Source organism: Vibrio sp. 1CM7H, assembly GCF_023161645.1.
In the GTDB taxonomy this organism is placed as follows: Bacteria; Pseudomonadota; Gammaproteobacteria; order Enterobacterales; family Vibrionaceae; genus Vibrio; species Vibrio diabolicus.
Genome location: NZ_JALNTV010000002.1, coordinates 403700 through 461370, shown reverse-complemented (window position 1 = coordinate 461370; position 57671 = coordinate 403700). Strand labels below are relative to the sequence as shown.

Below are 57671 nucleotides of genomic sequence, written 5' to 3'. Positions count from 1 at the left end.
CTGAGCAAGGGCAGAGGACAACACTTTCCATTCGACCAGAAAAGATTGTTATTCAACCAGAGAAAGCGTCTTGTGAGAACCAAGTCTCAGGCGTCCTACGAGAATTGATTTATCACGGTGATCATTATCGTTTGGTCGTCGAAGTAGAGAGCGTTGGTCACTTCATCGTTAAAGTACCTAACGATAATCGTAAACACTTGCAGTTAACGCCTGGCTCAATTTGTCGTATTGGTTGGCAAAGTGACGATTGCCATGCTCTTGATGGGACACAAACTCAAAGTAGCGAGGTAGCAGCATGAGTCGAGAGCTAACCGCATTAGATTCTGTATTGGAGATCGAACGCCAAGTTCATCAGCAAGAAACCAATCTGAAAGCGCAGTTGCAAAAGGCAGAGCGCCGAAAAAAGCTTCGCTCCATTATGCTCACAACGCCATTGGTGTGTTTTATTCTGCTTACGTTTGCTTTTCCTATCCTCGATATGCTTTATCGAAGCGTGGATAACCGAGAAATATCCCAGTCACTACCACAAACTATTCAAGCATTAGAAAGTTGGGATTATCAAGGTCTGCCTCATCAAGAAGTCATTGAGGCATTCTCTGTTGAAGTACTTGCGCTTTATCAAAGCAAAGAGCTACCGAAAATAGCCAGCCGAATGAATATTGAAGTGTCTGGTATGCGCAGCTTATTGATGAAAACAGGTAGAAAGTTGTCTCGTTTGGCGTCGCTGCCGAGCTCGGTGACACAGCTGGCTAAGCTGGATAAGCGATGGGCTAATCCTAAATATTGGGCGGCGTTTAAGAATCTTAGTGGCGCATTAACATTCAGTCATTATCTTGCTGCGCTAGACTTGCAAGTGAATGAGTTTGGAGACATTGAGCCCCAACCAGAAAAACGCCAAATATACGTCGACCTTTTCTTTAAAACTTTTTGGATGTCTATTTCAATCACCTTAATTTGTTTGGTGATGGCGTACCCCGTTGCTTACCTGCTTGCCAATTTACCTGATAAGCGCGCGAACTTACTTTTAATCATTGTGCTGCTGCCATTTTGGACGTCATTATTAGTCAGAACCACGTCTTGGATTGTTCTGCTGCAAAACCAAGGGGTCATTAATGATCTCCTTATTTGGTCGGGTTTTACTTCCGAACGAATTCAGATGATTCACAATACCTTCGGAACGGTGGTGTCTATGGTTCACATTCTGCTGCCGTTTATGATCCTGCCTCTGTACAGCGTAATGAAAGGAATTAGCCCAACTTATTTCCGTGCCGCTCGTTCTCTAGGCGCGACGCCTTTCATTGCGTTCATCAAAGTTTATATGCCGCTTACGTTACCGGGGATAGGTGCGGGGGCCTTGCTCACTTTCATTCTTTCTATTGGTTTCTACATTACGCCCGCTTTGGTTGGTGGAAGAAGCGGACAGATGATATCCAATATGATTGCCTATCATATGCAGACATCACTGAACTGGGGGATGGCTGGCGCATTGGGTGGACTGCTTTTGTTCGTTGTACTGGTTCTGTTTTATATATTCAACCGTGTGGTTGGCATGAATAACCTTAAGGTAGGAGGATAACCATGGCATTACCAAACTATGCATCAAAAGTAGAGCGAGTCGCTTACGCAGGCTACTTAGTTTTTTGTGGGTTGGTGCTGTTCTTTTTAATCGCTCCAATTCTGACCATCATCCCGTTATCGTTTAATGCAACGCCTTACTTTACTTTTACCGAGGGGATGCTAAACCTTGATTCGGCAGCGTATTCTACTCGCTGGTATCAAGAAATGTTTACTAGTGATCAGTGGCTGTTGGCGCTGAAAAACAGCACGTTCATTGCTTTTATGGCGACACTCGTTGCAACAGGGCTAGGAACTCTGGCGGCGTTGGGTTTAGCCAGTAGTAATTTGCCTTTTCGCAATACCATTATGGCGCTGTTGATCTCACCTATGATCGTACCAGTCATTATCTCTGCTGCTGCGATGTACTTTTTCTACACACGCCTTGGCTTATCACAAACTTATCTAGGCGTCATTTTGGCACACGCTGCGTTAGGTACGCCTTTTGTCGTCATTACCGTTACTGCGACCTTAAGCGGCTTTGATCATAGCCTGGTAAAAGCGGCGGCTAGCTTAGGAGCAAACCCTGTTTATACTTTCAGACACATTACCTTTCCGCTGATTCGTCCGGGGATGATTTCTGGCGGCTTGTTTGCTTTTGGCACATCGTTCGACGAGGTTGTGGTGGCGTTATTCCTGACTGGGGCAGAACAAAAAACCGTTCCGAGGCAGATGTGGTCAGGAATTCGAGAGCAAATTAGTCCGACCATATTGGCGGTCGCTACGTTGCTGATTTTTATGTCGGTGTGTTTGCTCGTGACTTTAGAAGTTCTACGTAGGCGTAATGTACGCATTCGAGGCATTCAAGAATAACCAAACTTTTTCTTTGTTGCTCGCTATGCACTTTTGTTTAGGGGCTCCTCAATTTTTGACCAAATGCGCCTCATTGTTGGCGCTTGTCTTTTGTGTTTATCGTCAGCGATGACTGACATATCACTCTTGTAGCTTAATGCCAGCTTGCTCGAAACGTGCCAAAGGCGACTTGTTCGATTGCTGATACCAACTAGCTGGCATGTTTGATTTAAGTTGCGCTTTTTCTTCCTTGCTAATCACAACATAGTGCAAAAACGTATTAAGTGTGGTTACCATCACGTCAAACGTCATTTCTCCATCTTTGCTGATGGTTTTCAATAACCCAACGACGGTTTCCTCAGAGACTAACGGTTCAACCACCGCCTTTTTTCGCTCTTTTATTGATGTTGAAGCGGGCAGGTTTGCACGTGCCGTCTCCCAGCAAACTTTGTTGGTTTTACTGACAAGGTTGTGCTTGTAGCAGTAGTAACTGAATAAAAAGCGTGGCAGGTTTTGCCAGCGTTCGGCTTGGACTTCTAACCAAAGGTGTTGTAGCTCAATATCAGCGTCGGTCATAAATATTATGGGAGATTACTAAAGTAGTGGCATTCTAACGTTTCATCAGTAACCCCGTCTATGATCAGCATAGTCCGATGTAGTATGTTGAAATTTTGGTTCTCAATGAAATAGTGGCTTTTCATTACTGTAAATAGTGAGTGTTTTGTCCAATCTCTGACATTGATATTTGACTTTGGTAGTAGAGTGTGGGCGTTTTTGTTTTTATAGTGTCAATTTTATACCGTTACATACTTGGGATTGCCTTTTCTAAAATAAATACTTTTATCAAAGTAACTGTGTGATTTTCATTCAAATAGTTGGTGGTTCTAAGTGATGAAAATTCTGTTTATTACGTTACAATCGAGATTAGGTAGTAATGTGTAGCGTGCTGACGAAAACCTCGCGTCTTCTATCTTGCTTTTTGTGTGCTACTTTTTAGTAAGTATCTTTTGGGTGGATTTTTATGTTTGGAGTTAAAAGAAATGCTGCTATATCTGGCTTGTATCAAGCAAGTGAGTTAAAAGCAAAGCTGTTCTCCAAGGAGTTGGAAATCTTAAGACTTAGGGCTGAGTCTGAGTTTAATAAAGTGCTCGATGAGTTACTAAGAATTAAAGATAACAATACCAGACTACGTGAAAGTGGACTTATTGATAAGCTCGAGCAAGAAAAGTCTAAGTGGAACAGCGGTCAGCTTAAAGATATCGAACAGCGCATAAGTAACGTTGAGCTCTTTATCAAGGATTGTGTTTTATATATCAGCAACATTGAAACCCAATTCGCTAAAGATAGCGACTCAGGGTATGGTGAATTGAGTTGCCGTGCTCTTGAAGATGAATTGGAAACACTGTCTTTTAGTAAGATCCTTAACGCATCAGCGCATGAGTATTTTTATAATTCTAAAGAGTATGAAATGTACCTTGAAAACACACCAAATACCGAATTTTTGCACGCGTTAAAAGAACAAATTACCGCACTCTTCGACCACAAAGCAGCCTAGAACCTACAGAGTATTAGCCCATTGTCCGATTCCTTCTTTAGGGGCTTTGATTCGCGAATTTTTACCGACCCGCTTTGGAGTATACCTAGCCATTTAACGTGCTGGGTATACCCGTTTAACTACACGTTTCTTCTCTAGCTCATCTCTATTTTTTAACAAATACGAATTTTTAAAGCTCACTCCGTGTTCCTTCTGGTACCAAAAACTGATACCGCCATACCCAGTTGTTAACAAAATGTTTCTTCTTGTCTTGCGAGTAGATTATATGGAGATGCTCTTGCAGTAATAAGGGCAGTGGCGATGCAAAAGACGTAATGCATCTAAGGAAAACTCAATACAGAAGAAATTAGATGGAACTGAAGATTTTGAGTGTCGCGATTGCGACAACATTAACCAGCACTGGCGTATTTGCGTTAAGCGAGCCAGTTTCTCAAGTTACAGAGCAACATGCACATTCGGCTCATACACACGGTGTTGAATCTAATCGAGTTGAATACCAACCAACCGCAACTCTCCCAATTCAGCCCTCTAAGGCAACTCGAGTACAGTCACTTGAAAGCCTTGATGAGTCGAGCACTGCTTGTGATTTGGAGCTATTGGTTACCGAAAGCAGTAACCAATTGATCAGCGAAGTTTTAAGTCAGGGCGCGACGTGTGTGAACCAGTTATTCTCTGCTGAAAGTCGGATTCAAGAGTCGGTATTTAGCTCCGATCATATGTACAACATCGCTAAGCACACTACGACATTGGCGAAGGGGTATACGGGTGGCGGGAGCGATGAACTAGAAACGTTGTTCTTATACTTACGCGCGGGTTATTACGCCGAGTTTTACAATGACAACATCTCATTTATTGAATGGGTAACCCCTGCGGTGAAAGAGTCCGTGGATGCGTTTGTTAACAACGCAAACTTCTACGAGAACAGCGATCGTCATGGCAAAGTGCTTAGTGAAGTTATCATCACTATGGATAGTGCGGGCTTGCAGCACGCGTACTTACCGCAAGTGACCCAGTGGCTTACACGTTGGAATGATCAATACGCCCAGCACTGGTATATGCGCAATGCGGTTAATGGTGTTTTCACTATTTTGTTTGGTGGGCAGTGGAACGAGCAATTTGTGCAAGTAATTGGTAACCAAACAGACCTTGCCAAAGCTTTAGGCGATTTTGCTCTAAGGGCGTCATCAATCGGTGCTGAAGATGAGTTTATGGCCGCGAATGCAGGGCGAGAGCTCGGGCGTCTGACCAAGTATACGGGTAACGCGAGTTCTGTTGTGAAGAGTCAGCTGAGTCGAATCTTTGAACAGTATGAAATGTATGGTCGGGGTGACGCGGTTTGGCTTGCGGCGGCGGACACCGCCTCATATTACGCAGATTGTAGTGAGTTCGGAATTTGTAATTTCGAAACTGAGCTAAAAGGCTTGGTGCTATCGCAAACTTATACTTGTAGCCCGACAATCCGAATTTTGTCTCAGAATATGACGCAAGAGCAACACGCGGCCGCATGTTCTAAAATGGGCTACGAAGAGGGTTACTTTCATCAGTCATTAGAAACTGGTGAACAGCCAGTAAAAGATGACTACAACACTCAGCTCCAAGTCAATATCTTCGATTCAAGCACTGATTATGGTAAGTACGCAGGGCCAATTTTCGATATTAGTACTGACAATGGCGGTATGTACTTGGAGGGCGACCCTTCCCAGCCGGGGAATATTCCCAACTTTATTGCTTATGAAGCCTCTTATGCGAACGCGGATCACTTTGTCTGGAACCTAGAGCACGAATACGTGCATTACTTAGATGGTCGATTTGATCTCTATGGAGGGTTTAGTCATCCAACTGAAAAAATAGTGTGGTGGAGTGAAGGCATTGCAGAGTATGTCGCTCAAGAAAATGACAACCAAGCAGCACTTGAGACGATTTTAGACGGCTCGACGTATACCTTAAGTGAGATTTTCGAGACTACTTATGATGGGTTTGATGTCGATCGAATTTATCGTTGGGGGTACTTAGCTGTACGTTTTATGTTTGAAAATCATAAAGATGACGTAAACCAAATGCTGGTGGAAACACGCCAAGGGAATTGGAGCAATTACAAGGCCACGATCACCCAATGGGCGAATTTATATCAAAGTGAGTTTGAGCAGTGGCAGCAAGCCCTTGTCTCAAATGGTGCACCTAATGCAGTCATAACCGCAAACAACAAGGGGAAAGTCGGTGAAAGCATTACATTTAGCAGTGAAAACAGTACAGACCCAAACGGGAAGATCGTCAGCGTCTTATGGGACTTCGGTGATGGCTCGACAAGTGCACAAACCAAGCCGACGCACCAATATGGGAGTGAAGGGGAGTATTCGGTCAGTCTAAGTGTGACAGACAGTGAAGGCTTGACGGCAACCGCCACTCATAGTGTTGTTATCTCAACGTTGGGCGGTAATGACACATTGCCACAAGACTGCGCGGTGCAAAGTAAAGTAAGCGGTGGGCGCCTAACAGTAGGAGAGCCCGTTTGCTTGGCAAATCAACAAACCATTTGGCTGAGCGTGCCAGCGGTGAATGAGAGCTCAAATCTGGCGATAACGACGGGAAACGGTGCGGGCAACCTAAAGCTTGAATACAGTAACTCCGGTTGGCCGGATGGTACTAATCTTCACGGGTGGTCAGATAATATTGGTAATGGAGAGTGTATTACGTTGTCAAATCAGAGTAACTACTGGGGCTACGTTAAAGTCTCTGGTGACTTTGAGAATGCCGCCATCGTCGTTGATTTTGATGCTCAGAAGTGTCGTCAGTAGGGCATTTTAACTGCATCATTTTAATTTAATTGATCGCCTCGCTAACATTGCGGGGCGTTTTTGTTTTTCACGCCGTTATCTCTATAAAAAAACCAGCCCGAAGGCTGGCAAACAAGGAGTTTGAGATGAAAATGAAAACGTTATAAAGCTTGCTGATATCCTATTTCTCAATAAGTTGGGTTGTGCTTTGCAGCCAGTTTTTATCTTGCGTATCAAGAAAAGGGCTAAGCGCCTGATAGACACGTGAATGGTAATGATTGAGCCAGTCTAGCTCTGCTTGATCTAGCATTGATAAATCAAGGGCGTTGGTCGCAATGGGAGCAAGAGTGATGGTCTCAAAACCGTAGAACGTGCCGAACTCATTTTGTTCTACTTCTACAACTTTAAGAATGTTCTCTATTCTTACCCCGTACTCACCTTCGCGATAAACGCCTGGTTCATTAGTAATTACCATACCTGGTTTTAGCTCAACCTCGCGGTAGCTTTGCGAGAAATTTTGTGGGCCTTCGTGAACATTCAAGCAAATGCCCACGCCGTGTCCAGTGCCGCACTTGTAATCAATACCATGTTGCCATAAGACGCCACGCGCCATGATATCAAGATTGGCACCCGTAGAGCCTTTCATGAATCGAGTCTGAGTCAGTCGGATGACCGCTTTGAGCACCAAGGTATAATCTTTGCGCTGCTTAATGGTCGGTGACCCGAAGTGGAAAGTACGGGTGATGTCTGTTGTCCCGCCAAGGTATTGGCCACCAGAATCGACGAGAAAGAAGTTGCTTTCATTGACTACTGCATTGCTTTCTTCATCGGCGGCATAATGCATTTTTGCCCCGTGAGCTGCGAAGCCTGCAATAGTGCGGAAACTATCACTTACATAATGTCGGGTTTGACGGCGATAGTGATTCAGTTGTGCCTCAGCAGACAATTCTGTAACGAGTCCGCTTGGAACTTGCTCTTCTAGCCAGTTCATAAACCTTACGATTGCCACACCATCATCTGTTAATGCCTGTTCTAGGCTAGTTAGCTCGGTCGCATTTTTTATGGCCTTCATTGCCGTTACAGGGCAAGCCATTGGCTTTAGATTCACATTCCCTTCAATTGAACTCACCAATAAGCTGTCTGTGTGGGTCGGGCTAAAAGCGAGCGATAATCCCTCACATTGCTGATTCAAATACTGACTTACGTAGTTGTAATGGCGAATGTGTACACTTTGCTCGGTCAACGACTTTTCAACGTCTTGAGGCAGTTTGGCTTTATCAATAAACAGTGTCGCAAGTGATTGCTCTACGATTAGATAGGCTTCAGAAACTGGGCAGTAATTCGTATCACCACCTCGAATATTCATTGTCCACATGACATCATCTAGCGTTGACACTAATAAGCTATCTACTTGGTTCTCGGTTAACCAAGAACGGATTCTCGCTAACTTATTTTCAGTGTCAACGCCAGCAAAAGCGGTGGGATGCTCGAATACGGGTGTACTTGGGCGAAGTGGTCTTTCAAGCCAAATCGGTGTGAGTAAATCCAGGTCGACAATGATCTTAATGTTTTTCGTTTCAAAGGCTTGTTTGAGGCCTTGATAAAAAGCGTAACTGATGGCGCGCCCGTCAACCGCGACAATACTGTTTTCTGGGAGCGTGGTAGCCAGCCATTTGGCAATTGTCGGCGTTTCCGGTTGTTTGGCTTTAAACAGTTCAAGTCCTGTGCCGTGTAACTGCTCTTCAGCTTGAATATAGTAACGACCATCAGTCCACAGGCCACCACCTTGTTGGGTAATGACGATATCGCCTGCTGAGCCGGTAAAACCTGAAATCCAGCTTCGCGCTAACCAATGATCCGCTGAGTATTCACTGTTATGTGGGTCATTGTTGGTTACGATATATGCAGACACGTTGTGAAAGGACATTGCCTCACGCAATAATGTAAGGCGTTGGTTTACTGAGTTAGTATTGTTCATTAAATGGTTCCTAAAGTCATATTTGAGCAATAGATATGATGCTGCTTCGAGCCTGTTTTTATTGGGTTCTGTTGCCCGCATACTTCTGTGGCTTCTGGGCATCGAGTACGAAAAACGCAACCGCTCGGTGGGTTAAGTGGAGAAGGAAGATCGCCGGGCAATAGTTGTATTTCACGGTCACGTGCTAATTGCGGATTAGCTATCGGGACAGCAGATAACAGTGCTTTGGTGTAGGGGTGTTGAGCATCATCAAATACTTTATCGTAACGTCCTACTTCCATAGGTTTACCAAGATACATCACCATAACGCGGTCGCTGATGTGGCGCACCACGCTTAAGTCATGCGCAATCATCACCAGTGTTAACCCCATTTCTTGTTTGAGATCATCTAGAAGATTGATGACCTGAGCTTGTATGGAGACGTCTAGCGCACTAACGGGTTCATCACACACGACCAAATCTGGATTGAGAATTAATGCTCTGGCAATGCCCACACGCTGGCATTGACCTCCGGAAAATTCATGTGGATAGCGGTTTCGCTGGCTCGCCAAGAGACCCACTTTATCCATCATAGCGATGACACGCTTTTCTACCTCTGCCCGTTTAAGTTGTGGCTCGTGGGTGAGCAGTGGTTCGGCGATGCATTCTGAGATGGTTAATCTCGGATTCAAACAAGCGGATGGGTCCTGAAACACCATCTGAAATTCTCTACGTCGAGAGGAAAGCTCTTTCTTACTAAACCCGCGCATGTCTTGATCTTTCCAAGTCAACTCGCCATGTGTAGGTTCAATTAAGCGAAGTAAGGCGCGTGCAAGCGTTGATTTTCCGCAGCCTGATTCCCCCACAATGCCAAGTGTTTCACCTCGATAAACATCTAAGTCGATACCATTGACCGCTTTCACGATTTTACGTTGACTTGGAATAAGGTGACGCGAAACAGGAAAGTGGACGTTTAAATCACGAGCAGACATGAGGACTTCTTTTTTATTCATAATGCCTCCTTAAGCTTTTATTTGAATAGGAGTGATAACGCTGGGTGCGTTAACGTGACAGGCAATGGACTGGCTCGTGTTTAATGGAGAAAACCGTGGGGTTTCGTATTGGCAACGCGTCTCTCGATGCTCGCACCGCTCTCTAAACGGACACCCTTGATGGTTAATCAACGCACTTGGTGGGTTACCTGGGATGGTTGGTAAACGTGGCATATCTTCAGTGATAGAAGGAATAGCCTTTAGCAGGCCTTGAGTATAGGGGTGCGCAGGTTGAGCGAACAATGTCTCGGTATCGGATTGCTCCATTTTTTGACCACCATACATGACCAATACGCGATCACACATCTCGGCGACGACGCCCATGTCGTGAGTGATCAGTAAAATAGCCGTGTTGAACTCTTGTTGTAAGTCTCGTAATAGCGTCAAAATTTGAGCCTGAACGGTCACATCCAGCGCGGTGGTTGGTTCGTCTGCAATTAGCAACTCTGGCTTACACAACAATGCCATCGCTATCATGATTCGCTGACGCATTCCGCCAGATAATTCGTGAGGGTATTGATTCATCCGAGTTTCGGGAGAGGGAATACGCACCGCATCCAACATGTGAATCGATTCAATTTTTGCTTGTTTTCGGCTCATTCCTTTATGAATCATGAGAACTTCACAAAGCTGTTTGCCAATTTTCATGAATGGATTGAGTGACGTCATCGGATCTTGAAAGATCATTCCGATTTTCTCTGCACGGATGCGGTTGAGCTGCTTTTTCGACATCGCGAGTAAATCATCATCGTGGAACATCGCGCTGCCAGACACGGCGCCGTTATCCGCGGTTAACCCCATTAACGCGAAGACAGACTGGCTTTTTCCCGAACCTGACTCTCCAACAATCCCAAGAGTCTCGCCTGCTTTAATCGAGTAGGAGAGATTACTGACCGCTTGCACTTGCCCATCTGGCGTATCGAAGCGCACGTTCATGTTTTCAATAGATAGCATGGGTTTGTCCTTATCGGTCTTTCGGGTCAAGAGCATCACGTAAGCCATCGCCGATGAAGTTAAAACAAAAGAGGGTGGCAACTAAAAACAGAGATGGAAAAAGCAGCATCCACAATGCAACGTCAATCGTTTTTGCGCCTTCGGAAATTAGGATTCCCCAGCTCGTGTCGGGTGGTTGAACACCAAGCCCTAAGAAGCTTAAAAACGATTCGAACATAATGAATCCTGGTACCATTAAGGAGGAATAAACCATCACGATCCCAAGCACATTAGGCAGAACATGGCGTCGGACAATTGTCAATTTAGAAACCCCAATAGAGTGCGCGGCTTCGATGAACTCTCGCTTTTTGAGACCGAAGGTGACACCACGTACAACACGAGCAATGCCCAACCAAGATACCATTCCGATCACGATAAAAATCAGATAGATGTTATTGCCAAAAAGGGTAACGAACAGGATAACCATAAACATAAATGGTACCGAATCGAGCACCTCAATAATGCGCATCATTACGCTATCGACAACGCCGCCAAGATAGCCGGAAATACTTCCCCAAATCGTACCAATAACAACGGCGACTAAGGCGCCAACAAAACCTACCAAAATAGAGAGCCTGCCGCCTTGCATCGTGCGAGCAAAGACATCTTGCCCGAGATCATCGGTACCAAAGTAATGACCACTGCTCAGTGAAGGTTTTCCTAGCTCGTATGGATCGATGAGCACTTCCCAGTCAATTTCATCATGGCCAAAAGCGGCAAGAGAGGGGCCGAAAGTGATGCATAAGGTAATGAACGCCAAAACATACACTGATGTCATCGCGGCTCTGTTTTTACGAAATCGAGTCCATGCATCCTGCCAAAGACTGCGACCTTCGACGGCTTCAATATTGTCGACGACTTGATCTTGAAGAGCTTGTGTATCCAGTTTTTTGATCGTTAACATGCCGGACTCCTAAACGCGTATACGAGGGTCGATAATCGTATATAGCAAGTCGACCACAAGGTTAAAGAAGATAGTGAGTGAAGCGACAATCAGAGTAATGCCCATTACTAGGCCGTAGTCGCGGTTGAGAGCTCCAGACACAAAGTGTTGTCCCATGCCACCTGTACCAAAGAAAATGTCGATAATCACCGAGCCTGTCACGACAGACACAAACGCAGGGCCGAGCATCGCAACGACGGGAATCAAGGATGGTCGCAAAGCGTGATGGAATAAAATGTAGGTTGTGGACAAACCTTTGGCTTTTGCCGTTCGAATGTATGGTTGGTTGAGCGTTTCAATCATTGCGCCACGCATGACGCGTGCAATACTCGCAATGGAGCCAATCGCCAGGCTGAGCACGGGAAGAACAAGAAAAGCCAGCTTTCCTCCTTCCCAACCACCAGCAGGGAACCAGCCGAGCTGAATAGCGAAAATCATGACTAAAACCGGAGCAAGCACGAAAGCTGGAACCACAACTCCAGTCATCGAAAGTGTCATCAGGCCGTAATCTAGGCGGCTATTTCGGTTCAATGCCGCAATGGTGCCAAGTAACATGCCAAGTGGAACGGAGATACAAAAAGAGAGTACGCCTAATACTGCTGAAACTGGCCATGATTGTGCGACGAGCTGTGTAACACTGAAGTCTTGATAAACGAAGCTCGGACCGAGATCTCCTTGTATGAAATTACCAATGTAAATCCAAAACTGAGTAAGGAAGGGCTGGTCCAAATGGAATTTTGTTTCGATATTCGCACGTACCACTTCTGGCATAGGCCGTTCCATATCAAATGGTCCCCCCGGTGCAATGTGCATCAGCCAAAATGATACGAGTGCGATGAATAGAAGCGTGGGGATAGCGATAGTTAATCGCTTAACAATGTACCAAATCATGATCCATCATCCTTTGGTCATCCGAAATCACTTCGAACGGTTATGAATAAAAAATGGTCTGAGCTCAGGTTGCCTTCTCCACCGAGAGATATGAGGAACGATAAGTAAACATTGAATTGCCGACTCAGACCGAAAACATGCTTTTAGTGGGCTTTCACATAGACATTCTTGCGGTAGTACGACGACTCAGGGTTTGTCAGTTCGTAGCCGCCCACATAAGGCTTGATGAGGTATTGATCGTTACCCGGACGATAAATAGGAATAATGGCCATGTCTTCAATCAGCATGCTTTCTGCTTGTAGATACAGTTCTGATGGGTTGCTCATGGTCTTTGAGCGAGCCATTAACTCGTCGTATTGCGGGTTGTTATAACGAGAATCGTTGTACTCGCCACTAGAAACGAAGATATCCAACCATGTAGAGGCTTCATTGTAGTCGGCCGTCCAGCCGCCGCGAGTAATGTCGGTTGGCTCTTTAAGTGCGTAGAACACTTTCGGTTCTAGCTGTTTTATTGTGACTTGCGCACCCAAACGGCTTTTCCACATACCTGCCATGGTCGTTGCCATTTTTACGTCCATCGAGAAAGTTGGTACGGTAAACGTTAACTTAAGCGGATTGCTTTTATCGTATCCAGCTTCTGACAGTAATTGCTGCGCTTTTTCGATACGTTTATGACGGTTCCAAGTTGCGAACTCAGGAATGTGAGATTTAAAACCATCTGTTTGAGGTGGCACAAGGGTATACATTGGAACCCCACCGTTTCTCAAGATAGCACTCGTTAACAGTTGACGGTCAATGGCATATGAGAGGGCTTTACGGACCCGCACGTCTTTTGTTGGTCCTTGTTGAGTGTTGAGGTAATAGAATGTGGAACCAAGAGACGCACTGGTGTTTGCCACTTCTTGTGGGCGTTGTTGAATTAACTTTTTCTTCTGAGCGGCAGGAATGGAAACTGCTTGGTCTATCTCACCGGCTAGGTAGCGGTTTAGCACTACGTTTGCATCACCAATTGGTAGCCAGGTGACTTTTTCCAGCACTACATTGCTTGCGTCCCAGTAATGTGGGTTTTTAACCATCACCATTTTTTCGTTAACTTTCCATTCAGAGACAGTAAACGCCCCATTTGTAACGATATGTTCTGGCTGGGTCCAACGGTTGCCATGTTTTTCAACGGTCGCTTTGTGAACGGGGGCAAGCACTGGATGACTTAATAGTTTCGTAAAGAAGGGAATCGGCTCTTCGAGTGTTACCTGGAATGTTTTTTCATCCAGCGCCTTCACGCCCAAAGACTCGGGTTCGGCTTCGCCCTTCATAATGGCTTGTGAGTTTTCGATATTTGGAATGGCGGCAAACCAAGCGTACGGTGAAGCAGTGCTTGGATTCAGTAAGCGTTGCCAGCTGTAGACAAAATCTTGTGCAGTGACCGTTTCGCCATTTGACCATTTTGCATCACGTAAGTGGAAGGTATAAACCGTATTGTTGTCATTGACTGACCAAGACTCAGCAACACCAGGAATGGTTTTACCTTGCTTATCTTGAATTACCAGGCCTTCAAATAGGTCTCGACCGAGATTAAAAGCGGGCTCTGCGGCTTGCTTGGCTGGGTCAATAGAAGTAACTTCAGCCCCATTGTTTAGCGTAATTTCTTGTGTCTCATCGAGGGTCACACCTGCGGGATACGGCGCGGCATAGCTTGATGTTGCCAGTATTGGGCTCATCATCGATGCTAACAGAAGCAACTTAGGTAATTTCATCCTTGTCTCACTCTTTTCATCCTGAAAGATGCTAGAAATGTATATTGTATAAATTGTCCACACAATCGAGTTTTAACAATGTTGTAACAGGGTGCCAAATGTTGGGCTATTTGGTATCAAAAAGTGAGCTGGGGGATTGATATGGAGTCGGCACTAAGTCCGCATTACGGGGTAGGCTTTGTTTCGCGCAAATAAAAAATCCCCTTCAAGCGCGCGCTAAAAGGGGAGGGTAGTTCGTCTGCTCTTCAAAAGGTACGACGTTAACTGACTAGGAAATGTTTTACGAACTCAGTGATTTTGACCATATCACTTACCGCGATAAACTCTTCTGTCGTGTGTACTTTTGCCATGCCAGTTGAAAGATTGACCGTTGTGAGACCTTTCTTGTTAAAGCTGTTAGCATCGCTACCGCCGCCAGTGCCTTTTGTGAAAGCCTCAATTCCCAACTCTGCAAACGCCGCTTTGATAGCGCTAACGTGTGGGTGGTTTTCTTCAATAACAAATGCATCGTAGGCTCGGCTAGATTCAATGTCGACTTCTGCACCGTGTTTTTCACAGACAGACTCTAATGTTGAGATCATATGATTGACCTGAGCATCTAGTTTATCGCCATTCAGGGAGCGTGCTTCTGCCACGATTTTTAATTCAGGCATGACAATGTTTGTGGCCTGACCGCCATTCACTATACCGATGTTGGCTGTCGTTTCTTCGTCGATGCGAAGCAGCTTCATTTGGTTGATGGCATCTGCCGCCACCATGATAGCACTGATGCCTTCTTCTGGCGCAAGCCCTGCATGTGCTGGTCGACCTTTGATTGTTGCCACGATTTTTTGCTGGCCTGGGGCTGCGGTCACAATAGTGCCAATAGGACCACCCGTATCTAACACGATTGCTTCCGTTGAAGCGACGTGTGACATATCGAAGTATTGTGAACCGAATAAACCGCCTTCTTCATACACGGTGAAAGCAAGCTCTAACGTTTTGTGCTCAAGGTTTTCCGCTTGAATACAACGAACGGCTTCCATGATGGCAGCAATACCAGATTTATCATCGCCACCAAGAATCGTATTGCCTTCTGAACGGATAACGCCGTCTTCGATGATTGGCTCAATGCCAATACCTGGAGTGACCGTATCCATATGACAGCTCATTAGGATAGAGCCGTCTTTTTTGCCGTCTAAACGGGCGTACACGTTAAAACCGTTAGAAATATGCTCAGGCACTGGAAGCTTGTGCACGGTAAAGCCTAGCTCGCCTAGCTGTTCTGCCAGTGTTTCTGCAATTTGTTTTTCGTTTTTTGATTCGCTGTCGATACGTACTAGTTGGCAAAAGTGTTCAACTAGGCGTTCTTGATTGATGTGTGTCATTAGATGTCTCTTTTTCTGATCGAGCGTGAAGCACTGTGGCTAGGGCTCGATAGGGAACAGAGCACCACTTATGGCACAGTTACTTTTGAATAAAACTGAGGTGAATCAATAAAGGAGTATCCATGACACGATTCTGACCGATGAGCCTTTCGAACTGTATGAAGCGTCACGAAACATTACTTTTGATGTTTTGCAGGATCAAATGAATAAATCGGATAGAGATAGGGTGCAATAGACTTTCCATCCCCTTTTACTTTTTGAGCTACGTTGCCAAGATAAAATGCCAAAGTAACAACTTGTTTACATTTTGTGTGTTGGCGTAAAGCCGAAAATATCACTCTAATATATTGAAAATAAGCAGTTTGTTTGATGTTTACGAAAGTGGGTTCGATGCGCCTACCGCGTGTAACATATATTTTACAATTGTGCGTAAAAATCGCCAAGGTAAAGATTTCTCCCCACGTATTCCAATTTCTCAAGACCTGCGCCAAGTTAGAAAAATAAGTCCAAACAAAAGCTACTGAGACAAGGAGAAAGTCATGGTTGATGCATATAACCCACTAGGAACAGACGGATTTGAGTTTGTTGAATATACCGCTGCTGACAACAACGGCATTCAACAGCTTAAAGATCTGTTTATATCGTTAGGTTTTGCGGAAATTGCAAAGCATCGCTCAAAAGAAGCGTGGTTATATCGACAAGGTGACATTAGCTTTATTGTGAATGCGCAGCCGCATAGCCAAGCTGAGGGATTCGCCAAAGTTCACGGTCCGTCGGTTTGTGGCATGGCATTTCGTGTGAAAGACGCCACCGTTGCTCTGGCGCATGCATTAGAGAATGGCGGTAAAGAATATAAAACGGAAATTGGGCCGATGGAGCTAAGCATTCCTGCTATTTATGGCATCGGTGAAAGCTTGCTTTATTTTGTCGATCGTTATGGAAAGCAGAGTATTTATGATGTCGATTTTCGTTTTTATGATGATGCTGATGAGCGTTTATCAAAAGCGAATGTTGGTCTTTACGAAATCGACCACTTAACGCACAACGTTAAGCAAGGCAACATGGATGTCTGGTCTGGTTTCTATGAGCGCATTGGTAACTTCCGCGAAATTCGTTATTTCGATATCGAAGGTAAGCTGACTGGTCTTGTCAGCCGTGCGATGACCGCACCTTGCGGCAAAATCCGAATTCCTATCAATGAGTCGTCAGATGATAAATCACAGATTGAAGAGTTTATCCGTGAATACAATGGCGAAGGTATTCAACACATCGCATTGACCACAGACGACATCTACGAAACGGTCAAAACCTTGCGTGAGCGAGGCATGGACTTTATGCCAACGCCAGATACTTATTACGAGAAAGTCGATCAGCGTGTTGAAGGCCATGGTGAAGATGTAAGCAAGCTTCGTGATTTGCAGATTCTTATTGATGGTGCGCCAACGAAAGATGGCATCTTGCTACAAATCTTTACTCAAACCGTTATCGGCCCTGTGTTCTTCGAAATCATCCAACGTAAAGGCAATGAAGGCTTTGGCGAGGGTAACTTCAAAGCGTTGTTTGAATCGATAGAAGAAGACCAAATTCGCCGAGGAGTATTGAGCGATGCATAAATGGATCACATTCCCTCACCGGGAGGGAGTGTGCTCTAAACAAGCGCATGCTGACTTCCCGGAAGAGGCAATTTATGAACGTGAGGCAGGTCGAAGTGGCTTCTTCGGCCCCGCAACACATTTTCATCATCAACATGCCCCAACGGGGTGGTCTGAGTGGGAGGGCGAGCTACGTCCACGAGCATTTGATTTTAATCTAGTCGAGAAAGCCAGCCATATTACCCCTTGGGCAGTCCCGCATCTATTACACAACGCGAATTGTAAAGTTCGTGTTTGGCGTATGGATGAAAAAATGGACTTCTTGGTGAGAAATGCAGATGGCGACGAACTGCTATTCATCCACCAAGGTACGGCAGATCTCTACTGTGATTATGGTCATTTGAAAGTGAGTGAAGGGGATTATGTCATGATCCCGCGCTCAACGAGCTGGCGTTTAGAACCAAGCGAGCCGATGTTCATTCTGATGATTGAAAACACCGATGCGGCCTATACATTGCCCGAAAAAGGCATGGTTGGAAACCACGCGGTGTTTGATCCGGCGGTTTTAGAAACGCCGTCGATCAACGATCAGTTCCGTGCTCAATATTCCGAGAATCAAACACAGGTTCAGGTGAAACGCCACGATAAAGTCAGTGTTATCACTTACCCATTCAACCCGTTGGATGCGATTGGCTGGCATGGTGATTTGGCGGTGGTAAAAGTGAATTGGCGTGATATTCGTCCACTCATGTCACATCGTTACCACTTACCGCCTTCTGCACATACTACATTTGTAGGAGCAGGATTTGTGGTGTGTACCTTCGTTCCTCGTCCAATTGAAAGTGATCCTGGAGCGCTCAAAGTACCGTTCTACCACAACAATGACGATTATGACGAAGTCTTGTTCTACCATGCAGGTGACTTCTTTAGTCGTGACAACATTGAAGCGGGTATGGTGACATTCCATCCAGCAGGATTTACACATGGCCCTCACCCGAAAGCTTTCAAAGCAGGGCGAGAGCATAAGAAGACTTTTACCGACGAAGTCGCGGTCATGATTGATACGCGTCACGCACTTCAGTTTTCGGATGAGCTGGAAAAAGTAGAAAACAAAGAATACGTCTATAGCTGGCAAGAGAAGTAAGAGGCAAGGATGAAATTAGCAACCAAGAAAAATGGCACTCGTGACGGTTTGTTGATGGTCGTGAGCAAAGACTTAACGCGCTGCGTACCTGCGACAGAAATTTTCCACCCTATGAACTTAGCACCGACGATGCAGGTGGCGCTTGATAACTGGGATACGCTAGCACCACAACTGGAAGAGCTATACGTTGCACTGAACAACGGTACGGTCGCAGGGTATGAAGAGTTTGAAGCGCACTACTGCGAGTCGCCGCTTCCTCGCGCTTATCAGTGGGCTGATGGCAGTGCTTACGTAAACCACGTTGAGTTGGTTCGAAAAGCTCGCGGCGCTGAAATGCCAGAGAGTTTTTGGACGGATCCGTTGATGTACCAAGGAGGCTCTGATGCCTTTATTGGACCTTGTGACAACATCGAGTTTGCCAGTGATGAATGGGGTATTGATTTCGAAGGTGAAGTCGCTGTGGTAACTGGTGACGTACCAATGGGCGCGAGTGTTGCAGAGGCTCAGGAGTCGATTCGTTTGATCATGCTGGTGAATGATGTCTCACTGCGTGGCCTAATTCCCGCAGAATTAGCTAAAGGGTTTGGTTTTTTCCAATCTAAACCTTCTTCTGCGTTTTCTCCGGTGGCAGTAACACCTGACGAACTCGGCGATGCGTGGTACGAAAACAAAGTGCATTTACCACTGGTCTCGACCTACAACCACAAGCCGTTTGGTCGCCCGAATGCAGGTATCGATATGACGTTTGATTTTGCAGACTTAATTGTTCATGCGACTAAAACGCGCCCGCTATCTGCTGGGGCGATCATAGGTTCTGGCACGGTATCTAATAAGCAAGGCACCGAACATGGCACTTCGATTGAGGAGGGTGGTGTTGGTTATTCATGTATCGCGGAAGTTCGCATGATTGAAACCATTCGTGATGGTAAACCGTCGACTAACTTCATGTCGTTTGGAGATTCAATCAGATTGGAAATGTTCGATGCGGATGGCAACAACATCTTTGGCTCGATTGACCAACAAGTTAGCCAATATCTCAAGCATTAAGAGCGCCAGTTGGGAGACGATATGAGCGATAGCATGGTTTTGTACGGATATTGGAGGTCTTCAGCGGCGTATCGTGTGCGTATTTGTTTGAATCTTAAAGAGCTATCGTATGATTCAAAATCAGTACACTTGGTACGCAATGGTGGCGAACAACACAGTGACGAGTACCATGAGTTAAACGCTTCTGAACTGGTTCCTGTGCTGGTGGATGGGGAGGTTCAGTTAACCCAGTCACTGGCCATCATTCAATACTTAGAAGAACACTATCCGGATGTCACTGTGATCCCCGAGCAAACGCCGCTTCGATATCAAGCATTGGCTTTGGCTCAGGATATTGCAATGGAGATTCATCCCCTGAATAACTTGAGAGTTCTACAGTATTTAGAGGGGGAGTTAGCTTGCGAGCCAGAGCGCAAAGTCGCTTGGATTCATCACTGGATCCACAAAGGTTTTACGGCATTAGAAGAGAAACTTCAGAAGCATCGTAAACTAAATGGTGATTGTAAGTTTAGTCTGACAAGCTCGCCATCTATTGTCGATATTTGTCTGGTACCACAATTTTATAACGCACAACGCTTTGGTGTAGATACTTCTCTTTACCCAACCATTAACGCTGTTGTGCAGTCATGCAATCAACTGCCTGCATTTATTGATGCGATGCCAGAGAATCAGCCAGACGCTAATAGTTGATTCTTAGCATCATAATGTATTAACAGTTTAAACGAGCCAATCCAAGTGTGTGATTGGCTCGTTTTTATTGGGGAGCCAAATTTTCTGTTTCTCGCTATCGTCGTGGCTCCTCAAAATTGCGAGGTTTTGTTGCTCTGCATAGCATTTCCATTTACGCTTTGAGCAACGAGTTGTTTTGGATGCACTTTATTTATGACCAACATTTTTATCATTGTTGTTCTTCTGGTTTTATTCTTCTTTGTTATTCAAAAGTACGTGATTAAGCACGACGACACGCGTGATTATCCTTATCGCTCGAAAGGACCGCTACTCAGGGGGCAAGAGAGCGCATTCTATAATGCGTTGAGGGCAGCGGTAGGTGAACATGCGGTGGTATTCGCGAAAGTAAACATGTCCAGTTTGGTTACGCCAAAAGAAATCAAAAATAAGAAGCAGTTTTTTGTCGCGAACAATCGCATATCTCGAAGTTATTTTGATTACGTTATTTGTGATCCTAGGACGCTAGAGCCGCGTGTGATCGTTGAATTGGATAACGGGCAAGAGTTAAGCAAGGGCAAGGTAGAAAGACAAAAGTTACTGATCCATGTTTGTAAGACAGCAAACCTGCCTTTAATTGGCGCCTCGGTAAAGCACAGTTATCAAGTTGGGCGATTACGTCGTTTGCTTGCGGCACACATTGATTTGATTGAGCCCGATAAAGAAGTGCGTTTTTGTAAAAAATGCGGCAGTCCGATGATCATTAAAACCGCAAGCCAAGGTGAGTTCAAAGGGAGACGTTTCTTTACTTGTAGCCGTCAGCCGAATTGTACATACACCGAAAATTATAACGTTGTGTTTGAGGCGGACGACTAAACACGATAATTAACCTGCAGAAATAAGGGGCTTTGATTAGAGATGATCAAAGCCTTTTTTGTATCTGTCCTCAAGGCAAGACCTATACTTTGAAAAAGAGTGCAGAATAGGGCAGCCATATGCGATACGGATGGATTTTGTCAGCATTGTTCATCGCATCTAATGTTAGTGCGATACCTAATTTGAAACCACTGGAGTGTGAATTGACAGAGACACCCCAAGATCATTTCTTGTTTTACCGAGAGCAAATGGTTTACCACAGTGAGCAGTTTGTCATATTTCAAAACTTCAAAGGCAGGGTGAGCACTCAAGTGGACGTCAAAACAGGAGAGTTGATTCGTACAACCTATATCGGCGAACCATTTAAACCTAAATATCAGATTTTGTTCGGCACTTGCCCTAAGGTATCGCAAACCTTACAGATTTGGATGCTCAGTGAAGTGCCTTACGACAATTAAGTGAGATAATAAAAGTTATATAGATCACACTTTTAAACCCTGCAGGCTCAGTCCCTGTCGATAAAATCATCTGAAAACGCGTGTTGAGTTTACATTTTCGCCAAACGGTTCAAAGTTGGTAAATTTGTGCTTGCACCGTCGTTCGCTTATAGCTAATATCCTCGTCGTTCCAGAGAAATGCGTCCGTAGCTCAGCTGGTTAGAGTATCGCCTTGACATGGCGGGGGTCGGTGGTTCGAGTCCACTCGGACGCACCATTCTTAATTGAATGGTTAGGAACATAGAAAATTTGGGTCCGTAGCTCAGTTGGTTAGAGTACTACCTTGACATGGTAGGGGTCGGCGATTCGAGTTCGCCCGGACCCACCAAATTTTAGAAAAAGCCCTCCAAACGGTGGGCTTTTTTGTATCCATAATTTGTTGATACTCAGATTTAAACACCTTACTTTTCCTTTGCACTCTTTCTACAAATACTCCGTATTGCCATCAGTGTAAATTTGAGTGGTTTTACAAGAACTTAACTCGTTCATCTAAACATTCATTGGAGCCCATTTCGAATTCGCGGCAAATCCAAGGCCTATTTTCGTAAATCGTACACATTAATGTGTCTCTGTCTAAAGCTGCACACCAACCATCATTTAGCCGCATCATGGTTTCGCCTCCATACTGGTCTCGCGCAATAAACTCTTCAGGTACGCCAGTATCTGAAATAATCATAACCTCGAGACGGCAACAACAAGCCTTACAGTTAGAGCAAGATACATCAGAGGGCAGGGGAGAGGGAGTCTTAGTTGGTATAATCATGAATAACTACAATTTGGTCAATTGTGCATGGTACCGTAAATCTAGCATGAATGAACTTTATTTCTGAAATAGAACACCCTATGAATGATAAACCTAGTGAACGCATTTTATGCGTTCACTTGCATTTCTTTCCGAGTAAGTCGGTAGAACTGACAGTGATTCACACCAATTAACCTTATAGTCAGCGTAAATTTGAACGCGATTTTTTGTCATACACGTACCTTACACAAGATCTGCTTCTGTAAAGTTTGTTTTAAATGTGAAAGCAAATGGCGTATCTCCGTTTTCGCGCAAATGCTGAAGGCGTAACAAGGCTTCTTGTGGTGTTGGTATATAACCGTCTTCTACCCACCACAGAACATAGCTATCCTCCGCTAGACGATGAAACCATTCGCTTTTTCGGCGCATAAAATCTGAAACATAAAGTTTTTAAGTGAGTCAGTACTTTCCCAAATAGACATGTCTACAATCATGTTCGGGTCATCAAATAATTTAATGCTTGTTGCATCACCGGAGTCGTCTTTTAGACGCCAGATAAAGCCTTCACTTTCTTCAGCTATACCATTAATTAAGTCCAAATTGTCTACGAAATCTTTAATTTCTGGTGCATCCAAAGGATATTTAGCAAGCGCAATATTTAATTGAGCTAATTTCATTTCATGACCCTCCCTGGTCGATAAGCCTGTAATGCTGGTAAAAAGCTCTAAGTCGCTTTTCCTATTTTATCATGCAGTGTGTTGCTAGTGCCTTCAAAGGTCAATTGGAAAGTTAGTGACTGTGGCGAGTCATTGGATGGCAAAAAAGTCGTTTTATACATTGGTTATGTTGAGCATAAGCCCCTCTTTCTCGCGATTATCGTCGGTAAGTCTCACTCAAGAGAGTTGCTATCTTGGATATGCAGCAGTACTCTCATTTTCTGTGGCAAGCCTTGCGCTTCTATACTTCTTATTGAGATTCGATCCTCACTTTTTGGTGTGTGAACGTGAGATAGTGTTCATGTCACTCTTTAATTTAAGTTGTTTGGCTGAACGTTAGGAGGAACTTTGATTACAAAGATAACAAGAAATGCCATTTTGCTTGGCCTAGTTCCCATTGCAGTTTTTGTTGTGGCTTTTAATTCAATAGCCAATTTTTACATCAGCTATATCAAAGAGACTAAAATAGACACCTATGTCGATTATTTACACCAACGATCCATGTATTTGGATGAGGCGATTGTAAAGCAGGTTTCGCAGTTAGATTTCACGTGCAGTAATAGTGATGTTAGAACATTGCGCGACCCACGTTTTTATAATCGTTACATCCGTTTTATTGCGATGGAAACGAATGACGGTAAAACATGCTCCACGATTGGTCGTGAAGTATCTCATTTATCCAATGCGCAACGATTTCAGCTTGGCGAAAACTTTTTTGCATCACTTATTTTACCGGAACACCAAGATCAAGTTGAGTGGATGGTCATTTATGAAAATGAACATGTTGAAGTTGTCTGGGTTCTCGATAATAGTTGGGTCAAAGAAGTGATAAAAACGCCTTGTGAAGACTGTTTGTTCGTCGAGTTTATATATGATGAGCCTGTATTTGGAGATTTAACAATAAGTCGAGGAAAACCAACCATTGCAGCAGAAGAAGCGGCAGTTTCAAAGGAGTTATTCTTCTCGGCTGATTCTCAAGCCAATATGCTCATCAAAATACACAGTGGCGAGAAACTGAAGAGCTATGTTCAGGAAAGAGTCTTTCTATGGGGAGGCCTAGTCAGTGTGCTTATGGGGTTGGCTTTTGCGTTTGTATATGTGTCCAGTAAGAGCTTGAGAAAGTCTATCAAAGGCTTGATCCAGAATGGGATTAATAATGCGGAATTTGTCCCTTATTACCAAGCGATTGTCGATAGCCGTGATGGTGTAACAGTGGGGTATGAAGCACTGATTCGGTGGTCTCGCCGTGATGGTATGGTGCCGCCAAACATGTTCATTGGCGCTGCAGAAGAAAGTGGTCTGATTGTCCCAATGACCAATCAGCTTATTCGTAAAATCATACAAGATCTTAGTGTGTTACCTGAGCATGTGTGGGTCAGCATCAATATTGTTTCTTCCCATTTAGAATCAGGTGAACTCACTAAGTTACTGTCAGAACTGAATTGGCCATGTCCGAAGAGAGTGCATTTTGAGTTGACCGAGCGAATTCCTGTAAAAGATACAGAGGCAGCGAAAAAAGAGATTTTGTATCTGGCGAATAAAGGCTACAAGTTCAAAATTGACGATTTTGGGACTGGGTATGGCGGATTTTCTTATTTGCAAGATCTGGGTATCCGATGCTTGAAAGTGGATAAGATGTTCATCGACCCAATAGGCTCTGATGACCAAAAATTGAAAGTGTTGGATTCTATTGTCTCGGCTGCAAAGAAAGCGGAATGTGAGATGATTGCAGAAGGTGTAGAGAGCGAGGCTCAAGTCGCTTATTTGGCTCAGCATTCTATTTACCTTATTCAAGGGTATGTCTACGCTAAACCAGAGCCTATTAACAACCTTGTGATGACTTAAAGCAAGGCATAATGGGGCGTATTCATTATTAAAGGTGTCTTTCGGCACCTTTTTTATTGCTGAACCTTTTTGGGTTCACTGTTCCATAAAAAAACTGTTGAAGTCTTAGAATTCAAACAGAGTTTACAGAGAATATGAACGCCCGATTTTAGCATCGGGCGTTAGGATTTTACTTAGGAAGAAAGGGCGGCTTTTTTAGTTTTTAATGAAGCGATCAATTGAGGGAGCAATGACATAACAATCATCCCTAGCATCAAGCTGTATTGGAGAGGGGTGAAAGTCTCACCTAATAGCAGCAAACCTGACACAATGCCCGCAACGGGGTTGGCAATGCCACCAAAAGTAAAGTCAACGACCGACATACGCTGCAATAGCCAAACATACATGCCGTAGCCTAATGCAGTGTTCAGAATGATCACCCACAGCAGCCCAAGGGTGTTCGTCATTGATAAGTTTTGAATGGCTGTAACGTATGGCTCTGGATTGTTTATTGCTAGCACGCTTGTTGCGACAGACATAATCACACCACCCAAAATGAGCTGCCATGTTAATACTGTCCACCAATGCATTTTCGTTCCTAGTGATTTCGTTACGCTACTGCCTACCACAATACACATGATGGCGGAGATCATCGCCAGCAAACCCATAGGGTTGAGCGAAATAGAACTAGGATCAAATAAGAACCAAGCCAAAGCAATCAAAGTCGCTCCACTTATTGCCTGTATTGCGCTTGGCTGGCGCTTATAGACTGCCCAGCCAAACAGCATCGCAAAAACGGGCACTGATACCATACCGACACCTGAGATCGCAGAAGGAAGCGTCAACGCCATGACAAAAATGAGACCAAAGAAGCAAGCGATGTTGATAGTTCCTAAAACAAGCAGCACTTTCCATTCACTCTTTTTCGGGAAAGATGGCTTTATTGCGAGCAACAAAAGACCCGCAGGCAATGCTCTTAGCGCACCAAGTAAAACGGGAGGCCAGTCCGGAAGCGTAAACTGAGTAACAGCATAAGTTGTCCCCCAAAAAAAAGCCGGGATCATTGCAAGCAAAATATTCATGTTAAATATCTTTACGTTGAGATAATTAATTGTAAAGATATCGGTAAGGTTACTTTTTGTAAAGTATCTTTATGTTAAAATAAAAATTAAATGACGTTTGGAGAGAAACCATGGACGCAATTGATAGAGTGGTAGAGCAGTGGGCTAAGGAGAAGCCAGAGCTCGACACTGAACCGATGGCAATTATGGGTCGGCTAATGCGAATTGCTAAGCACATGGAGTGTCGGGTCGCAGACCTACATAAGAAGTACGATCTTAAGATGGGTGAATTTGATGTGTTGGCGACACTTCGCCGAGCAGGTTCACCATACTGCCTTACTCCCTCGGCGCTAATTGATTCGATGATGCTCACTTCGGGCGCGATGACGAACCGATTAGATAAACTCGAGAAGAAAGGCTTTATTACCAGAACACACAGTAAAGAAGATAGACGCAGTGTCACCGTTGAGTTAACCGAAAAGGGCTTAACCTTAATTGACAAGTTGATCCTAGAGCATGTAGACGTTCAGCAATCGCTGCTACATGGTTTAGAAGGTAGTGAGAAAGCGCAGGTTAACCAGGCGTTAAGGCTACTATTGCCTTTGTTTGAGTAAAAGATACAGGAAGGGTGGGACGGAATGAGAAGCAAAGAGTTAGAAGGTTATTTAAGTACCTTTATGTGTGCAGAGAGTGATTTCCCATTTGGGCCAGAGGCGCTTGTATACAAAATCAAAGGTAAAATGTTTGCGATTATTGCAGAGAGAAACGGTCGGGAGTATGTCAGCGTAAAAGTAAAACCAGAAGATGGAGAAGTCTTAACATCGCAGTTTACGGACATCATTCCTGGTTATCACCTAAATAAGCGTCACTGGATAACGGTTTATTTTAATGGTGATGTGGAAGATGGATTGATTCAGGATTTATGTGAACGCTCTTATACTCTCGTCGTTGCCAAACTACCAAAAGTGCAACGAGCATTGCTTGGTCAGTAATAGCTATTACAGAAAAATTCGCACCTTTTCCATCCTCAAGCTATATAAGAATAAGTAGGCGGAAAAGTAGGAATGATATGCGAGCATTATCTGAATGGCTAAAAGAATATGGGGAGAGCCATCAAAACCCCATCAACCAAAAGATTCACACAATCGCAGTTCCGGGTATTTACCTATCTGTGGTCGGTCTAATTTGGTCAATTCCTCAAATCTCCATCTTGGGTTTCGAGTTTAACTGGGTCTGGATTGCTGTCATACCGGTATGGGTTTTCTATTTTCGTTTGTCTCTCAGCGTCTTTATGATGATGTTAGGGTATACATTAGCGTGCATCGGCCTGATATGGTCTTTGGAGGTATTGGCGCTGCCCGTACTGCATATTTCGATGCTCCTATTCGGTGTCCTGTGGATCTTGCAGTTCATTGGTCACAAAATAGAAGGGAAGAAACCGTCTTTTTTCGAAGATTTGCAGTTTCTTCTTATTGGTCCAATTTGGGTGTTCCGAAAACATTAACTCACTCCGTAATTAACAAGCTGATATCTCTCTGTATTGCACGATCATGCTAGCGTCCATAAGGTCGTAAAATGCGCAGCATGATGTGCCGCTTTCTCATTGCCATGACAAGCATTCGCTTCTGATTCACACTATCATTAGAGTGCAGCTAAAGCCGTTACTTTGCCTGAATGTTTGTGGCTAGTGACATTGTCACTTGGGGGGATGAATGTACGACCGACAACATAAATATGCCTATTGGCGAGAAGAGCGTAAAAAAGGCAAATGGCATTACATAATGAAGTCTTTTTTTATGATTTGTTGCGCACTATTGCTTGGTAAAGTCATTGGTTTATTCATTTTTGGTGAGCTGCACTCCCTGAGTGATATTTTGGAGCAGCTGCCCGCGGATCTTTTTATCATGATGCTAGTGGGCTTCCCGGTTAGTGTTATCGGCTGGTATCACGAGGAGTCGAAGTTTTTCCGAGCGTTACGACGTAAAGAAAAGCGCTTGAAAATGAATCGAGATAAACAAAGCTAACTCTGCATCGATCTTTGTGTTATTTAATCGTCTGATTCACATATTTCTTTCAAGTTATTCGGTATTTTGCGTTAGGCCTCGCAAGCATGTCATTAAACTTATTGTAAAAAACTACATCATGCATTCTGTTAGCCAATCTTGACAGGAACTCGTATTGCGAGGTGTTCCAGCAGCCTGAAGCTACTGGGCAGATAGAACGGAGGATATTATGGATAGTGAATCAATGCTTCATAGTCAGAAAATATATTTTTGTAATGATGAAGCGTTAGTCGAGCAGCAAACACAGTGTTTAGAAGTTCTTTACGATTACAATCAAACTCGGCCTTCTGAATCTGAAAAGCGTACAGAAATATTACGACGCTTGCTCGGCGCCGTTGGTGACAACTGCTATTTTGAGCCGCCGCTTCGGGCGAATTGGGGGAGGCATACATACGTTGGTGATAACGTGTATACAAACTTTAACTTAACCCTAGTCGATGATACGTATATCTACATTGGCAATAGTGTCATGATTGGGCCCAATGTGACACTAGCAACGGCAGGCCATCCGGTTGAACCGGAGCTCAGAAGAGAAGTTGCGCAATTCAATATCCCTATTCATATTGGTGATAATGTATGGATCGGCGCTAACTCAGTGGTATTGCCTGGCGTCAAGATTGGAGAAAACAGCGTAATTGGTGCTGGTAGCGTGGTAACGAAAGATATACCAAGTGATGTTGTTGCGGTAGGGAACCCGTGTCGTGTATTGCGAGAGATAGGCAAACATGACAAAGAATTCTATTACAAAGAGCGTCAAATCACGCACAACATGTATCAACGATAACAAAGGTAAATGCCCACGGTTTATACGGTGTCAGTATAGAAAAGTTAAAAAACGAAATTTAACATCAGGGTGTAAAGATTGGCGCTGTTATCTTCTGGTATCGATGAAAACGCTCCAGTATCGTTATTGTGGGCGTTAAACTTTTGCCATTCAGCATTCAGTGACACGTTATAATCTAGGTCGTATCTCACCCCAAGCAGATAGCTGTCCCCATTTTTTGTATCATTGTTATTAAACTGTTGGCCGTAAACTATGTAGGGCGTCAATTTATTCACGTTGTAACCCGTTGTTGCGTACCAAGAGGAGGAAATGTTGCTGGTTTGTCCTTCAGCCATTATCACAAGGTTATCAAGCTCATACCTTACTCCTAGAGAAAACTGGTCAATCGTGTTGCCTTTTTCTTTTAGAACCAAACGGTCAATTAACATGGCTCCCCCTTCAGGTGTGGATTGCTTGGTATTGGAGAGAACCGTAGTTTGGTCATAATCGCCATGTAGATAAGAAAAGTTCAAACGGTAGGCATTTCCGCTGAGTGTTAAGTTTATTCCGGCTGTGTTGTCTGATTCGATCTTCAGTTCAGTCTCTTCGTTGAGGGTGACATCACTGCTGTCTTTAAACCCTATAAATGGCATTGCAGTAAGCATGATTTGCTCATTGAGGTCGTGATTCCAGCGAATGGATAAACCATTGTAAGCGGTGATGCCTAATATGCTGTCATACACTTCATTTGGTGGTCGAGCTTGGGTAAAAGCGTGACCGACATAATTATACTCAGACATTAAAAACAGCGGCAGCCTCAATCGTCCCCCACGTATCTCTATATTTTTATAGGTATAAGCTAAATATGCCCACTCTAATTGGGGCGAGCTCCAATGATCTTGCGGACGCTTGACTATTTGTGCGGATGCTCGAAATGCCTTGTAAAAGTAATCAAGCTGCAGGCCGAAGGTTGTGTCACAATCGTAGCAGGCTTCATCATGAATAAAGCGGTTGACGAGAACCGTTGTGGAGTTATCCGACTTAGACCAAGATGTCGAACCAAAACCACTCAAAGACAGGTGATCTGATAACTCAATGGTGGCTAAGCTCGGAAAGGCGACAACACTCAGTGATAACATGGTCAAATATTTTTTCATATTAATCCTCCGAGCTCACCACACACAAAATACGAGCATTTCCAGGCACGCTCGAAGCAGGGGCATAACCAATCCGATTGGGCTTTTCTTGCATCCACGTGATGAGCGCATCAATGCTAGAGTTTGCAATCACTTTGGGTGGCCTCGCTTTGCCTGAAAAAGACAAGCTCGCCCAGTGCGCGTTCATTTGCGCCAAGTTTTTATTGAGAAGGTAGCGATAGAACTCCGCTCTCTCCGCTGATGTCGCTGGCCAGTCAGATAGCTCAATTCTCTGCCCTTGTAAGAGTTGCGTTTTTCCTCTGTACAACTTTCGCGCTTTATTGATGGTTAGGGGCGAGAACTCACTATTAAACGAGAAAACGGCGTAGCTCTCTGCAGCAAGTACTTGACTATCTATGGGTAGAAGGAAAACAACAATGAATAGGTAGCGTTTTATGCAGCGCAAAAGAAAACAGAGGAGAGAAATGTCGCCGCTCATCATCGCTACCTATATCGCATTTTCAATCTGGTACAACAGCTTTTCTCTACGAACAGGCTTGGGTACATAAGCGTCCATGCCTGAATCGAAGCAGCGTTGAATGTCATCATCCACAACACTTGCCGTTAGCGCGATGATGGGAGTCTTAGGAAGACCTTTACTTGCTTCGTAGGCGCGTATTTGTCGCGAGGCTTCGAACCCATCCATGATCGGCATCATGCAGTCCATCAAAATGATGTCGAACCCACCATCTTTTTGGAACATTTCGACCGCAACCTGTCCGTTTTCGGCCACTTCAAATTGATAACCAGCTTTGGATAAAAGCAGCGAAGCGACTTTTTGATTTACTCGGTTATCTTCGACGAGCAAAATCCGTTCTGAGCGAATAGGCGTCACGGTCGCTTCTGATTGTTCAGCATGCGAGGTTTTTTCAGGAGTGTGAGTGGTGTTTGTTACCAGTCGCTTTTCATCAGAAACAATATTGGAAATGCATAGTCCAATGGCTTTATCTAATTTCTCTTTCAACAAACCCGCTTTAAAAGGTTTGGGCACATAATCATCCATTCCAACATCAAAACACTTTTGAATGTCATCATCGACTACACTTGCTGTTAGCGCGATAATTGGGATTCTGACCGTCCGTTTTTCTTTTGCTTCAATTTGACGGATCATTTTGGTTGCTTCAAACCCATCCATCACCGGCATCATGCAATCCATTAGGATTAAGCAGTATTGATTCTGTTGAAACATATCTACGGCTTCTTCTCCGTTTACGGCGATATCAAAGTCGAAGCCCGCTTTTGTGACGTGTAATCCAGCGATTTTTTGATTGACGGTGTTGTCGTCGACCACCAAGATTTTTGGGAGAGTCTTAGCATTGGGTGTTGTCGTGTTCTCTTTGTTTGCTTGAGGGAAGTTTGCAGCACAAGTCTCAAGTGCTTTTACTAAGCGCTGTCCTAAGAGGGGTTGAGTGACCAATGCACTAATGCTGTTACCAAAATCACGTTGGGCACTATGAAGGTGTTTAATAAGACAAACTCGAACATTTTGCATGCAAAGTCTTTTCATTTCACCTAGATGTTTGGCTGCGGTATTTGGAGAAGTTTCTACGTTGATAACAATGATGCGCTCGTTATCAATCCACGTTGGCAGAGCATCCAGTGTATTTACTGATTGCTGAACATTGATGTGGAAAAAGCTCAACTCGTCACGCAGCTTTTGCTCCAAAGTAGGGTTGTTGCAAACTATCCATATATCGTTGTGATTAAGGGAGTGGTAGCCATTGAACTCTTGAGTCACAATTGGAGCCGTAAGTTCGAAGAAAAATCGGCTACCTTTGCCTTTCTCGGATTCAAGCTGAATCTCACCTCCCATCAATTCTACCAGCTGCGTGCTAATTGCAAGCCCGAGCCCTGTCCCTCCAAACTGTCGGGTGGTGGAGTTATCTTCTTGGGCGAAAGGAGCAAATATCTTTTTTTGTTGCTGCTCATCAATACCGATCCCTGAGTCTTTGACTGAAAACTCGATACTCGCTTCACCATTTTTGATTTCTCTAGTGATGACAGAGAGCTCAACGCAGCCTTGTTCGGTGAACTTGACGGCATTGGACATGAAGTTCATGATAATTTGGCGTATACGGTGATCATCCAACATAACGTGATAGGGCGTATTGCGGCTGATGCTGACTTGAACATCAATGCCTTTTTCTTTCGCTTTCGGGGAAATAATAGAAGCAATATCGTAGATGGATTCACGAACACAGGTTGAATGAGGGCTGATAAGCAACATACCAGATTCAATTTTAGAGAAGTCCAGAACGTCATTTATTAGGCTCAACAGTAATTGCGAGGAGGTTTCTATCGTGTCGACATAATCACGCTGTGTCGCCGTTAGCGGCGTGTCTGACAAAACTTCTGAAATGCCAATAACGCCGTTTAAAGGGGTTCTAATCTCATGAGACATATTCGCCAGAAAGCTACTTTTGGCTTTGCTTGCCTCGATGGCATCATCTTTCGCCTTTTCAGCATCTTCTTTGGCTTGAGTTAACTTTTGTCTTGACTGCTCACGTTCGTAACTCAGTTTTTTTACCTCTTTAGCAAACTTACTGAGTTCATCTTTCCCTTTGGTTAACTCTGTCAGTGGTGAGTTTTCATTGTTGTCCTCTTCGTAAGTGTCTCGACTTAAGAATTCGAGGACTAAATTCAAGTTGCCAGTGACCTTACGCACTAACCTCAGTGTCAAACTCACAACCAGCAATGTCACGAGGCTCATTAGCGCAATGAAGCCAATGCGGTGCTGTGTTGTTTCACTAATCGTCTTGGATATATCCTTAATAAGTTGCTGTTCCATCTGGTCATCAACGTTACGTAATAAACTTAAGCGTTTATAAAGCGCAGATAACCCGTCATCTATTTGAGTGGGTGTCAATACTCTAAGGTTTGATGGCTGCAACAAATTGGCTCGAAATGCTTGGCTTTTAGCAAAGACATTATCGGTAAAGGTTTCGATGAGGAGGTTGACTTGCTGCTTATTCGCATTAAGTGTGACAAAGCGTTCGAACAGCAGTTGTTGGTTCTGGATTAATGATTGGATACTGGCTTGGATAGCTGGATCGTAAATCTGCCCCTGCTCTGTAGATTCCACTAAGTATTTGCTAAGTCTATGCTCTTCTGTTGACCAAAACATTAACCACTCCAGCTGCATCAATGAGGAGAGGTGAGTATTGGTTTCATAACTTACATGGCTGAAATAGACTCTATCCAAACTCAAAAGAATCTCTTTGAATGTGTCGGCACGCCACTCAGCAGCATCTAACTTATCTTCTGTATTATTGGACGAGAGCATTGACAGTGTTGCTTCTTCGAAATTCGTGAGCTGATTTAATATATCGGCATTGTCGCCAAAAACAGGTGAAGCTGTATCTTGTAAAGTTTGAACGAGCTGGCGGGTTTCTTGAGCGTTATTCGCGACCCTTGGATCGCTCGTCAAATAATACAGTGAGGAAACACGATCTATATATTGGGAGAAGAGTTGTGCTTTTTGAAGTTCTTGAGCTTGGATAGAGAGGTTTTGTACATGTTTACCTGCAAGAAGCAATAACAATAAGATTGGTAGTAGGACCAATCCAAAAAGTTTCTGCTTTACAGACAGGTTGTTCCAAGCAAATATCCCGACCACACGCGTTTCCATATCCAAAGAGTTGATATGAAAAGTGTAGTTTACCTATCTCAAATGTTAGAATTTAAGAGGAAATTCATACTTGTGAGATGGCGAAGTGTGACCAATATTGCAGAACGAATCCCCTTTAATTCAATGAACGCGATAAATTATTCAGTTAAGCGTAGTTGCTGGCGGTTGAATCATCTATTGCTTGACGTTGTTGCTCAAACTCTATGATTTCTTCTGCCGGCACCGGTCTACCCAAGAAAAAGCCTTGAACAACGTCGCAGTGAAGTGATTCCATTCTTGTTAGTTGGGTCTGGGTTTCTATGCCTTCAGCTACCACTCTCATTCTTAGGTTATGAGCCATGGATATAATCGCACGGATTAATGAATCATCTTGTTCATTTTTTTTGATTTGAGCGATAAATGAACGGTCAATTTTAAGCCCATCAAACGACATTTGTTGTAGGTAGGCGAGGGCAGAGTACCCAGTTCCAAAATCATCTAGCCACACTTCTACGCCGTTATCTTTTAATTTTTTGAGCACGTACTGCGCTTTCTCAATATCATCAATAAACAGAGACTCTGTCACTTCAACATGAATGGTTTGAGGGGAGACTTGATATTGTTGTAAATATTTCGAAAAGATCTGACTTAAATCTTGGCGGTAGATCTGCCTAGGAGACAAATTTAATGCGATATGAAAATCAGCAGCGAAATGATCCGCCCATTGTGCTCGCTGGCTAATTGCTGTCTCGATGAGGTATTCACCAAGCTCTAAAATTAAGTCACTTTGTTCTGCAATCGGGATAAATAATTCTGGGCTGATATAACCCTTCTCTGGGTGATTCCACCTAACCAATGCTTCGACACCAATCAACTGGTAGGTGTTGAGGTCGAACTGGGGTTGATACCAAAGCTCGAACTGAGATAAATCACGTATTGAGCGGCGCAGTTCTTTTTCTATGTATAAGCGCTGCTTCACTGTCTCATCAAACGCGGAATCGTATATCGTCATGATATCTTTGCCGCGTCGTTTAGATTCTTGCGCCGCCAGTGAGGAGAGTTGTAAAAGAGACTCTGCGTTTGAGCCAAATTCCGGATACACCGCGACTCCAAGGCTTGCCGTAATTTGAATATCGTTCTCTTCCAAATTAAAAGGAGAAAGCAATTGGCGATGAATATCGTCCGCTTTTTCTCTAGCGTGGAGGCTGTCTTTGCATGGAAAGACCAGCACAAATTCGTCAGCGCCGACTCGGCTTACGATGGTTGAAAGACGGTAAAGAGGCTGGAAGTAACTCGGCAAACGACCTTGAAGTTCAGAGGCGATATGACCTAGCAATTTATCCCCGATGCTATGCCCGTAGTTATCGTTAATATGTTTAAAGTCATCCAGATCAATAAAAACAACCGCGAGTGAGGGTGATTTGCGGTTCGTTATTTGCTTTTGGATATCAATGAGCAACTTTTCTCGGTTAGGCAGGGAGGTAAGAATGTCGTGATACGCCATGAACTCCACCCGGCTTGTGTATCGGTTCACTTTGTTCGACATTTTGTTATACGCCGAAATAAGATCACCCACTTCATCTTTACTTTTTATATCAGTGATTGGCAGTGCTTGAGTATTTGACTCTGTAAATTGTTCTTTAAGTTGTTTGAGTGGTTTTATTAATGAGCGACCCAAAGCATACGCGATGGCACTTCCGAGCAGAACGGATATCGCACTGATCGTGAGCAGCAAGTTAAACATCTTTTGCTTATCGTTTGAGGTAAGCGCTTGTACTTGCGCAATGTTTTGTTCTTTCTCTTCTAATAGATGTGCTAGGTTGAGTTCAAGATACACCGCGCCCAGTGTGATATTCGATTGCTGAATCGGTGCCGCAATTTCTAATTGATGTTTAGAAAAAGAAATGAGAATTCTTGACTCTTCTATTGCTTTCAAAATAAAGCGAGAACGGTAATGAGGCTGGGCAAACATACTCAGCTGAGTAGTACCGTCGTGAAAGATTAGCCCTTCATTATCAACAACGTGTATCTTCGAGACATCTGGTTGGCTTAATGTCGCTTTAATTTGCTCGTACGCTTGGCTGATATTATCCGTATAGAGTGGGTCAAAAAGTTGTTTTGATAATAACTCTGCGTAAACCAATCCTTTTTGCTTGACGTAAGACTCTGTTTTTTCTTGTGAGTTCTCGGTGATTTGGCGGGTTAAGTTATTTGAGTACGTATCGTAACCATGCATATATAGTGCGAGGTTTATCACTACGACAAACAGGACAACAAAAATGGTCGAGCAAATGTATTTAGTTTCGAGTGAGAGTTTGTGGAACATCAATCCACCTTCGGTAACAAGTGAATAGATGTTCGAACGGTATTTAAGGACGCGGACATTTCTGGCGTTAGAGCGGTGATCTTTTTCGTGTTTTGGAACTGTTTAAGTGCTAGGGCACCTTGCTGAGATGCCTCCATACCGAGCAATATTGACGTGATTTTATGTTGCTGATCTTGGCTTAAGGTCGGAGAGGTGAGAATTAAGTCTCTAGGTATTTCTACCGAGCGAGCGAAAATCGTTAGTTTGCCTTTCATGCTTTCTGGAAGATCTTTAGGGTTGCTCCAATTGAAATTGCTGAACGCTCCTGCTGCGACTCTATGCTTATACACCCATACTGAAAGGTTGATTTCATTTGATTGAGCCAAGTGCTCGTCAAGGAATAAATATCCAATACTGTCTTTGGCTGGTTTGTCATCGGAGGAGGGGAGGTATTCTAATTTCTCCCCTTGATTAAGCAGTGTAATAGCGGGTAAGTAATAGCTGCTGGTGGATGTACGCTTTTCAAAAACAAGTGTTTTTCCGCGCAGGTCAGAAATCGACTCGATACCACTCTCTTTGTGGGTAAAGAATACCGTATGATATTTTTGTAAACCTTTTTTCCAGCGTATGGCAATGGCTTGGCTACCAGACTCTGCCTCGAGGGTCATTGCATTGAAGGGGGTGGCTGTTGCAATTTGAACGGTGCCATTTTTTAGTGCCACCGCGAGCTGGCGATAATTTTTAAATACTTTTACAGCACCCTTGGTGTATCCGTATCCGGCCAAACCATTGGTCACGTACTGCGTAAAAGGCGTCGACTTTTTGATTTTGCTTTGAGCTTTATTGGAAACAATGCCAAACGTGAATGTTTTTTCAATATTTTCTTGTGCACTGACGACAAAAGGCGAACTCAGCAAAGTGAGTGATAACAGAGTGCAGGCAGGTTTCATCCGGCTTCAACTTCCTTCTGGTGCATGTCAGTAATATTTAGCATTTATCAATGCGCCCCAAATCAATAGTAGAAACAGTATGATGTACAAATTTCGTTTTACTAGCGCACTTTTATAATGTGACTTGGTCACTTATTCCGTTCAAATAGTACCGAATTTGAAGTTTATGTACAGGATGAATGTGTCACCGTGGGTTTTAATTCACTGGATTCTTAGTCAAGTTCAGTAGTGTCTGTGAGCGAGTACACCTTCTTTATCATGATGTCGTGTTAAGAAAATATCTCCAATTGCTTTTGATATTTTTTCTCGAGTGCTTCATTACCTGCTGCACGTTCAAGTTGAATCATGAGCTGTAAAGAGGGTTTCTTAACGCCATACATTTGATTAAATCTCATTAATCGAATTCTGGCTTCAGTGTAATTGCCGCTATCAATTTCTAGCTTGGCTAGCTGCAAAATAGATTTTGGCCTATGAGGGTCATGATCAATAGCTCGGGCGAAGTAGTATTTCGCTTTGTCTTTATCTTGTGACTTCAACGCGCAAAATGCGGCGTTTTCATAACTGGCCGGAATGAGATAGTAATAAGGTTGCTCAATGGCTCGATTAAACATTTGATCGGCTTTCTCGAAGTCACCCCGCTTGCAAAGAAAGGTGCCGTAGTTATTGAGCACGTTACCGTTTTTGGTGTGTTGGCGTAGAGAGCGTTTATACATTTGCTCGGCTTTAGCATCTTCACCAACCGTTTCATAGTAGTGAGCCATCGATAACTGAGCACGATAGTATTGAGGTGCGTGGGTTAAGGCTTGTTGCAAGTTATCATGCGCGCGAATCATATTGCCGCCTTCTAAATAACCTAGGCCAAGTGCGATACGTGATTCTGCCATTGCTACAGGATCGGCTTTAACGACAGGGCTACCATCTTCTTTCACCGTCACGCAGCCCACAAGTGCAAACTGAGAGATTAATAGTAGTGCACCGAGCTTTGTTGTTTTCATTCTTTGTCCCTACATCCCTGAATCTCCCAGCATGATATGAATTACGTAGCAAAAGCCTATTGAGGAAAAAACACTATGCGATCAGGTTTGCAAACTGGTATGAAAAAGCCGCCATATGGCGGCTTGGTTCACATATTACATTTAGGCATCATAAGCGCTTTGTTTGCGTGCTTTGAGGTTAATCGTCTTTAGTAAAAGCGTCTTCACTGAAGTGATCAAGATCATAAGGTGTTTGCTGGTAAACGCAGTAGTTCAGCCAGTTTAAAAAGAGGAGATGTCCATGACTTCTCCAACTGGCAATTGGTGGATTATCAGGATTGTTGTTTGGATAGTAGTTGACGGGAATGGCTGGTTCCATGCCTTCGCTTAAATCGCGGATATATTCGTTATGTAAGGTATGCGAATCGTATTCAGGATGCCCAGTAACAAACACATTTCTCTTGTCTTTTGTTGTAGCTAAATAAACACCTGCAACATCCGATGTGGCTAGGATGTCTAAGTCGGTATGTTCTTCTAAAAAGTGAGGTGAAAAGTCGGCATAGCGTGAATGAGGCGCTAAAAATGTGTCATCAAACCCACGTAACATAGGATGGAATTGATGATGAATCTGGTGATGGTACACGCCTGAAAGTTTCTCTTTACGCGTTTTTTTAGGTAGATCGTAGAGCAACTTCAGCCCTGCTTGTGCTGCCCAGCAGACATAAAGAGTCGATGTCACATGATCTTTTGCCCATTCCATGATGGTTTTTAGGTGGTCCCAATAAATGACATCTTCAAATTGAACCAAACCTAGTGGGGCACCAGTAATGATCATGCCATCGAAATTTTTATCTCTCACCATTTCAAATTGACGATAAAAAGTATCCAAATGTTCGGTTGGCGTATTTTTGCTTGGGCGGTTATCAATGCGCAATAACTCGACATTGACTTGTAATGGGCTGTTTGAGAGTAGACGCAAAAACTGAGTTTCAGTTTCTATTTTTTTTGGCATCAGATTCAGGATCAGCACTCGTAAAGGACGTATTTCCTGACTCGCAGCACGCGTTTCACTCATTACGAAGATGTTCTCTGTCCTTAGCACATCGGTGGCTGGTAATTGATCTGGAATTCTAATTGGCACGACTTTCTCTCCCTAAGTATAGTCAATCTAGACGTCTATACTTCTAAAGCTAACTTAATTAAGTTTAGATGTCGATACGAAATATGACTTTTCAATCTACTCTTTACATTATGGTAAACCGAGCTCGAAGCTGTCACACAATTGTGACTAGAGCGGAGTTTCTGATGAGATATGTTTGAAACGCTGTTCGTACTATTTGCTGGTAATTATGTGATCACGTTAATATGCGAAAGTGACTTCGTTGTAAGGAAGTCTCAGATTAATGAGCCATACTAAAAACAATCAGCTCACCAATATGCATTAAAGTGTGTATTTGGAAACATCGTCAGTGGAGGACATTATGTTCGGTATTTTTAAAAGAAAGACAAAAATTCAGAGCATCGCTCAAGAGGTTCCTAGCGTACTATTGCGCTTGTTTGGCGATAAAGACACTTATACGCCGAAAGAAATTGATCAAGCCCTTCAAGAGCTTGGTTATGATAAGAGCAAGGATCTAAGTCATTATCAGTATGCCTATGGAATGTTTGCCAATGAAGCTTCTTACGAGCAGCTAGGGCTGACGGATGAGTTAGGTAATTATGGTCACTTTCAACGAGAAGTGGGCAAGATGCTGCTCAATACACCAGAGCCAATTGATATGCACATCTACTTTGAAATTGCTCGGCAGCACCAAAAAGCAGGCCTGTCGTTTACTCATCAAGAAGTGAGTGAAAGCGATGGCGTGTGAATGTCTCTATATTCAAGTGATCACGCTGTGAATCCTGCATTTTGAAGCCGCTTGAGTCAGAGGTATTCCATCGAGAGATGAGTTGGGTATAATGCGCGACCTAATTATCCGGACGTGTTGTCGGTTACATTTCTGTTGAGCGTTAATGCCTTATGTTCAAAATGCTTGTCTCTATGCCGCCAATGTTGGCGCTGTCGATCGCGATTGTATGTGAAGTGATTGCCACTTCCTATATTCCCAAAACAGAGCAATTTACGAAAATGATGCCGAGCACAGTCGTTCTGATTGGTTACGGCATTGCTTTCTTCTTGCTTTCCGTCACGGTAAAAACGATGCCTGTTGGGGTTGTTTACGCCATATGGAGTGGAGCGGGTATTGTTTTAGTTGCGACGGTTGGCTACTTTGTTTATGGACAGCGGCTAGATTTGCCGGCGCTTGTTGGCATTGGGTTTATCCTCACTGGTGTGATGATTGTTAACCTGTTATCCAAGACTGTAGGACACGGATGACTAACACAACTTGTGATGCCAAATAAAAAGCCGTAGCGAGAAATTGCTGCGGCTTTTTAATGTCAATCCAATAGTTAACTTACTAGTACCTCAAGCATTTTTCTTTGTTGACGATGTTTTCGATTGCGATACATCACGGCGGCGAACGCTGGGAGGCTAAATGTGATAAACCCTAATATCAGTGCATATGCACCAGTTTTTGCGCTAATTCCTGCTGGCACGTCAAAAGATACAACAATCGTCACCAAGCAACTCATCAAGCCTAATCCTGCCACTAAACACATTCCTATTTTTCCGCCCGCAACTCGAAATGGGCGCTCAATATTTGCGTGTTTGTAGCGTGAGACCAAAAAGCTAACAAAAATACAGATGTACATCACCATATAGAGCTGAGTCATCAGGATATTCAATAACCACATGCCTTGATTGATGTTAGGAACAAAAATGAAAACCAAAGAGAGCACGCTAACAATCGTGCCTTGCAAGAGCAACAATGAGACGGGGGCTTGGTTGCGGTTTTCTTTGGCGAGCGACATCGGCATGAAACTATCTTTTGCGGCAACATGCAGACTTTTAGTCGGGGCGATTATCCAGTTATTCAGGCTTGCAAGCGTGCCAAAAACAATAGCAAGGGCAATAACAGGCAGCAGGAATGAGAGGTGCAGATCATCAAAAAAAGCTTTGAAGGCAAGTATCACTCCTTCACTCAAACTAGAATGGTCACTTGAGACGACCGAAGAAATGGACAGTGAGCACGCCGTCAGAGAAACCAAGATTAAGATTGTGGAGATCAGCAGAGCTTTGGGATAGGCTTTTTGCGGATTTTCGACTTCGCTTGCATAAGAGGTCGTGATTTCAAGGCCTGTAAGTGACAGAACTACCGCAGTAAAACCCGCTCCGATCCCATCTTGAGAAAGGTCCGGCAACCAGTCAGATACGTGGCGAAGCGAGATATGAGACTCACCAGGATGGGTATACGCCCAGTACCCGCCTAATCCGATAATCAATAGAATCGGAAATATCAAACCTAGAGTGCCGAATACATTTGTAATCAGGGAAGAGAGGCGCAAGCCAAAGATATTAACTAAAGTTAACGCCCAAAAAATCACATTAATCATCACCAACATAAACATGTTGTTTTGCGCCAGATCTGGGAAAAAAGGGTAGGCCCCCGTTGCAACAATGAATGAAATTAAAGGTGGATAGTAAACAATATTTTCAGCGTATTGATACCACACGGTGGTAAAGCCAAAGTTTGGCCCTAGTGTTTCTTTGCCCCAAAGATATACACCACCTTGCTCTGGATAAGTGGTACTTAGCTCAGCACACACTAGCGCTGTAGGGACAAAAAAACAAAGTCCAGCAAGTAAGAAGAAAGAAATGGCATGGCTACCAAACAAAGCCGCCCCAGGAATGTTCCTTATGCTGTCGACCGAAGTTACGGTAATCATGATGATAGAGAAAACACTCAATTTAACGGCGGATTTAACGATATTGCTCATTCGATACCTTTAATGGATGAGCGCACAACTTCTAGGTTGTAAAAGTAGCGTGCTACAAGTAAGACTCGCGTATTGTAGATTCCTCATAAATAGTGGGTATATAGCGAAAAACGGTATGTATTTATCCGAAAATGAGCTGAAAACAACGCGCTTTATTTCCATGGGATATAAACGAGTGATATGTCGGATAAATAAACACTTATAGCGATAAATTAGAACCTTTAGGTAAAGGTTTGACTTTCCCCTAAGGTCAAGGAGTACATTAACGCCATATCGAAATGAAACGATGGAGAAACACAATGGGATGCTGTAACCAAGCGCCAAAAGGTGGCACCGGAAAGTTGTCCTACTTGTTCAGGGTAATGGTTATCATGTTTATTGTTATTTTCATGATAGCTGCATTATGGGGTTAAAAAAACACCATTATCTAGAGCATTGAAAACACAAAGTTATGTTTGTCCAAACTTTATGAAAGTGCGGTAGATTAATCACTCCAATCGATGTTAACGTGGTGATTCATCTTTGCTGCTTTTTCATCCCCCTACATATTTCTGCAAAGTTCTTATTGTGTAGTGTGTCGAAGAACCATAGAATCCGCGCGCTTTAATTTATGTTATTAGCGCTATCAATGATAAAAGTGCAGTCCATTATCATTGTTTTTATCACTTATAGATGGGCACATCTGACAATACTCACATGAATAAATACCAAAAGCCTGAATTCAAGGCTGAATTTCTTTTGCCTCGTTACTGGGGAACCTTAATTATCATCAGCGTGATGTACTTACTCAGTCTCCTTCCTTTCAAAGTTCAGTTAGCATTAGGACGTGCCATTGGCCGTTTAGCTATGCGAATCATGAAAAAACGTCAAGTTACGATTAGGCGCAATCTTGAACTTTGCTTTCCTCAGATGGAAGAATGCCAACGCGAAGCAATTTTAAAAGACAATATCGACAATACAGGTATTGCGCTATTTGAGACGGCGATGGCATGGTTTTGGTCTGATAAACGGGTAAACAAACACGTTACGATAAAAGGAATGGAGCACCTCGAGGCTTTAGAAAAATCAGGCAAAGGGGCATTAATGTTGGCCGTACACTCGATGAACTTAGAGTTAGGTGCTCGTGCTTTTGGCATTAAAAAGTCTGGAACTGGTGTTTATCGCCCAAACAACAATCCGTGTTTTGATTACTTTCAATACAAGGGGCGTTCTCGCTCTAATCGTACGCTTATTGATCGCAAGAACGTTAAAGCCATGCTTGAAGCGCTTAGAACGGGTGAGCGGGTCTGGTATGCACCGGATCATGATTATGGAAACCGACGCTCAACGTTTGCGCCATTATTTGCCGTTAAAAATGCTTGCACGACGACAGGTACAAGTCTGCTGGTTGATTCGACAGATTGTGCCATCGTGCCTTTTACGATGGTAAGAGGAAAGGACGGACACTATACCTTGACGATTAGTGCGCCAGTCGACGGTTTCCCGAAAGAAGATCCTCAAGGTGCGGCAGTTTTCGTGAATAAGATAGTTGAAGCGTCAATCATGGCAAGTCCGAGCCAATATATGTGGCTTCACCGTCGGTTTAAAACCAGACCTGAAGGCGAGGATTGTTTGTACAAGCCCAGACTTATCCCTAGCTTGGCATAGCATAGAAAGAGCTTAAAAAAGCCCAAGGAACATACGAACCTTGGGCTTTTACGTTCTATTCTTTTTCTATTTACAAGTAGCGGCCTTTTAGGTGCGCTTGGAAGTGCTTAGCATTTAGTGTTTCACCCGTTGCTTCTCTTACGAGATCATCTGTTGTTAATAAGCTGCCTTTACTCCAGATGTTCTTCGACAGCCAATGGAATATCGGCGTCAGATCGCCAGAGCGAATAACCGCGTCCACATCTACTGTTTGCTTCATTGCGGCCATGAACTGGGCTGCGTACATCGCACCGAGAGTGTAGGACGGGAAATATCCAAAACTTCCATCCGTCCAATGAATGTCCTGCATACAACCGTTTTTGAAATTGCCTTCCGTTGAGAGTCCCAAATACGCTTTCATTTTTTCGTTCCAGAGCTCTGGTACGTCTGTATGCTTGATGGCACCGTTCATAAGATCACGTTCAATCTCATATCGAAGAATAACGTGGGCAGGGTATGTTAATTCGTCCGCATCTACGCGAATAAAGCCTTTCTCTACGCGAGTGTAGATTTTGGCTAGATTGTCTTTTTCAAACTCATCTCCAGAAAAATGCTTGGAAGCAATGTGAGCAAGATGGTCGATAAATGCGTTGTTTCGTCCTATTTGCATTTCAAAGAAGAGCGACTGTGACTCATGAATTCCCATAGAGCGGGCTTGACCAGCTGGTGTTCCTGCTAAATCTTTTGGTAGCCCTTGCTCGTATCGGGCATGGCCAGTTTCGTGGACGATCCCCATCAATGATTGGACAAACTCGCTTTCATCATAACGTGTTGTAATACGCACATCTGTTGGCACACCGCCACAAAATGGATGGACACTTTCATCAAGCCGACCGTGTTCAAAATCGAATTGAAGTAGCTTCATGACTTCCAGTCCCAGCGCTTTTTGTTTTTCCGCAGGGTAGTGCGCAGTTGGCAATAAGATGTTGTCTGATTGCTGTTTTTCAAGCGCTTCGTCTATCAAGGAAGGTAGCCACGTTTTTACGTCAGCAAAAAGCGTGTCTAACGATGCAGACGTTGTGCCTGGTTCATAAATATCAAGCATGGCATCGTAAGGCGTTGTGCCGTTTGCTTCGGCTCTAATTTGCGCTTCTTCTTGCGATAGCTTGACGACTTCTGCCCAGTTCTTTTCAAAGCCAGACCAGTCATTTTCTCCGCGTTGCGTACGCCATGTATGTTCACATTTGGAGCCAGCAAGAGATTGAGCTTGAACTAATGATTCTGGTAGCAAGTTAGCTTGTTGCCATTCACGTTTCATTTCTCGTAGGATGGACTTTTCACTTGCAGATAGCGTCTCTTCTTCTGCCTGAGCGAAAAGCTCGCCCAAGTGTGGCTGAGTCATCAATGAGTGGATGTGTACATCAAGTTCTGCCATAGCATTGGAGCGCGCTTCAGCGCCACCAGATGGCATGACCGCTGCTTGGTCCCAACCTATGATGGCAGAGAGGTGCTCAAAATTTGCCACTTTTTTGGAATGTTCAATGAGTTTTGTAAATGCTTTCATGTGACTACTCTTATTCTTTTGTTCTTTCCCTAAACACCCGATAACGGGTCCTTTACGTCGAGTTGCACGAAACAACCTGCGTTAATTTACTAATAATTAACAATTAATCTTCACTCATTGTCCATAAATTCACTCAGTTGTATAGCTCTCTTAAAAAAGAAGCTTGCGAATCTCGTGGATTGACGGTATTGATGACGGATTAACAATTAATTATCACGATAATATGGATATCTTGAATTTTGAGGCATTTATTATTGCCATCACTATTTTAACGCTAACGCCGGGTTTAGATACGGCCCTTGTTATCCGTAATACCAGTCGCGCGGGTTTAAAAGACGGATGTACAACCAGTTTAGGGATTTGCTTTGGCTTATTTGTGCATGCTTTCTTTTCAGCGGTTGGAATTTCGGCCATTCTGGCGCAATCTGCAGAGTTGTTCCAAATCGTAAAAATGATTGGTGCAGCTTATCTTATTTGGCTTGGTCTGAGCAGTTTAAAAGCCCTGATGGCGTCGAAGAATGGTTTGTCAGTGACTGAGCAGGTTCATGAAGTGTTTAATGGCAAACGCTCTTTTAGAGAGGGCTTTCTTTCTAACGTCTTGAACCCAAAAACGGCAGTTTTCTACTTGGCGTTCTTGCCACAGTTTGTGAATCCAGAAGGTTCTCCTTTGCTTCAATCAATGATGATGGCATCCGTGCACTTTATTATTGCGATGGTTTGGCAGTGTGGTTTGGCTGGCGCACTTAACTCAGCTAAGAGCCTGTTAAAGAATGCGAGCTTTATGAAGTGGATGGAAGGGGCGACGGGCGCTGTCTTAGTCGCACTTGGCGTAAAGTTATTGATTGAAAAGCCCGTGTAATGCGCAATATTTACCACCTTTTGATATTGCTCGTTGTGTTTATTACTGGCGTGGTTGGTGCCATTGTTTGGCAGACATGGCCACAGGTACAGTTTGCGCAACGTGGCATGACCTGGTCTTGGCACTGGGGCTATTTCGAGCCATTTTCCAATGGAATACAACAGACGCGAACTCAAGATACGAAACAGCTGTTACTTCGACGTGTGTATATGAATGACGGTATTGTCGTTTTTGTCTCGACAACAATGGACAATAAATTTGAAGTTGATGTTGTAAAAGAGCAAAGCTGCGAACCTAAAACGACAACTTGGGCTTCAGTATCCGTCAACCATCAACGCATGAGACATGTGCCGATGGTTTGTGATGCACTGGGGCAGAGCTACTTTTATCGCTACATCGGGAAGCATCTTGAATCGATTGAAGTTGGGGTTGGAGATTCGTTCGTAACAGAGGCGTTTTCAGACTGGCCGCTATCAGAGCTGAAGTCGGATCAATTCAAGCAAAAAAATGCGAAGTTTTTTCAAGAACGTGGAGAAAAGGTTGAGCATCAATGGTTGAGAGATTAACCGCTTAGCTTAAGATAAAATAAAGCCCGCTGAATACCAGCGGGCTTTATGTTTTTTACCATTTCCAATTTACTTTACTTTCAGCGATTGACGGTTCATTACTGAACACTTGTCATGTCACTAAGCTTTTACTGCTTCAATTTCATCAGATTGCGATGCTGAGCTAAAGAACAGCTTGGTTTCTGCCAGTACGACGTGACGCAGTGCGATCAAACCGATTAGGTTAGGAATTGCCATCAGACCGTTGACGATATCAGCCAGTAGCCAAATCATGTCTAGATGGAGGAACGCGCCTGATGCCACCAAAGCAACGAAAATCAGTTTATAAGGAAGCACCGCTTTTGTACCAAAGAGGAACACAACGCAACGCTCACCGTAGTAGTTCCATCCAAGAATGGTTGTGAATGCAAAAAACATCAAACCAATTGAAACCAGCATTGGACCAAATGTATCCGCATTCAAACCTACCGCAAAGGCATGAGTCGTCATTGCTGCACCAGAAAAGTCGCTTTGCCATGCGCCAGTAAGGATCAACGCTAGGCCCGTCATGGTACAAATAATGATGGTATCAAAGAAGGTACCTGTCATTGAAATCAGGCCTTGTTTCACACAAGAGTCTGTTTTCGCTGCCGCTGCTGCCATAGGCGCGCTACCCAAACCAGATTCGTTTGAGAATACGCCACGAGCGATACCTGATTGGATTGCCAGCATGATACTTGCACCTAAGAAACCGCCGGTCGCTGCTGTTGATGTAAATGCTGAGACCAACACTAATTCAACGGCGTTGACCAATTGGTCTGCATTCATGATGATCACGCTTAAACACGCCAACACGTAAAATACAGCCATGGTAGGAACCACTTTTCCTGCAACGTTAGCAATGGATTTGATGCCACCCAAAGTTACGAAAGCAACCAAAAGAGTCAGTACAAAGGCAGAGAGCTCACGGTCAACACCGAGAGATATCTCACTTGCATCCAGAATCGCGTTTACTTGTGGAAACGTACCAATACCAAAACAAGCAACACCCAAAGCAAACACTGCAAACATGATCGCGAGGGCTTTTGAGCCAACACCGTATTGCAGATAGTACATCGGGCCACCAATCATTTGGCCTTTATCATCGACTCTTCGGTACTTAACCGCTAACAAACATTCGGCGTATTTAGTCGCCATTCCGAAAAGGGCGGCGAGCCACATCCAGAATAGGGCACCTGGTCCACCAAGTTTGATCGCGGTGGCAACACCAACAATGTTACCAGTACCAATCGTTGCTGAGAGCGCAGTACAAAGTGCTGCAAAGCTAGAAACGTCACCTTGTTTATCAGATGACTTATCTTTACTGAACACCATCGCTAGCGCTGTTGGGAGATGTTTAAACTGGATCAAGCCGAGGCTAAAAGTGAAGTAAACACCGGTACCCACTAGCAAAATAAGCAGTGGTGGACCCCAGACAAAATTATCGATGGTTTGTAGTAAAGATTGTAGGTCGTTCATGATTTCCCCTTAATAAAACAACTAATAAGGAGAAGAGGGAAAGGACGAGATCAACGATCTCTAAAAGAACTAAGCTATTGGTTGTAGGCGGGAAGGCCAAGCAAAATAGTTAGGTTGTAACTTTCCACTCCTCTGTCCTTTTGCCTGAGAGTTTCACCTTGCGTGAGTGCAAGACTTGCTCCTTCGGCGACCGATTTAACGGTTCTCTCCAGAGGTTCCTCCAACTACAGTCCCCGCTACCTAGGTAGCACCTGAAATAGTTAATTCTTCGGCGAGTTATGCTAATCAAATGTTAAAATTTGATTAATAACCACTCTCCTGCAGTCTTCATCGGAACAATTACTCAATTAAATGAGTAAAGGTTAGTTAATGATGCTGGTCATCATTAACGTGTGAACTCTATCATGTTTTTGGTCCATTTCAACACCCTATGTCAATTTATTTTCAACGAAATAACCCCACTTAATTTTCACGAAGCTATGTTTACCCAAGTTTTTTGTGTGAGTAACTGCAAAAACAAAACTTATTGGGCTAGGGAATAGAACCAAGAACACACTTCAGAACGATAAATGTGTTTCGATTATTACGGCATAAGTTATTCAATTGAGAACACAAATTTGATTAAAATCGAAGCACTTATTTTAAAATCTACGCTAAGTTGACCTTATGGGGCGTATAAATGAGTTACAATAAATCTTTGTGAAACCGTCTATGGACCTAGGCAGTTTTTCATAAGTGGACAAGGAGGCGGTATGACCAGATTATTAGCCATTGCGGTGTTGATTGCAGTAGCATTTGTGCTGTTTCGTTATCGAACCAATGAAAAAGTCCAAAAAGCGACCGTTATAACATTAATTTGCGCCTTTCTGATTTATACAGCATCGATTATGTTTGCGGAATTGATCCGCTAGCAAAGTAAAAGAGTCCTTGGAGTAGTATACGGTGAGTTCTCAGAACAAGATGGAAGAACAAGACGACGTTGTTGTCATTGAAGAGCGTGACAAACGTACTCATATCTATATCGCGATTGCTGCGGTATTAGGCTTGGCATTTGGTGGCCTTGTTGGTTCGATTGTCACTGCGAACAAGTGGGAATCGACTTATCATGTGCTAGAAGAAAAATACCAAGCGTTGACGCAAGATAAAACGCAGTTGGTGTCTCAAGTAAAAGTGCGCGAAGAAGCGCTCGACCAAGAAATACAAGATAAAGTCACTGAACTGCTCGCCGCGAAAGATGAAGCGCACGAGAAAGCGCTTAAGAAGTTACAAAAGCAATTGACTGAGGTCGAGAAAGTTAACCTGTCGCTAGAGTCTCAATTGAAACAACAGGCAGATAAGATCAATACGACAAAATCAGAAAATGAGAAGCTGAGTCGTCAAGCGGATATGCAAGCGACTATCTTTGAACGATCGCGCGAGGTGTTTCAAAAAGAGCTGAAAATTTCGCAAGAATTGGAGTCTCTAGAGAAAGAAAGGGCGAAATTATTGCCTAAGATCGAGAAACTCAAAAAAGAGTGTGATGTATTTTTGGAAGGTAAATCTTGGGACGTGAAATCGGACGCGTGTGATAAACACGATGAAGCCAATTCACGACTAAGTCAGGTCGATCAAATGATTGAAGTTTATAAAATGGATCTCAAGCAAATCAAAGCAATAACTGAAGATATCGGCCTCTAGATCTTTTATACCTGATTTTGGAAAGTAAAAGGAGCTCTTTAAGAGCTCCTTTTTCGTTGCTAGCTTTAAACTCGGGAGCTAACGTTTATTCTTAGATACGCGAGGCGTCATAGCCTGAAGCAAGCAGCAATTCTCGCTCATGTTTAATCAGTTGGGCGCGATCTTCAATCAGTTCATTGAGAGCTAGTGAGGGCTTGCCTGCTAAAGCCTTGAACGACTCAAAAGATTCCGCGGTGTCGATTTTATCAATCATCTGACTGATGACATTACGAGCCTCACACGGGTTACTCGTAGTGGTAAAGTATTCCACTTGCTTTGCTGCCGATTTCATCTCTGTCAACAGCTCAAGTGGGCTGCTCTCTTTTGCTACCGCCATGTAGTTATCCAGCACGCGCTTTGCATAAAGCAGTTCTTTGAGGGGGATATCTCTTCCACTCTCGATTAGAGATTCGCTAAGGATCATACTTGAGCTCATGGGCATTCCTTCTTATATACTACGCAGCTTTTGATGTTTCCCTGAGTCTAATTTATTGAAGTCACATTGGGAATGGGTAAAAAGCATTTTTAATGCATTTTTATTCACTAATGAAAACGCGAATGCGATGTTTATCCGGATCGGTAGCCACAAAATTTAAGCCATACACCGAAGTCATTGGTGGTTGAGCAAACTCAACGCCCATGTTTTTCCAACTGTTGTAAACGTGCTCTAACGTATGGCGGTTGCGCACTGCAAATGATAACTCGGTGCCACCACCTTTGATGTCGCTGGAAGGGGAAAGAACATCACTTTGCTTGAGTGTCAGTTTTAAGCCATTTGCGAGTGGCATAGAAGCAAATGTTGGAGACAAAAACGTGACCTCATAATCAAACAGTTTCGAGTAAAAAGCTTGGCTTACGTGGATGTCCTCAACATAGAGGACGAATGAATTAATAGTTAGCATGGTCTGTTTCTCAATTTACTAGAAGTATGAGGTTTAATCTAACGGAAGGCTAAGACAGGCTTTGTCAGTAGAAGATTCGAAGGAGAGTGTAAGAATAAAGAAAAGGAGCCAGTTGGCTCCCTTTTAACTGAATCAGCGGATATTAGTTGGTACGTTTCGAAGCGTACCAGTTGTTTTGATACGCCTTAGATGCAAACAATGCGTTTGCTTTTGCGCGTTCAATAACGGATTCATCGACTTCTAGCGGTTTCATGGTTTGGCTTTCAAAGTCGTACGCCAGGGTCGATACTTTTTCACCAGGAGAAAGCACAACTAGGTTGTCACGCGTTAAATAACCAAAGTTTTTGTCGTATTGCATCATTGCGCGTTCATCTTCGCGAGCCAGTGGTTTCGTTAAATCACGACCAATCATCGGCGTTTTGGCGTCTACGCCAATAAGAGACAACAGCGTAGGCGGCATATCTATGTTGTTTGCGATACGGTCATCTTTACGTGGTTGAATGTCTTTACCAATGATCAATGCAGGAATGTGGAAGTGCTTAACTGGAACCAAGTTAGCGCCAGACACGCGGGCATCGTGGTCTGCAATGACAATGAAAATAGTATCATCCCAGTAGGATGAGTTTTTCGCTTTGTCAAAGAACGTACCCAAAGCGTAATCTGAATATTTTACCGCGTTATTACGCGTCATGTGTTCGGAATCATATGGCTCAATTTTACCTTTCGGATACTCATAAGGGCTGTGATTGCTTGACGTAAAAACTAAGCTGAAAAAAGGTTTGTCGCTTTTTGAAAGACGTTCAAACTCTTCGTCTGCTTTGTTGTATAAATCTTCATCACTGACCCCCCAAGAGCCAACAAAGCTTGGGTTATTGTAATCATCTTCTTCGACGATTTGATCAAAACCATTACCGAAGAAGAAGGTTTTCATATTATCGAAGTTTGCTTCACCGCCATAAATAAATTGCGTGTGATAGCCTTGTGCTTTGAGTAAGTCTGCGATGGTAAAGAAGCCTGTTTGGCTTTTGCTTAGTTTCACCACTGCGCGAGAAGGGGATGGTGGAAAACCCGTGGTTACGGCTTCGATACCACGAACAGAACGAGTACCCGTTGCGTACATTTGCGTGAACTGCCAACCTTCAGCCATGAGTTCATCCAGGTTTGGCGTAAGAGGTAGACCACCCAAAGAACCTACAAATTGCGCTCCTAAGCTCTCTTGTAGCAAGATCACTAAGTTCTTACGTTTACCATGGTAAGTCGCAGGGTTACTGTTCATGGTTGGAAGCAATGTTGGATCAAAGTCGGACTTTTTTGACGAAGCGCGAACTAGCTCCAGCATCTTTTGATTATCCATCTTGCCGTAGAACTGCTCTGCGCTTTTTTCTGACTTCATGCTGTTGACAGCAAACAGCAGTGAGTAAGATGAGTTTAATGCTAAGTCGTTGAGCAGTGGATCGTTAGAAAACGCCACCATGGCAGGGTTTAGTGGACGGTGGCCTAAAGACGAGCGTGCGCCTGCAACACCAAGAAGCACAACAAAAATGGCTAATAGTGGGCGCCATTTCCAGTTGATCTGCTGTGCATTGTCGGTCAGTTTTTTGCTCCACTTCCAACCCAAAACTAGAGTTAATGTCGTGCCTAACGCGCCAATAAACAGCTCTAGCTTATAGCCAGTCCAAAGCATGCCCATGACCTCTTTCGGATAGATAAGGTATTCCACAAACAGACGGTTTGGGCGTAGGTCATATTCTTGAATGAATGGTGCCGTTGCCAGTTCCATGTACACGAGAATCCAAAGCCCTAAAACCATCCATATGCGCAATATCCATTTCCAGCATTGCCCAATCTTGCCGTTGAATGGCATTAGGGCAGAAAGCAGTGCAGGGAGGATGAATAACCAGCACAGTGTTGCAATGTCTACGCGTAAGCCTTGGCCTAGGATGTAAATTAGGTCGTTGAAAGAGTCAATTCGATCAAGTTGCCAAAAGGCGAGCAAAACGCGTGAAATAGACAGAAATATAAGTGAAAACAAAGAAAAAGCAGCAATTGGCTGCAAAGGCCCCCACACAGAGCCCTTAGATAAGTTTTTCATATTTATTCGAATAGTTTAATTGTTATGTTGTGTTGTTTTTAACAAAGCAAGCGTGAAATAAACGTGAATTATAATGTGGGTTTATGGTCGAGTAGTGTAAGTGTTGGTATGTCTATGTAAGTGTGGAATGAAGCTCATTTTGGGCTGGAACATAAATTAAACAGGTTATGGTCTGTATCGCTTTTGTTAGCACTTTGGGAAAGTGACGACAAACGTATTCCTACTATTTTCTCTGGGAATGAGCTCAAGTGTTGCACGGTTTAGTACTGTAATGTCTTTGCAAATTGACATCCCTAAACCCGCACCGTCGCCATGTTCAGAATGACCCCGATAAAACTGTTCGAAGATTCTTTCACGAGTTTCTTTCGGGATTTCTGGACCAGTATCGGAAATTAAGACTTTGATTGTATTATTGTTCTCTGTGACGCTGACTTGTATGTCACTGTGCTCGCCGGAGTAACGAATCGCATTATCGACGAGGTTACGAAATAACACCTCTAACAACATTCGATCACCGGATATAGCGATGTTGGAAGATGATAAACTAATGTCTTGCTTATGCTTCAATGCTAACGGTGCCAAATCAGCAACAACGGTTTGCAACAAAGGGGTTAGCTCAACGGTGTCGAATACACGTTCTGATAAGCTATCTACTTTAGCTAAAGTCAGTAGCTGATGGATAAGGCGGTCAGTGCGTTCAATGCCTTGCAGAATGTTGTGTAAATCTCCTCTCAGTTGCTCCGGATCATTACTTTCAAGTGCATTTTCTACGTTAAGACGAAGGATTGTTAGTGGGGTTTTTAGTTCATGCGCTGCAGCACGTGTAAAGCGTTTCTCTCTTTGCCAGGCTAACTCTAGTTCAGAGAGGAGAGAGTTGAGCGAATCGACAAGTGGTGCGAGTTCAACGGTGTTGTCTTTTACATGAATGCGATCTAATCGGTGTACGTTTCTTTGTGTGATGGCGGAGCGCAGGTCGTTAATCGGTCGGAAATGTTTATCGATCAGCCAAAACAGCAAAAGCAACAAAGTTGGTAGTATCAGCAATTGTTCTATTGATGTGGATAGGGCAATTTCGTGGATGATCTCTTTACGTATCTTGTATTTTTCTGCAACCACGACGTATTCATTATCATGTTTTGTTTGTGGCAGTGAAATCTGAAATGTACGCCATTGTGTACCGTCTTTTACGATATCAGAGTAGCCGTTATTATCAAAGGACGTAGAGAGTGCGTGCAAGGTTTGATCAGAGCTCCAGAGCAGTGTGTTGTCTCGATAGAATTGAAAAACCAAGTTTTGTTCATAAGGGTGGCCGAACGTTGTGACATTGTCATCGTCAGACTTTGACATTGACTCAATGTTTTCCATCCACTCATTAAATAATTCTCGATGGTTAGCGAGAGTCTTCTCTTCCGTTGAAATTGAGAGCGTCAGCAACATTAATTTTGCGGATTGTCCAAGCCTAGCGTCATAAACTTCTTCGACTTCGTGCTTCGCAGATTGGAAACTGAAATAAAGTGAGATGAGTAAGAGAACACTTACCAACACGCCTACTGATAGAGTTAACTGACGTTTGATCGAGTACGACTTCTTATCTTTCAAGAATGTACCCCACACCGCGAATATTTTTAATGACCACTTTGGGCGCTTTTTTACGCAAATTGTGAATATGAACTTCGATAGCGTTGTCGCTTGAACCTTCATCCCAGCCGTGTAGTGATTGTTGCAATTGCTCCTTACTTTGCACGCGTCCGGCGTTCGTCATCAAGCTGGTGAGGATTTTAAATTCATTGCGTGTGAGTTTAAGCGGCGCGCCATCGTAGCGAATGCTTTGTTCCGATAAGGATAAAGATAACTGCCCAACTTGAATGATTTCTTCTGCACTACCGGATTGACGGCGAATCAACACACGCAAGCGAGCGAGCAACTCTTCGAGTGCAAACGGTTTTCCGAGGTAGTCATCTGCGCCGCCGTCGAGGCCTTGAACGCGATCGCGAATGTCGTCTCGTGCGGTAAGTATCATCACTGGGAGCTTAAATCCGCCTTTGCGAATATTACGCAGAACTTCCAATCCATCGATATCGGGGAGAGTGAGATCCAAAATCACGGCAGTGAACGCTTCGGTTTTGAGTGCGCTAGTCACGCCAGACCCTTTTTCCACCCAATCCACGGTGTACCCATGGCGACTTAATGAAGTCACCATGGATTGACCGAGTAGTTTGTCATCTTCTACGAGTAATAAGCGCATGGTTTATTTCAGTCTCCCAAGAGTCGCTTCAATTTCCAGTTTTCGACCTTTATCCGCCAAAGGTCGGTCAGGGCGAGGTGATGCTTGCATTGCGCGAGTCAAATACACTTTCGCTTCCTTGTCTCGACCTTCTTCTGCAAGGAAGTCTCCATAAAAATAGTTCGGATCGATGCCTTTTGGATTGATCTCTAACGCTTTTTTCAACATTTCTTCGGCTTTATCGTCATCACCAAAGCCAATTGGCCACCCCGGAACTTTGTAATACAGAGAACCTAAACTGGTGTATGCAGATCCATCAAGCGCTTGCGGAGACGTTGCAATTACCCCTTCGAGTAAAGATTTGGCTTCTTTGGCGAGTGATAGTGCACCTAAGCCACCTTGAGCACCAGCCAGCGATGCTTTGTTGATTGCCAGCCAAACGGTGAGTTCGGGATTGCCGGGTTCTCTGTCGAGATAAATACTGGTTTTGGCAATCGCGCGATGGAAGCATTGTTCCTTTTCGTCACCATCGGGCGTACTGTACTGACATTCCGCCCATTTCTTTTGGACCTGTTGCAGTGGAGCATTACCTGCCAACGCGGCGGTCGAAGCTAACGTTGAACAAATCGTCAAAGCGCAAAGTAGTTGTTTGGTCTTCATCGTCTATGTCCTCTTCAGTGACTGACTCGGTTTACGTATTGGTGAATGGTTTCTTGCTGCTTACGAATCGCAGAAGAAACCGTGCTTGGAAGCAGTTGATTGATGCGTGCAAAAAGCTTCTCTGGCCAACCAATCCATTTCGCGGAAATTTCTTTTTCCAACATGGTGACAACGTGATCGGCAACAACTTGCGGCGAGTCCGTTTTGTTACCTAACTGTCGATTCATTTCATTGACGGCATCGCTATTGAGTGAGGTTTCTGTCGCTCTTGGTGCCAAATACAGCGCACGGATTCCGGTTGCGAACAGTTCTCTGTCGAGCGATTCGGTAAAACGGTGCAACCCCGCTTTTGCCGCGCAATAGGAGGTATAGCCAGGGTAGCCAATTGAGCCGAATGTGGAACCAATATTGAGAATTACCCCAGGCTGTTTTAACCACGTCAACGCCGATTGGCACAGCAGCATCGGCGCAACGAGATTGAGTTGGATATCGTCTGCAATCTGCGTTGGTCGTTTGTGGCTTAACAACGAGAAATCGTTGCTGCCCGCATTGTTAATTAGTGCGTCCACTTTTTGATGTTGGCGCGCTCGATCTTTAATCGCTGTTAATCCTTCTGATGAGGTGATGTCTGCAACGACTAGGTTATGGCGCTCTGGATTCGACAGTTCACGCTGTAGTGTTTGCAAGCTCTCTTCGTTTCGCCCAACAAGAATGAGGCTAGCACCGCGTTTTGCTAACTCTTGCGCGATGGGTTGCCCAATTCCGCCCGTTGCGCCTGTCAGGAGAATGGTGCTGTTGTTAATGATCATGCTTCACCTCACGCCGCTTGTTGGGTTGAGAAAGAAGACAAAGAACGCAGCATTTGTCCGTACAATGCGAACACCATTTTTGCGGAGTCGATAATGACTTGTTGATCTTCCACTTTGGTGATTTTGTTCATCAGTGATTCAAAAAATTGCAGATGATCTTGGTCTAACACGCTGTGTGAAACTAGGTAAGTCATTGCCGAAGGCGGTAGGCTTAGCGTTGACTGGATTTTTTCAGCCATTTGGCCACCAATACCGACGCTGGTGCCTTCTAATACCCACACCATGCCAAACAGCGCGAGTGGGTTGTGGCGGTCAATGTTGTGGTAAAGGTAGGAAACCATCAGTTCAATCGGTGCACCTACTTGACCTGCATCTTTGTTACTGCGCACTGCTTCGGCATCGCCGCCGCACGCTTTGATGTCATTTAAAATCCATTCTTGATGGCCTTTCTCTTCCTCGATGTACTCGGCAATGGCATCTCGTACCCATTCGTATTCGCCAGATAGTCGGCCTCCACACGCCATCAGCAAGGGAACAGTGTGCTTAACGTGATGGTAAGCTTGGGTTAGAAAGGCGATATACATATCTTTGGAAATGTTGCCTTGTTGAACGTCTGCGATGACTGGCGCAGTTAACATTGCTTGTTGAGCAGCGGTAGTGCTTTGTTTGAGTTGTTCGAAAAATAAAGTCATAACCTTCTCCTTAAGAAGCCGTTAACTAAGATGCAGTTTGTAAAGATGTAATGTGTTGTTGGAAGGGCAAATCGATGCGTTGGATCTTTTGCGCTTGCAGCGTTAATTTAGGCGTTGTGCTCGCTAATAACTGAGCCACATCATGTTCGATTTGATTTCGTTTGAGCTTGCCGTTATCCGTGTACCAACCAGAGATGGCTCGTGGGTTGTCAAGTAGCAACAAGGTTCGGATTTGAGCGTAATCGGGTAGGGTTTGGTTTAATGTATGAACCTTTGCTTCGACGTCTTCGCTATTGGCAATGACAGCGCATAATGTTTGTTGGCTATCGCCCGTAACGATTAGTGGCGTCATCGGCAAAAAAGCCAACGCTTCTGATTCAATCCACTCCGGTGAGACATTTCTGCCATACGCGGTGACGATAAGGTTTTTCTTACGCCCCAAGAGAGAGACAAAGCCTTGCGCATCAATTTGGGCTAAGTCACTAGTTGCTAACCATTCTTGAGTAAACGGCTCATTCAAATAACCAAGAGCAACGTTGCCTTTGACGAGCAGTTCACCATCTTCCGCGATACGAATCTGAGTGTGCGGAAGCGGTTTGCCACACGTTCCTGCTTTAAATGCGCCTGGTGTATTCAAACAAACAACAGAGCCACATTCAGACAAGCCATAGCCTTCAAACGCAGGGATGTTCAGCGCATGCGCGGTGTTAATCAGTTGCGACGACACTCTTGCGCCGCCAACGGCGACAAATTTTAGAGAATCCACAAGAGAGGGCTGCTGTTTCGCGATGTGAATGAGCGCAAGCAATAAAGCTGGTGTTAGCACTAAGCTTTCTGGTTTGATGGTCACTAATGCTTGTGCAAACAAAC

General features: G+C 43.9%; 53 protein-coding genes, 2 tRNA genes, 1 pseudogene and 1 riboswitch (2 of these 57 running past the window's edge). Of the genes and pseudogenes, 26 read left to right on the top strand and 30 right to left on the bottom strand.

Annotation, left to right across the window (positions count from 1 at the left end; translation table 11 throughout):
- The 3 genes in view from MSG33_RS10390 to MSG33_RS10380 are tightly spaced (at most 2 nt apart) and all read left to right on the top strand, a layout consistent with a single transcriptional unit that may run on beyond the window.
- Positions 1-299, top strand: the 3' portion of a protein-coding gene (locus MSG33_RS10390; RefSeq protein ID WP_048626301.1) for an ABC transporter ATP-binding protein. 823 nt of this gene lie to the left of the window's left edge; 299 of the gene's 1122 nt are visible here — the last part of the coding sequence; the start codon falls outside the window, past its left edge; it ends in the stop codon at positions 297-299.
- The gene (locus tag MSG33_RS10385; protein ID WP_167426657.1) at positions 296-1576 is read left to right on the top strand and encodes an ABC transporter permease; all 1281 of its coding nucleotides are present in this window, start codon (positions 296-298) and stop codon (positions 1574-1576) included. The genes MSG33_RS10390 and MSG33_RS10385 overlap by 4 nt, the downstream gene beginning before the upstream one ends.
- A gap of 2 nt (positions 1577-1578) precedes the next feature.
- Positions 1579-2427, top strand: a complete 849-nt coding sequence (locus tag MSG33_RS10380; RefSeq protein ID WP_005393492.1) for an ABC transporter permease — start codon at positions 1579-1581, stop codon at positions 2425-2427.
- Positions 2428-2547: 120 nt separating this feature from the next.
- Here the strand turns inward: MSG33_RS10380 and MSG33_RS10375 are convergent, their stop codons facing one another.
- Entirely contained in the window at positions 2548-2982 is a 435-nt protein-coding gene (locus tag MSG33_RS10375; RefSeq protein WP_074191227.1) for a hypothetical protein, read from the bottom strand.
- A gap of 445 nt (positions 2983-3427) precedes the next feature.
- Here MSG33_RS10375 and MSG33_RS10370 point away from each other — a divergent pair, with 445 nt between their 5' ends.
- Positions 3428-3961, top strand: a complete 534-nt coding sequence (locus MSG33_RS10370; RefSeq protein ID WP_012841894.1) for a hypothetical protein — start codon at positions 3428-3430, stop codon at positions 3959-3961.
- Positions 3962-4311: 350 nt separating this feature from the next.
- Positions 4312-6756, top strand: coding sequence for a collagenase (locus MSG33_RS10365; protein ID WP_248380952.1), 2445 nt, complete (start codon positions 4312-4314; stop codon positions 6754-6756).
- 160 nt (positions 6757-6916) lie between these two features.
- Here MSG33_RS10365 and MSG33_RS10360 read toward each other — a convergent pair whose 3' ends face one another.
- From MSG33_RS10360 to MSG33_RS10330, 7 genes are all read right to left on the bottom strand, one after another.
- Positions 6917-8713 carry an aminopeptidase P family protein gene (locus tag MSG33_RS10360; protein WP_248380949.1) on the bottom strand — a complete coding sequence of 599 codons (1797 nt, stop codon included), beginning with the start codon at positions 8711-8713 and terminating at the stop codon, positions 6917-6919.
- Positions 8713-9705 carry an oligopeptide/dipeptide ABC transporter ATP-binding protein gene (locus MSG33_RS10355; protein WP_248380946.1) on the bottom strand — a complete coding sequence of 331 codons (993 nt, stop codon included), beginning with the start codon at positions 9703-9705 and terminating at the stop codon, positions 8713-8715. The genes MSG33_RS10360 and MSG33_RS10355 overlap by 1 nt, the downstream gene beginning before the upstream one ends.
- Before the next feature lie 9 nt (positions 9706-9714).
- Positions 9715-10698, bottom strand: a complete 984-nt coding sequence (locus MSG33_RS10350) for an oligopeptide/dipeptide ABC transporter ATP-binding protein (protein WP_248380944.1) — start codon at positions 10696-10698, stop codon at positions 9715-9717.
- Between the two features lie 10 nt (positions 10699-10708).
- On the bottom strand, positions 10709-11641 hold the full coding sequence (locus MSG33_RS10345; protein WP_005377839.1) for an ABC transporter permease subunit: 933 nt from the start codon (positions 11639-11641) through the stop codon (positions 10709-10711).
- A 9-nt stretch (positions 11642-11650) separates the two neighbouring features.
- Positions 11651-12571 (bottom strand): oligopeptide ABC transporter permease OppB, encoded by a 921-nt coding sequence (oppB, locus tag MSG33_RS10340; RefSeq protein WP_248380942.1) that lies wholly within the window; start codon positions 12569-12571, stop codon positions 11651-11653.
- Between the two features lie 143 nt (positions 12572-12714).
- Complete coding sequence (locus MSG33_RS10335) at positions 12715-14325, bottom strand: peptide ABC transporter substrate-binding protein (protein WP_248380940.1); 1611 nt, start codon at positions 14323-14325, stop codon at positions 12715-12717.
- A 260-nt stretch (positions 14326-14585) separates the two neighbouring features.
- Positions 14586-15692 (bottom strand): M20/M25/M40 family metallo-hydrolase, encoded by a 1107-nt coding sequence (locus tag MSG33_RS10330; RefSeq protein WP_248380937.1) that lies wholly within the window; start codon positions 15690-15692, stop codon positions 14586-14588.
- Between the two features lie 539 nt (positions 15693-16231).
- On the opposite strand from MSG33_RS10330, the gene hppD reads away from it, so the two are divergent.
- The 8 genes from hppD (at position 16232) to MSG33_RS10290 (ending at position 21842) form a co-directional block, all read left to right on the top strand.
- Positions 16232-17305: a 4-hydroxyphenylpyruvate dioxygenase gene (hppD, locus tag MSG33_RS10325; RefSeq protein ID WP_248380934.1), complete on the top strand. Its 1074-nt coding sequence runs from the start codon at positions 16232-16234 to the stop codon at positions 17303-17305.
- Positions 17298-18428: a homogentisate 1,2-dioxygenase gene (locus MSG33_RS10320; RefSeq protein ID WP_005388948.1), complete on the top strand. Its 1131-nt coding sequence runs from the start codon at positions 17298-17300 to the stop codon at positions 18426-18428. The genes hppD and MSG33_RS10320 overlap by 8 nt, the downstream gene beginning before the upstream one ends.
- 9 nt (positions 18429-18437) lie before the next feature.
- Positions 18438-19475, top strand: coding sequence for a fumarylacetoacetate hydrolase family protein (locus tag MSG33_RS10315; RefSeq protein ID WP_025766743.1), 1038 nt, complete (start codon positions 18438-18440; stop codon positions 19473-19475).
- A 21-nt stretch (positions 19476-19496) separates the two neighbouring features.
- Positions 19497-20165, top strand: coding sequence for a maleylacetoacetate isomerase (gene maiA, locus MSG33_RS10310; protein WP_161442322.1), 669 nt, complete (start codon positions 19497-19499; stop codon positions 20163-20165).
- A gap of 192 nt (positions 20166-20357) precedes the next feature.
- Positions 20358-21017, top strand: a complete 660-nt coding sequence (locus tag MSG33_RS10305) for a DUF2726 domain-containing protein (RefSeq protein WP_047008692.1) — start codon at positions 20358-20360, stop codon at positions 21015-21017.
- A gap of 119 nt (positions 21018-21136) precedes the next feature.
- The gene (locus MSG33_RS10300; protein WP_005377830.1) at positions 21137-21475 is read left to right on the top strand and encodes a hypothetical protein; all 339 of its coding nucleotides are present in this window, start codon (positions 21137-21139) and stop codon (positions 21473-21475) included.
- Between the two features lie 179 nt (positions 21476-21654).
- Positions 21655-21731: transfer RNA gene (locus tag MSG33_RS10295), tRNA-Val, on the top strand.
- A gap of 34 nt (positions 21732-21765) precedes the next feature.
- Positions 21766-21842: transfer RNA gene (locus MSG33_RS10290), tRNA-Val, on the top strand.
- A gap of 138 nt (positions 21843-21980) precedes the next feature.
- Here MSG33_RS10290 and MSG33_RS10285 read toward each other — a convergent pair.
- Together MSG33_RS10285 and MSG33_RS10280 are read right to left on the bottom strand one after the other, a co-directional pair.
- A complete protein-coding gene (locus MSG33_RS10285; protein WP_074191235.1) occupies positions 21981-22277 on the bottom strand; it encodes a YkgJ family cysteine cluster protein in 297 nt (98 codons plus the stop codon).
- A 222-nt stretch (positions 22278-22499) separates the two neighbouring features.
- A pseudogene (locus MSG33_RS10280) lies at positions 22500-22933 on the bottom strand (DUF3291 domain-containing protein).
- 387 nt (positions 22934-23320) lie between these two features.
- Between MSG33_RS10280 and MSG33_RS10275 the strand changes: the two are divergent.
- Entirely contained in the window at positions 23321-24817 is a 1497-nt protein-coding gene (locus MSG33_RS10275) for an EAL domain-containing protein (RefSeq protein ID WP_248380932.1), read from the top strand.
- Positions 24818-24990: 173 nt separating this feature from the next.
- Here the strand turns inward: MSG33_RS10275 and MSG33_RS10270 are convergent, their stop codons facing one another.
- A complete protein-coding gene (locus tag MSG33_RS10270) occupies positions 24991-25878 on the bottom strand; it encodes a DMT family transporter (protein ID WP_005393452.1) in 888 nt (295 codons plus the stop codon).
- Positions 25879-25988: 110 nt separating this feature from the next.
- Between MSG33_RS10270 and MSG33_RS10265 the strand changes: the two genes are divergently transcribed.
- From MSG33_RS10265 to MSG33_RS10245, 5 genes are all read left to right on the top strand, one after another.
- Positions 25989-26471, top strand: a complete 483-nt coding sequence (locus MSG33_RS10265) for a MarR family transcriptional regulator (RefSeq protein ID WP_046874878.1) — start codon at positions 25989-25991, stop codon at positions 26469-26471.
- A 24-nt stretch (positions 26472-26495) separates the two neighbouring features.
- Positions 26496-26849, top strand: a complete 354-nt coding sequence (locus tag MSG33_RS10260) for an MmcQ/YjbR family DNA-binding protein (RefSeq protein WP_248380930.1) — start codon at positions 26496-26498, stop codon at positions 26847-26849.
- A gap of 77 nt (positions 26850-26926) precedes the next feature.
- Complete coding sequence (locus MSG33_RS10255) at positions 26927-27361, top strand: Mpo1-like protein (RefSeq protein ID WP_012841889.1); 435 nt, start codon at positions 26927-26929, stop codon at positions 27359-27361.
- Between the two features lie 208 nt (positions 27362-27569).
- Positions 27570-27881: a hypothetical protein gene (locus MSG33_RS10250; protein WP_005393448.1), complete on the top strand. Its 312-nt coding sequence runs from the start codon at positions 27570-27572 to the stop codon at positions 27879-27881.
- A gap of 208 nt (positions 27882-28089) precedes the next feature.
- Positions 28090-28704, top strand: a complete 615-nt coding sequence (locus MSG33_RS10245; protein WP_248380927.1) for a sugar O-acetyltransferase — start codon at positions 28090-28092, stop codon at positions 28702-28704.
- A gap of 44 nt (positions 28705-28748) precedes the next feature.
- On the opposite strand, the gene MSG33_RS10240 is transcribed toward MSG33_RS10245, so the two are convergent.
- From MSG33_RS10240 to metA, 7 genes are all read right to left on the bottom strand, one after another.
- A complete protein-coding gene (locus MSG33_RS10240) occupies positions 28749-29840 on the bottom strand; it encodes a hypothetical protein (RefSeq protein WP_006741615.1) in 1092 nt (363 codons plus the stop codon).
- Between the two features lies 1 nt (position 29841).
- Positions 29842-30318 (bottom strand): hypothetical protein, encoded by a 477-nt coding sequence (locus MSG33_RS10235; protein ID WP_005393443.1) that lies wholly within the window; start codon positions 30316-30318, stop codon positions 29842-29844.
- Between the two features lie 9 nt (positions 30319-30327).
- Positions 30328-33507 (bottom strand): response regulator, encoded by a 3180-nt coding sequence (locus MSG33_RS10230; RefSeq protein ID WP_248380925.1) that lies wholly within the window; start codon positions 33505-33507, stop codon positions 30328-30330.
- A 145-nt stretch (positions 33508-33652) separates the two neighbouring features.
- Positions 33653-35812 carry a GGDEF domain-containing phosphodiesterase gene (locus tag MSG33_RS10225; RefSeq protein ID WP_248380922.1) on the bottom strand — a complete coding sequence of 720 codons (2160 nt, stop codon included), beginning with the start codon at positions 35810-35812 and terminating at the stop codon, positions 33653-33655.
- On the bottom strand, positions 35812-36741 hold the full coding sequence (locus MSG33_RS10220) for a phosphate/phosphite/phosphonate ABC transporter substrate-binding protein (RefSeq protein ID WP_248380919.1): 930 nt from the start codon (positions 36739-36741) through the stop codon (positions 35812-35814). The genes MSG33_RS10225 and MSG33_RS10220 overlap by 1 nt, the downstream gene beginning before the upstream one ends.
- Positions 36742-37010: 269 nt before the next feature.
- Positions 37011-37736 carry a type IV pilus biogenesis/stability protein PilW gene (gene pilW / locus MSG33_RS10215; protein WP_109168405.1) on the bottom strand — a complete coding sequence of 242 codons (726 nt, stop codon included), beginning with the start codon at positions 37734-37736 and terminating at the stop codon, positions 37011-37013.
- A 178-nt stretch (positions 37737-37914) separates the two neighbouring features.
- The gene (gene metA / locus MSG33_RS10210; RefSeq protein ID WP_006741610.1) at positions 37915-38856 is read right to left on the bottom strand and encodes a homoserine O-succinyltransferase; all 942 of its coding nucleotides are present in this window, start codon (positions 38854-38856) and stop codon (positions 37915-37917) included.
- A gap of 340 nt (positions 38857-39196) precedes the next feature.
- On the opposite strand from metA, the gene MSG33_RS10205 reads away from it, so the two are divergent.
- Both MSG33_RS10205 and MSG33_RS10200 read left to right on the top strand, forming a co-directional pair.
- Entirely contained in the window at positions 39197-39583 is a 387-nt protein-coding gene (locus MSG33_RS10205; protein WP_085344755.1) for a hypothetical protein, read from the top strand.
- Positions 39584-39735: 152 nt separating this feature from the next.
- Complete coding sequence (locus tag MSG33_RS10200) at positions 39736-40092, top strand: SMR family transporter (RefSeq protein WP_005393429.1); 357 nt, start codon at positions 39736-39738, stop codon at positions 40090-40092.
- Positions 40093-40166: 74 nt separating this feature from the next.
- Here MSG33_RS10200 and MSG33_RS10195 read toward each other — a convergent pair whose 3' ends face one another.
- Positions 40167-41594 carry an APC family permease gene (locus MSG33_RS10195; RefSeq protein ID WP_248380917.1) on the bottom strand — a complete coding sequence of 476 codons (1428 nt, stop codon included), beginning with the start codon at positions 41592-41594 and terminating at the stop codon, positions 40167-40169.
- A 696-nt stretch (positions 41595-42290) separates the two neighbouring features.
- Between MSG33_RS10195 and MSG33_RS10190 the strand changes: the two genes are divergently transcribed.
- The gene (locus tag MSG33_RS10190) at positions 42291-43241 is read left to right on the top strand and encodes an LpxL/LpxP family Kdo(2)-lipid IV(A) lauroyl/palmitoleoyl acyltransferase (RefSeq protein ID WP_248380915.1); all 951 of its coding nucleotides are present in this window, start codon (positions 42291-42293) and stop codon (positions 43239-43241) included.
- A gap of 70 nt (positions 43242-43311) precedes the next feature.
- Here MSG33_RS10190 and MSG33_RS10185 read toward each other — a convergent pair whose 3' ends face one another.
- The gene (locus MSG33_RS10185) at positions 43312-44784 is read right to left on the bottom strand and encodes a carboxypeptidase M32 (protein ID WP_248380912.1); all 1473 of its coding nucleotides are present in this window, start codon (positions 44782-44784) and stop codon (positions 43312-43314) included.
- 223 nt (positions 44785-45007) lie between these two features.
- Here MSG33_RS10185 and MSG33_RS10180 point away from each other — a divergent pair, with 223 nt between their 5' ends.
- Positions 45008-45643, top strand: a complete 636-nt coding sequence (locus MSG33_RS10180) for a LysE family translocator (RefSeq protein ID WP_047008704.1) — start codon at positions 45008-45010, stop codon at positions 45641-45643.
- Entirely contained in the window at positions 45643-46209 is a 567-nt protein-coding gene (locus MSG33_RS10175) for a hypothetical protein (protein ID WP_005393418.1), read from the top strand. The genes MSG33_RS10180 and MSG33_RS10175 overlap by 1 nt, the downstream gene beginning before the upstream one ends.
- Before the next feature lie 120 nt (positions 46210-46329).
- On the opposite strand, the gene MSG33_RS10170 is transcribed toward MSG33_RS10175, so the two are convergent.
- Entirely contained in the window at positions 46330-47706 is a 1377-nt protein-coding gene (locus tag MSG33_RS10170; protein WP_047008706.1) for a sodium:alanine symporter family protein, read from the bottom strand.
- A gap of 122 nt (positions 47707-47828) precedes the next feature.
- Positions 47829-47928, bottom strand: a riboswitch (glycine riboswitch).
- Between the two features lie 530 nt (positions 47929-48458).
- Between MSG33_RS10170 and MSG33_RS10165 the strand changes: the two genes are divergently transcribed.
- The gene (locus MSG33_RS10165; RefSeq protein WP_167426635.1) at positions 48459-48617 is read left to right on the top strand and encodes a hypothetical protein; all 159 of its coding nucleotides are present in this window, start codon (positions 48459-48461) and stop codon (positions 48615-48617) included.
- Positions 48618-48648: 31 nt separating this feature from the next.
- Positions 48649-49383, top strand: coding sequence for a hypothetical protein (locus tag MSG33_RS10160; RefSeq protein ID WP_046874891.1), 735 nt, complete (start codon positions 48649-48651; stop codon positions 49381-49383).
- 91 nt (positions 49384-49474) lie between these two features.
- On the opposite strand, the gene MSG33_RS10155 is transcribed toward MSG33_RS10160, so the two are convergent.
- The 9 genes from MSG33_RS10155 to MSG33_RS10115 form a co-directional block, all read right to left on the bottom strand.
- Positions 49475-49858, bottom strand: a complete 384-nt coding sequence (locus MSG33_RS10155) for a hypothetical protein (protein ID WP_005393414.1) — start codon at positions 49856-49858, stop codon at positions 49475-49477.
- A 100-nt stretch (positions 49859-49958) separates the two neighbouring features.
- Complete coding sequence (locus MSG33_RS10150; RefSeq protein ID WP_053807339.1) at positions 49959-50324, bottom strand: VOC family protein; 366 nt, start codon at positions 50322-50324, stop codon at positions 49959-49961.
- 142 nt (positions 50325-50466) lie between these two features.
- Positions 50467-52416, bottom strand: a complete 1950-nt coding sequence (locus MSG33_RS10145) for an LTA synthase family protein (protein WP_248380910.1) — start codon at positions 52414-52416, stop codon at positions 50467-50469.
- 186 nt (positions 52417-52602) lie between these two features.
- Entirely contained in the window at positions 52603-54015 is a 1413-nt protein-coding gene (locus tag MSG33_RS10140; RefSeq protein WP_248380907.1) for an ATP-binding protein, read from the bottom strand.
- On the bottom strand, positions 54005-54661 hold the full coding sequence (locus MSG33_RS10135; RefSeq protein ID WP_104974167.1) for a response regulator: 657 nt from the start codon (positions 54659-54661) through the stop codon (positions 54005-54007). Before MSG33_RS10135 ends, MSG33_RS10140 begins: the two co-directional genes overlap by 11 nt.
- Before the next feature lie 3 nt (positions 54662-54664).
- A complete protein-coding gene (locus MSG33_RS10130) occupies positions 54665-55300 on the bottom strand; it encodes a hypothetical protein (RefSeq protein WP_104974166.1) in 636 nt (211 codons plus the stop codon).
- A gap of 14 nt (positions 55301-55314) precedes the next feature.
- The gene (locus MSG33_RS10125; protein WP_248380904.1) at positions 55315-56109 is read right to left on the bottom strand and encodes an SDR family oxidoreductase; all 795 of its coding nucleotides are present in this window, start codon (positions 56107-56109) and stop codon (positions 55315-55317) included.
- Between the two features lie 8 nt (positions 56110-56117).
- Positions 56118-56801: an iron-containing redox enzyme family protein gene (locus MSG33_RS10120; RefSeq protein ID WP_248380902.1), complete on the bottom strand. Its 684-nt coding sequence runs from the start codon at positions 56799-56801 to the stop codon at positions 56118-56120.
- Between the two features lie 25 nt (positions 56802-56826).
- Positions 56827-57671, bottom strand: partial view of an AMP-binding protein gene (locus MSG33_RS10115; RefSeq protein WP_248380901.1) — the 3' portion only. It continues 715 nt past the right edge of the window; only the last 845 of its 1560 coding nucleotides appear in the window; its start codon lies beyond the right edge, outside the window — the gene reads right to left on this strand; it ends in the stop codon at positions 56827-56829.

Excerpts from the sequence above, each read along its gene's own strand:
- MSG33_RS10385 (WP_167426657.1), top strand. The coding sequence starts at position 296 with ATGAGTCGAGAGCTAACCGCATTAGATTCTGTATTGGAGATCGAACGC.
- MSG33_RS10380 (WP_005393492.1), top strand. The coding sequence starts at position 1,579 with ATGGCATTACCAAACTATGCATCAAAAGTAGAGCGAGTCGCTTACGCA.
- MSG33_RS10375 (WP_074191227.1), bottom strand. The coding sequence starts at position 2,982 with ATGACCGACGCTGATATTGAGCTACAACACCTTTGGTTAGAAGTCCAA.
- MSG33_RS10370 (WP_012841894.1), top strand. The coding sequence starts at position 3,428 with ATGTTTGGAGTTAAAAGAAATGCTGCTATATCTGGCTTGTATCAAGCA.
- MSG33_RS10365 (WP_248380952.1), top strand. The coding sequence starts at position 4,312 with ATGGAACTGAAGATTTTGAGTGTCGCGATTGCGACAACATTAACCAGC.
- MSG33_RS10360 (WP_248380949.1), bottom strand. The coding sequence starts at position 8,713 with ATGAACAATACTAACTCAGTAAACCAACGCCTTACATTATTGCGTGAG.
- MSG33_RS10355 (WP_248380946.1), bottom strand. The coding sequence starts at position 9,705 with ATGAATAAAAAAGAAGTCCTCATGTCTGCTCGTGATTTAAACGTCCAC.
- MSG33_RS10350 (WP_248380944.1), bottom strand. The coding sequence starts at position 10,698 with ATGCTATCTATTGAAAACATGAACGTGCGCTTCGATACGCCAGATGGG.
- MSG33_RS10345 (WP_005377839.1), bottom strand. The coding sequence starts at position 11,641 with ATGTTAACGATCAAAAAACTGGATACACAAGCTCTTCAAGATCAAGTC.
- oppB (WP_248380942.1), bottom strand. The coding sequence starts at position 12,571 with ATGATTTGGTACATTGTTAAGCGATTAACTATCGCTATCCCCACGCTT.
- MSG33_RS10335 (WP_248380940.1), bottom strand. The coding sequence starts at position 14,325 with ATGAAATTACCTAAGTTGCTTCTGTTAGCATCGATGATGAGCCCAATA.
- MSG33_RS10330 (WP_248380937.1), bottom strand. The coding sequence starts at position 15,692 with ATGACACACATCAATCAAGAACGCCTAGTTGAACACTTTTGCCAACTA.
- hppD (WP_248380934.1), top strand. The coding sequence starts at position 16,232 with ATGGTTGATGCATATAACCCACTAGGAACAGACGGATTTGAGTTTGTT.
- MSG33_RS10320 (WP_005388948.1), top strand. The coding sequence starts at position 17,298 with ATGCATAAATGGATCACATTCCCTCACCGGGAGGGAGTGTGCTCTAAA.
- MSG33_RS10315 (WP_025766743.1), top strand. The coding sequence starts at position 18,438 with ATGAAATTAGCAACCAAGAAAAATGGCACTCGTGACGGTTTGTTGATG.
- maiA (WP_161442322.1), top strand. The coding sequence starts at position 19,497 with ATGAGCGATAGCATGGTTTTGTACGGATATTGGAGGTCTTCAGCGGCG.
- MSG33_RS10305 (WP_047008692.1), top strand. The coding sequence starts at position 20,358 with ATGACCAACATTTTTATCATTGTTGTTCTTCTGGTTTTATTCTTCTTT.
- MSG33_RS10300 (WP_005377830.1), top strand. The coding sequence starts at position 21,137 with ATGCGATACGGATGGATTTTGTCAGCATTGTTCATCGCATCTAATGTT.
- MSG33_RS10285 (WP_074191235.1), bottom strand. The coding sequence starts at position 22,277 with ATGATTATACCAACTAAGACTCCCTCTCCCCTGCCCTCTGATGTATCT.
- MSG33_RS10270 (WP_005393452.1), bottom strand. The coding sequence starts at position 25,878 with ATGAATATTTTGCTTGCAATGATCCCGGCTTTTTTTTGGGGGACAACT.
- MSG33_RS10265 (WP_046874878.1), top strand. The coding sequence starts at position 25,989 with ATGGACGCAATTGATAGAGTGGTAGAGCAGTGGGCTAAGGAGAAGCCA.
- MSG33_RS10260 (WP_248380930.1), top strand. The coding sequence starts at position 26,496 with ATGAGAAGCAAAGAGTTAGAAGGTTATTTAAGTACCTTTATGTGTGCA.
- MSG33_RS10255 (WP_012841889.1), top strand. The coding sequence starts at position 26,927 with ATGCGAGCATTATCTGAATGGCTAAAAGAATATGGGGAGAGCCATCAA.
- MSG33_RS10250 (WP_005393448.1), top strand. The coding sequence starts at position 27,570 with ATGTACGACCGACAACATAAATATGCCTATTGGCGAGAAGAGCGTAAA.
- MSG33_RS10245 (WP_248380927.1), top strand. The coding sequence starts at position 28,090 with ATGGATAGTGAATCAATGCTTCATAGTCAGAAAATATATTTTTGTAAT.
- MSG33_RS10240 (WP_006741615.1), bottom strand. The coding sequence starts at position 29,840 with ATGAAAAAATATTTGACCATGTTATCACTGAGTGTTGTCGCCTTTCCG.
- MSG33_RS10235 (WP_005393443.1), bottom strand. The coding sequence starts at position 30,318 with ATGAGCGGCGACATTTCTCTCCTCTGTTTTCTTTTGCGCTGCATAAAA.
- MSG33_RS10230 (WP_248380925.1), bottom strand. The coding sequence starts at position 33,507 with ATGGAAACGCGTGTGGTCGGGATATTTGCTTGGAACAACCTGTCTGTA.
- MSG33_RS10225 (WP_248380922.1), bottom strand. The coding sequence starts at position 35,812 with ATGTTCCACAAACTCTCACTCGAAACTAAATACATTTGCTCGACCATT.
- MSG33_RS10220 (WP_248380919.1), bottom strand. The coding sequence starts at position 36,741 with ATGAAACCTGCCTGCACTCTGTTATCACTCACTTTGCTGAGTTCGCCT.
- pilW (WP_109168405.1), bottom strand. The coding sequence starts at position 37,736 with ATGAAAACAACAAAGCTCGGTGCACTACTATTAATCTCTCAGTTTGCA.
- MSG33_RS10205 (WP_085344755.1), top strand. The coding sequence starts at position 39,197 with ATGTTCGGTATTTTTAAAAGAAAGACAAAAATTCAGAGCATCGCTCAA.
- MSG33_RS10200 (WP_005393429.1), top strand. The coding sequence starts at position 39,736 with ATGTTCAAAATGCTTGTCTCTATGCCGCCAATGTTGGCGCTGTCGATC.
- MSG33_RS10195 (WP_248380917.1), bottom strand. The coding sequence starts at position 41,594 with ATGAGCAATATCGTTAAATCCGCCGTTAAATTGAGTGTTTTCTCTATC.
- MSG33_RS10190 (WP_248380915.1), top strand. The coding sequence starts at position 42,291 with ATGAATAAATACCAAAAGCCTGAATTCAAGGCTGAATTTCTTTTGCCT.
- MSG33_RS10185 (WP_248380912.1), bottom strand. The coding sequence starts at position 44,784 with ATGAAAGCATTTACAAAACTCATTGAACATTCCAAAAAAGTGGCAAAT.
- MSG33_RS10180 (WP_047008704.1), top strand. The coding sequence starts at position 45,008 with ATGGATATCTTGAATTTTGAGGCATTTATTATTGCCATCACTATTTTA.
- MSG33_RS10175 (WP_005393418.1), top strand. The coding sequence starts at position 45,643 with ATGCGCAATATTTACCACCTTTTGATATTGCTCGTTGTGTTTATTACT.
- MSG33_RS10170 (WP_047008706.1), bottom strand. The coding sequence starts at position 47,706 with ATGAACGACCTACAATCTTTACTACAAACCATCGATAATTTTGTCTGG.
- MSG33_RS10165 (WP_167426635.1), top strand. The coding sequence starts at position 48,459 with ATGACCAGATTATTAGCCATTGCGGTGTTGATTGCAGTAGCATTTGTG.
- MSG33_RS10155 (WP_005393414.1), bottom strand. The coding sequence starts at position 49,858 with ATGAGCTCAAGTATGATCCTTAGCGAATCTCTAATCGAGAGTGGAAGA.
- MSG33_RS10150 (WP_053807339.1), bottom strand. The coding sequence starts at position 50,324 with ATGCTAACTATTAATTCATTCGTCCTCTATGTTGAGGACATCCACGTA.
- MSG33_RS10145 (WP_248380910.1), bottom strand. The coding sequence starts at position 52,416 with ATGAAAAACTTATCTAAGGGCTCTGTGTGGGGGCCTTTGCAGCCAATT.
- MSG33_RS10135 (WP_104974167.1), bottom strand. The coding sequence starts at position 54,661 with ATGCGCTTATTACTCGTAGAAGATGACAAACTACTCGGTCAATCCATG.
- MSG33_RS10130 (WP_104974166.1), bottom strand. The coding sequence starts at position 55,300 with ATGAAGACCAAACAACTACTTTGCGCTTTGACGATTTGTTCAACGTTA.
- MSG33_RS10125 (WP_248380904.1), bottom strand. The coding sequence starts at position 56,109 with ATGATCATTAACAACAGCACCATTCTCCTGACAGGCGCAACGGGCGGA.
- MSG33_RS10120 (WP_248380902.1), bottom strand. The coding sequence starts at position 56,801 with ATGACTTTATTTTTCGAACAACTCAAACAAAGCACTACCGCTGCTCAA.